This window comes from Methylobacterium sp. E-046 (assembly GCF_022829625.1).
GTDB lineage: Bacteria > Pseudomonadota > Alphaproteobacteria > Rhizobiales > Beijerinckiaceae > Methylobacterium > Methylobacterium longum.
This window is the reverse complement of sequence record NZ_JAKSYP010000161.1, coordinates 56535-114205: the sequence shown is the minus strand read 5'-3', so window position 1 is coordinate 114205 and position 57671 is coordinate 56535. Positions and strand designations below refer to the sequence as shown.

The following is a 57671-nucleotide window of genomic DNA, read 5'->3' as shown; positions in this document are numbered from 1 at the left end:
GAGCACGACGGTCCGCCCCCGCGCGGCGGGATTGCCGAAGCGATGGGGCCGGCGGCTGGCGAAGCGAAAGCTGTCACCCGCCTTGAGATCCAGCGTGCGCGTCTCGACCACCAGGGTCAGGCGCCCTTCGAGCACCAAGCCGGCCTCCTCGCCGTCGTGCGCGAACGGCTCCGCGCCGGTGCTCGCTCCCGGCTTGAGCACCATGTGGAACAGGCTGAGGCCCTGTGCCCCGCCCGGCGGCGTCAGCAACTGCTTGGTGATGCCGGCGCGCCAGAGCTGGAGTTCGGGCCGATCCTTCTCGAACACGACGATCGGGTCGGCGTCCGGCTGTGCGGCGGCAGGCTCGAATAGGCCGCCGATCCCGGTCTGGAGCGTGTCGGCCAGCAGCGCGAGGACCCGCAGCGACGGCGATGACAGGCCACGCTCGACCTGACTGATGAAACCGATCGAGAGCCCCGTGCTCGCCGCGACCGTCTCCAGGGACAGGCGGCGCTCCTGGCGCAGGGCGCGCAGACGCCGCCCCACCGCCCGGTCGACCGGATCGGCGGGCATCGTCGTTTCGACCTTCGGCGTGCTCACCGCGGCTTCATCCTGCTGGTTCGACACCGATTTCATGCACGTGAAAGGAGCTTGCGTCGAGACACCAAGCATGCGGTAATCTTCATCAGCATGAAAACAGGCCGGTGACCGAGCCGCCATGCCTGAGGAGCCGCGCGATGAGAAGCCTGTTTCCGAGCCTGTGCCTGGTGATGGCGCTGCTGGCCGGCGGACCGGCCCGGGCGGAGCCGACGCTCCGCGTCGGCGCCACGCCGACCGGCCTGCCCTTCACCTTCCTCGACACCAAGACCAACTCCATCCAGGGCGTGATGGTCGATCTCGTGAGTGCCGTGGGCAAGGAGGCGGGCTTCGCGGTGGCCGTCGAGCCCCTGCAATTCTCGACGCTGATCCCGGCGCTCACCGCCTCGAAGATCGACCTGATCTCGGCCGCGATGTTCATCACCCCCGCGCGCAAGGAGGTCGTGGCGTTCTCCGCGCCGGTCTACGCGTACGGCGAGGGCCTGATCGTCCCGAAGGCCGACACCAAGGACTACGCCGCCTTCGCGGACCTGAAGGGTGAGACCGTCGGCGCCCAGGTCGGCACCGCTTTCGTCGAGCCGCTGAAGAAGTCCGGCCTGTTCGCCGAGGTGAAGATCTACGACACGATCCCCGACATCATCCGCGATGTGAACTCCGGACGCCTGAAGGCAGGCTTCGCCGATGCGCCGATCCTCGCCTACTACGTCAAGCAAGGGCTATTCCCGGGGGTCCGCCTGGTCGACACCCTGAAGCCGAGCGTCGTCGCCTCCGTGGGCATCAGCGTGCGCAAAGGCGATACGGAGCTCTTGGCCAAGATCGATGCCGCACTCGCCAAGCTCAAGGCGGATGGGACCCTCCAGAGCATCCTGACCAAGTGGGGCCTACCGCCCTCGGCCGACCGGTCGTGAGCGGCGTGCGGGAGTTCCTCGCCGACGCGCAGGAATACCTGCCGATCCTGCTCCAGGGCGTCCAGCTCACGATCCTGATCACGCTGGCCTCCCTCGCCGTCTCGACCCTGCTCGGGCTGTTCTGGGCGGTGCTGCGGGTCTCCGGCATCGGCCTGCTCTCCGGCCTCAGCGCTGTGATGATCAACGTCCTGCGCGGCATCCCGATCATTGTGCAGCTGTTCTACATCTACTTCGTGCTGCCGGATTTCGGACTGTCGTTCACGGCCGTCCAGGCGGCGATCATCGGGCTCGGGATCGCCTATTCCGCCTACCAGGCCGAGAACTTCCGGGCCGGCATCGAGGCGGTGGATCGCGGACAGATCGAGGCGGCGCATTCCATCGGCATGGGCTGGTGGATGACCATGCGCCGCGTGATCCTGCCCCAGGCCGTGCGCATCGCCCTGCCGCCCTACGGCAACATCATGATCATGATGCTGAAGGATTCCTCGCAGGCCTCGACCATCACGGTCGCCGAGCTGGCGCTTCAGGGCAAGCTCATCGCCTCCTCGACCTTCAAGAACACCAGCGTCTACACGATGGTCGCGTTGATGTACCTCGCGCTCAGCCTGCCGCTGATCCTGCTGGTGCGGCATCTCGAGGGGAAGGCGCGCCAGCGATGATCGTGCTGACCGACGTGCGCAAGCATTACGGATCGCTGGAGGTGATCAAAGGCGTATCCGCCGAGGTGGCCAAGGGCGAGGTCGTCTGCATCATCGGACCCTCGGGATCCGGCAAGTCGACGCTGCTGCGCTGCATCAACGGGTTGGAGGCCTATGACGGCGGCGAGATCCGCGTCGGCGGCCAGCGCGTCGAGCGGGACAAGCGGAGCATCAAGGCGATCCGGACCCGGGTCTCGATGGTGTTCCAGCGCTTCAACCTGTTCGCCAACCGCACGGCGCTCGAAAACGTCGTCGAGGGGCCGATCCACGTGAAGGGCGAATCCCGCGCGCAGGCCGAAGAGCAGGCGCGCGCCCTGCTGGCGCGGGTGGGCCTGTCGGGCCGGGAACACGCTCGACCGGATCAGCTCTCCGGCGGCCAGCAGCAGCGCGTCGCCATCGCCCGGGCGCTCGCCATGCGGCCCGACGCGATCCTGTTCGACGAGCCGACCTCCGCGCTCGATCCCGAACTCGTCGGCGACGTGCTGCGGGTGATGCGCGGGCTGGCCGACGAGGGCATGACGATGATCGTGGTGACCCACGAGATCGGCTTCGCCCGCGAGGTCGCCGACCGGGTGCTGTTTCTCGACGGTGGCGTGCTCGTCGAACAGGGCCCGGCCACCGAGATCCTCAACCGTCCCCAGCACCCGCGGACCCAGGATTTCCTGCAGCGGGTGCTGCATCCGCTCTAGCGCCGCTCCCGATCGCGCCGCCGTCGGGAACGGCCCCACCCCCCTATCGTGACGCGCTCCCATCCGCGAAACCGGCCTCCGGTTCCGCGGACGCGCACCGGAGGAACCGCCTTGGCCGAACCGTTCCCCCTGGCACCGGCCCTCTGGGCCACGACCGCAGCGCCCGCGCCGGAAACGCCGCCCTTGACCGAATCGGGGCGGGCCGACGTTGTGATCGTCGGCGGCGGCTTCTGCGGGCTCTCGACCGCCCTACACTTGGCCGAGCGCGGGATCCGCCCGGTGGTGCTGGAGGCCCGGGACGTCGGTTTCGGGGGTTCGGGCCGCAACGGCGGGCAGGTCATCCCGGGCCTGAAATACGATCCCGCCGACCTCGTCGCCAAGCTCGGGAGCGAGCGTGGCGAACGTCTCGCGCGGTTCGCGGGCGGCACGGCCGACACGGTCTTCGACCTGATCGCCCGGCACGGGATGGACGTGCCGCACCGGCGCGCGGGCTGGATCCAGGGGGCGCACACCGAGGCCGGATTGGCGGAGGTCGCGCGCCGGACCGAACAATGGATCGCGCTCGGCGCGCCGGCCCAGGTCCTCGACAAGGCCGAGACCGACCGGCTGCTCGGGACCGAGCGGTACCTCGGCGGCTGGCTCGACCATCGCGGCGGCGCGATCCAGCCGCTGAGCTACGCCCGCGGCCTCGCCCGCGCGGCGCTGAAAGCCGGCGCCGCGATCCACGGGGGCAGCCCCGTCACCGGCCTCGCCCGGACGGGATCAGGCTGGACCGTCACGACGGCCCAGGGCGCGCGGCTCTCGACCGAGCGCGTCGTCCTGTGCACCAACGGCTATACCGGCGCCCTGTGGCCGGGCCTCGCCCAGACGGTGATCGCAGCGAACTCGTTCCAAATCGCCACGGCGCCGCTCTCCGACAACCTGCGCCGCTCGATCCTGCCGGAGGGACAGGTCAGCTCGGACACCCGCAAGCTGCTGCTGTACTTCCGCCTCGACCATACCGGGCGCCTCCTGATGGGCGGCCGGGGCCCGTTCCGGGAGCCCCGCGGACCCGCGGACTGGGCCCATCTCGAACGCATCGTCGGCAAGCTCTTCCCACAGCTCGACGGGACTGCGTTCGACCATCGCTGGTGTGGACGGGTCGCGATCACCCGGGACTTCCTCCCGCACCTCCACGAACCGGCCCCGGGGCTCCTGATCGATATCGGTTGCCAGGGGCGCGGCGTCGGACTCCAATCGTCGATGGGACGGGCGATCGCCGATTATCTCGCGACCGGCAACGCCGACGCCTTGCCGCTGCCGCTCACACCGGTTGCACCGCTGCCGATGCACGCGCTCCATCGCCTCTACGTCTCGGCGATCATCGCGTGGTACCGCCTCAGCGATGGCGGGATCCGATAGGCAGCCCGGATGAGCGAGCCCGGGCCGCCCCCGCCCAAGCGCACGGCCACGCGAGTGCCGGAGGCGGGCGCTCCGGTTCGACGGCTCCGCTCCGCAGGACGCGTGCGGCGGACCTCGCGCGTCACACCGGACCGGTGCGTCGATCAGGCTGTCCGAATCGCGAGGACCTTGTCGATCCGGCGTCCGTCCATGTCGACGACCTCGAAGTGCCACCCGCCGGCCTCGAAGGCGTCCCCCGCGGTCGGTATCCGTCCTAGCTGGAAGATCACGTAGCCGGCCAGCGTATTGAAGTCGTCCGAGGCCGAGTTCTCAGACAGGTCGAGTCGTTCGAAAGCCTCGCGGGCCGACATCATGCCGTCGATCAGCAATGAGCCGTCAGGGCGCTCGACCACGTCGGGCTCCTCTCCCACTTCCGGTATGTCGCCCGCGATGGCCTCCAGCAGGTCGGTCTGGGTGACGATGCCCTCCAGGCTGCCGTACTCGTCGACGACCACTGCCATCCGCATCGGCTGGCTCTGGAAGGTCTCCAGCACGGCCAGGATGGTCATGCTCTCGTGCACGACGATGGGCGGCTGGGTGGCGACGGCGATATCGATGTCCCTGCCGTCGAGCACTTGGTCGAGCAGATCCTGCTTGCGCACCACGCCGACCAGTTCGTCCACGTCGCCGCGGCTCACCACGACCTGGGCGTGATCACACGCGCGCACGGCCTTGAGTATCTCCTCACGCGGGTCGTCGGCGTCGACCCATTCGACTTCGTGGCGCGGGGTCATGATGTCTCGGACCTTGCGCTCGCCGATGGCGAAGATGCGCTCCACGGCTTCCTGCTGGACCTCACGGATCAGGCCCGCCTCCTGGCTCGCCTGGATGAGCAGGTTGAGTTCGGCCGTGGAGTGAAGCGAGCCCTCGCCGTGCCCGGCCTTCAGATCGAGCAGTCGCAGCACACCGTTGCCGAGCCCGTTCAGAACCAGGATCGCCGGCCGGAATACGAGCAGGAACAGGCTCAGCGGCCGGACCACCGCGAGGGCGGTCCGCTCGCTCCGCTGCAGGGCCAGGCTCTTCGGGGCGAGTTCGCCTAGCACGATGTGCAGGGACGTGATGATCGAGAAGGCGATCGCGACTGCGACCGTGTGGGACGCGACGGCCCCGAGGCCTAACGGCAGCCAGTCCAGGCCCGGTTCGATCAGGTGCGCGAGGGCCGGCTCGCCGATCCAGCCGAGTGCCAGGGAGGACAGGGTGATGCCGAACTGGGTCGCGGCGAGATAGGCGTCGAGCCGGTCCGTCGCCCGTTGGAGCGCCGTCGCGTTCGCCCGCTGCTCCGATACCAACTCGGCGACGCGGCTGCGACGCACCGAGACCAGGGCAAATTCCGCCGCCACGAAGAACCCATTGGCGAACACCAGGAGCAGAACCGCAAACAGTCCCAGCGCCGTCGACCACGCATCGTCGGAAATGGATATGCCCCCTCTCGAACAGACGATCCGGTCTATCAGCTAAGAGCGAGGGACAAAACCGTTTCGCCGGTCCGCGGCAGGGCGGACACGAGCGAGGGCGAAGGCACAGCTAAGAGGGTTCGGTGACGCGGTCCCCCGGGTGTCGCCGCCCGTCGCCGATCTGTCCGTCCTCGTTCTGGATCGGAAGCCTGCATCAGGGCGGACCGCTCCCGCGGGTCGGACGACCCCGTCGGTCGCACGATCTTAATCCCGCGTTCATCGCTGTTCGATTGGCTGCAATGACTATGAGACATCGGCGCCGCGGCGGCGGCACGGGCTCGCGATGATCGTCAGCAGAGAGGCTTCCACCGAGGCGACGGATCTGCGCGAAACTCATCCCGCCGAGCCGCCATCGGGAAGCTCAGGATCGTGTGCGAGGTAGTATGAAGCCCTGGCTCACCGTTGTCATACCGGTTCATGATGGCGAGCGCTGGCTTGGCGAGACCTTCGACTCACTCGTTGCCCAATCAAGCTCCGGCATCGAATACCTCGTTGTCGACAGCTCCCCGGGCGACGGCACGGCACGACTCAGTTCAAGCTATAGCGACCGTCTCGACCTCCATATCCTCCGCCGACCGGACCTGGGACATTGGCGCGCCAAGACGAACTTTGGCTTCGCGCAGGCGCGGGCCGAACATGTCGCAATGTTGCATCAGGACGATATCTGGCTTCCCGGCCGCGCCGCGCATCTGAAGGCATGGCTGGCCGACACCCCCCAAGCCGCGATGCACCTGCACCCGTCGCAAGTCATCGACGCGAGCGGACGCGCGATCGGAATCTGGCGTTCCCCCCTGCCGTCCGGCAACGCGCCGTTGGAACCCGGCCTGCTGCTGCGCAAACTCATGGTCCAGAACTTCATCGCGGTGCCGGCACCTGTGATCCGCCGCGATGCCTTCATGGCAGTCGGGGGCATCCGCGACGACCTCTGGTACACCGGAGACTGGGATCTCTACCTCAAGATCGCCCGGCACGGCGACACCGTCTACCATGCCGATGTCCTGACGGGATTTCGGGTCCATGGGCAATCCATGACGGTCAGCGGCAGCCGCGACGCCGCTGATTTCGAGGCGCAGATGCGCATCGTCCTGGCGGCTCACGCGGACTTTCTGCCGGCTGCGGCGCGCGCCGGCATTCTGCGCAAGGCCGAGGCCTCGATCCGGGTCAATACCGGCCTGGCTGCGGCAAGCCGAGGCAGTGCGAGTGCGCTACTGCGCACCTTTCTCGCCATCCTCTCGCTCGGCCCTCACCTGCCAAGCTTCCTGCACGACACGCGCCTCATCGACAGGGTGCTTCCGCGCTTGCGTGCCGGTCTGATCGGCTGAGGCGCGAGACGAAACGGACCTGCTTGCGCTATTTCAAATTCACAACGAGGCAGTAATTGGCCTTGTCGGGTTCCGAGTGAGAAATATCTACAGCATCTGTTTGAAATATATGCTTGATGTCGGCGATCATGTCATCCGGCCTTATCAGGGTGACGTGCCGGTCTCCGGTGATGTACCTGTCACACATCAGGCTGAGAAAGCCTCTGAGCGTGCCCGGGCAAACATCCTTTACGATGATCGTCCTGCAACCGGTATCTCGACAGATTTCCCGCAGATCCGACCAGAACATCGATCGCGCGTCGGCGGGCACATGATGGAGAACGTCCGCTATCGTGATGGCGTTGAATGACCGCCCAGTCCCGGCTACGCTTTTAGCTGTCGTCGCAGGATGGAGCATCACGCGATCCAGGAATTTCGGATCGATGAAACTACCGATGTTGGGCGCGATATCCGTCATCGTGACGTGAAGGTCTGGACGCTGCTCGAGCATCGCGCTCACGATCATCCCGTCCCCGCCGCCGATATCGAGGCATCGGCTCCCCGCCGGTATCTGATCCCCGATAAATGCTGCAATTTTGTGAATATCTACAAATATTGATCTATACAACTTCCCCACGGGCTGAAAGTTTTTTCCGAGTATTCGTCTCACGATCTGCCCTATCGTCACGATTTACTTCCTCAGCAGGATTAACTTGGAACTCACGGGCCGTCCGCGATGCGGTTATCGGTGTCCGGTGCCGGTGTGATTGAGAGTGGAGGCCACTCGCATGAGCCGAGACCATGGACCCAGTCCGATTAACGCGACGCCCTTCGGGCGCGTCAGCCTGCCAGAGGCGGCGAACCGGAATGTGGCGACGGGAAAACGCCCTCGTGGGAGCGCCGGGGCTGCATGTCCGCGCGTTCAGATCCGCAGACAGGGCACATGCCAGCGGCTCCCCTCCTCGGAAAGCCGCCCATTGAAGGGCATCCTCGTCCATGCCCGAACCCGACCGTTTCAAGCCGGTCCGTTCGCGCCCGGCCGGCGCGCCGACACGCCATCCGCACGCGCCCTTCCGAGAGCGGAATCCGGCCGGCGCAGATTCGAATGGGAACGGTCGGCGGCGGCGGGGGGTTCGAAGCTGTTGCTATATCACCAGCGAGGATCGTGAGAATGGACGTATGGCAACTCATCGAGCGCGACCACGAGAATATCGGGAGCCTGATCCGAGATATTCCCTATGCGCTGAATGCCCGCCGTTCGGTCGGCAGCCGCGAGCGGATGCTGGCCGATCTCATCGACGAGCTTGAGCTGCACGCGCGCGCCATCGAGGCGAGCCTGTACGGTCCCCTGAGCCGGGACAGCCAGACGCGCGCGCTGACCGAGGACCTCCGAAACGGCCACGCGGAGGTGACGCGGCAACTCCAACAGCTCGCCCGCTACCGGCGAAGAGATTCGGCCGGCTGGCTCAACACGTTCGAGGACGTCACCTTCCTCGTGGACCAGCATCTGCACCGCCATGTCCACGAGCTGATCCCGGCAGCCCGGAAGCTGCTCTCGGCCGAGGAGACCGGGGCCGCCACGCGGGCTTTCGTGCGCGCCAAGACGAGTGCTCTCCAGGCCCGGCGCCGGGGTGCCAGGGCCGGGGCCATGTCGAGCGAGGTCGCCATGATCGCCACGCTCGCCGGCGTGGCGGCCGGACTCGGCTACTTGGTGTGGAACAGGGGCGGCTTCGGTGGGTCGCGGTCGGGTCGAGCGGTCGACCACGGGGAGCGGGTGTCCCGGCAGGCAGTCCGCCCCATGCCGCGTTGATCGCGCCTGCATCGCGGTGACAGCGCGTAGCCCGGGCGCCGGTCCCGGCGCGCGGACTGGCCGGGCGGCCGCGGACGACCCGCCACACATTCCCGCAGGTCAGCGACCTGATGGTGACAGCAGATGGCGACCCGCGCCACGGGTCCGAGGTGATGCTGAACGGGCTCGAGGTGGCCACCGCCGTCACGGACCCGCTACGCCGCCGGCTCGCGGGCCGCCCACCTGTGCGGTCGCGGCCGGTACGGGGCCCGGCCGCGGCGACGTCATCGCGGTGGCTGGCGCGTCCCTCCTCGACCGCGTGCAGCGTTCCTGCTGCCGAGGTCCGCCGGTATCGGCCTCCCTGGCCGTAGCGGCGGTCAGCGTGCCTGCCGCCACTTCAGATAGGCTTGGTAGATTTCCTCCTTCCCAGCCGGCCGGCTGGACTGCGACTGGAAGAAGCGCTCGAGCTCCGTCCGGCCCGCAACCTCCTGTTCGCGATGATTATCGAGCCAGTCCTGGGCGGGCTGGAAGCGCGTCCAGCCGCTCACCGATGCCGCCAGATTGACCTCGCGCCACTTGGGATGCCGTTGTGGTGCCAGGAACCGGTCGAACTGCCCGAAGAACGCGTCGATGAAGCGGACGAGCTTGTCGTAGCGCGCGGAGCCCCTGGGGCTGTTGTAGACGCCGAGGATCGTGCCAACCGCGACGGTCTCCACCGCGTCCCCGGACACGAGCTTCGGATAATCGGCATGGCTGAGGCTGGCGGGAACGTAGGCCTCGTTGATCGTGTCCGGATAGGGCGTCTTCACGAGGTGAAAACGGTCTCCCGGGTCGAAGCCCGCGATGAAGGCCACCGGCTTGGCAGCCACCGAAACGACGGCCTCGATCTCCCCCTTGCGCAGCATCTCCAAGGCGGTGGGCTGGTCGACGTTGACCGCCTCCACGCTAACGCCGAGTTCGCGAAACATCGCGCGGCCGCTATAGTCGGTGCCGCTGCCCTTCACGTCGAAGCTGACCCGCTTGCCGGCGAGATCGGCGACCGTGGTGATCGCGTTCGGCGCGATGACGTGCAGCTCGTCGTCGAACAGCTTGGCGATGTACTGGATATGCCGGTCGACGTTCTTCAGGCGCTTGTCCTGGCGAAGCTGCTCCAGCGTGTCGGTGCGGACGAAGCCCAAGTCGACGCCCTTCAGGAAGCGGATGTCGTAGGCATTCTCGCCCGCGCCTTTGCCGAGGATCGGCAGGATCCGCAGCTTGTTGCCGTCATCCAGCACGAAGGCGAGATCGGCACCGACGCGGAAGTAGGTTCCTCCGGGCGTGCCCGTCACCACGGTGACGGTGTTGGCGTTCATCCGCTCGCCGAGTGCCGCCTCCGTCAGAGGCTCCCCCTCCGGCGCCGTCGCCTCCCGAGCCCTCGCGCCCGGGGACATCGCGAGGACGGCGAGGCCGAGAAAGACGGCGAACCCAGTGAGCCTCGGCATGTGCGCGTTCCTCAACGATCATCCAGCTGTCATCCGGGGGCGGTCTCAGCGGCTCGTGGCGGCGATCAGCCGTTCATCCGCCCGGTCCTGCCCGGCCGCCTTGGCGTAGAGATTCCTGGCGAGGTCCGGATCTGCTCGCAGGCCGCGCACGTTCCAGCTTTTCAGCATCGCCGGATCCCAGGTCTGCGCCAGAAGGAAGGTGGCGTTCGGGGCGTTGCGCGCCTGCGCGCGCTCCAGCAGGCGGCGGGCGCCGCTGATATCGCCGAGCCGGATCAGGCCCCGCGCGCGTTCGACGAGGGGATCGATCTGCGGCTTCGGCTGCGGAGACCCCGCGGGTCTTGGGAGGACAGCAGCCTGAGCCTTGGTCGCGAGCGTCTCATCCGCGACTGCCGAGACGGCACGAGAAGTGATCACTGCGGCGTTTCCGAGAGGTGCGACATTCACCTCCGGCACGATGACATCGGAGCTTGGGGCGTGCCGATCCGCGACGCTGAGGGCGGGTTGAATGGACGGGACTGCCTCGCGGGCCGGGACGGCAGACGGTTCGCGGCTGCCGGGTTCGCCACCGGAAGCCGCAGGATGGTCTGCAGGGCCTCGCATGAACCGGACGTTCAGGCGACGCGACGTGACCTCGTACCGGCCTCCGGTCTCCGGCATCCAGAACGCCGCGACCGCCAGCGGGAAGCTGCTGTTGCGCTCGTCACTCTGTGAAATCTCAAGCTTCGAGAGATCCCAGGTGCCGATGTCGACATCCGCGTTGTCGCTCGACGGCGAAAACGTGTGAGTCGCGTCGCTCACTGACGCGCCCGGAGGTAGACCAAGCAACGTAAGCGCTTCGATATCGACCTCTGGTGCGCGGACGAGCTTGATCTCCAGGGGGACGGCGGCACCCAGCCGTCCAACAACGTCGTGCGTGATGATCGACAGATCGGGCGCTTTGCGCGGCGCCGAATCCGAGTCCGGCCCGGTGTCGCGTGTGGCACGATCGGTGGGATGGCCATCGCCGAAGCGCTGCGCTGACGCCTGAAAGGGAACCGCAGACGTCAGCACCAGCGCGAGCGCGATCTGCGCGTATCGGGCCCTATTGCAGGAAGGCGTTGCCATCGGATGCACTCCGGGCCTGCGCTTATCAATAATATCTCTTGGGCAAATACAGTACTGGCCTACCAGCGTCAATTGATACGGATTAATATCGGACAGATCTGTGCGGAGGCAGGTGACGATATCGATCACATTGCAGGTGGCACTCTGCCGGATTTCAAGTTGCGGCTGGGGCGAGTTCGGCCGGTGCCAGGCCCGCGACGATGCGGTGTGCGCAGCCCACCACGCGCCTCATCGCCGAGGCGAGTGGGGGCGGCGATCGTGCGTCGGCAAGGCGTCACGGCCTCCGACGGCCCGTCGAGGGAAGCGTCCCCCTTCACGTCGACTCATCGTCCGAGACGGTGCCTCAGAACGGGCAAGGGCACGCCGTGCCGGGGGACCGGGAACCGGCGCGCCGGTCTCGGCGGCGCTTCGCGGAGTCCCGGAACGTCGGTGCCGTTACTCTTCGAGCGGGGCCGCAGGATCGTCCGGCTCCGGTTGGGCGTCATTCTTCGGCCGCTGCAGCACCTTCGCGGGCCGAGGCACGTGGGCCCGAACTTCCGTCTGGAAACTGGGCCGAGCCGGGGGCAGCGGCGGATTGGCGATCGGGTTGGTATTCTTCGGCTGCGCACGCGGGAGATGAGCCGTTCCGTTCACAGCGGACGTCGTGTCGGGGATCGGCGCGGCCGGCGTCGGGGCCGGGGATGCCGCCGGTCCCGCGGCTTCGGAGGTGGGGGCCGGATTTGGTGGCTCGACAGACGCGGTCGGGCTGGTTCGTCCTGAGGCGACGGGGGCTGCGGGCTTGGCACCCGGCGCCGGCACGGCCACCGCCTCCCCGGCGCCCCGCGATGGCCCAGGCGAGCCCTGCTGGCCGCAATTGCTGACGACGGCCTTGTAGGCTTTGCCCTCGATCGTCGCGGAGACGATGCAGGGCGCCGGATGGTAGATCAGCTCGTACTGGAAGCCTCCCCTCTCGTCGGATTCCGTGCGGAACTGACCGTCGAGGATCACGGGCGTGCGCGGCCGCTCGGTCGTCCCGAGGACGTAGAGCCGACCTGTTGCAATCGTTGCAATCGCGATGTCGGATCCCGCGGAAGCGGGCTCGCCGAGCATCAGCGCGGCTGCTCCTGCTGCCGAAAAGATCGAGATAATGCGGGGCAAATGAGCTGATCCTACCCGTCCGATTCAGTACGGTGATACAGACAAGCGAGGCTCGCCGACAGTTCCCTCCCCCGCCTGGCGGTTCTTCGCGCGACGATCCGGTACGCCCTGCTGCGCCCATGCGGGCCTCGGCTCGGTCCCAGAGGACCACGTCGGGCTCCCGGTCGCTCCGCGGTGGCTCACCAGTCATCTCGGCGAGCGGCGCCTCCCGCTCCCCGAGGGCGGGCGGGCTGATCGCCGTCGAGACGGCCGGGTACCTCCAACGATGGAGACCGGTTCGTAGCCCGGCTGCCATCCTGGATTTTGACATCGAACGGGACGCCGACCCGCTCTTGCGGGCGCATCTCGATGCGGTCGCCATATGGGATCGATGGGCGGGTCCGCTCGGCTGCAGCGCCCTATGCGGCCAGGTACACGCTCCCGTCGCAACGTCGGCCCTCCCAAGAGCCGGATTCAGCACGAATGGCCCGACGCACCTGACGACACGACGGGAAGTGCCATGCCTTACTCAACCTCATCATCGACGCGGGACAGGAATGAGGCCGGAATTTCTATCCCGAGTCGCTTCGCTTTCTGAAGATTCACCGACAAATAAAATCGCGTATTGAGCTGGACCGGAAGCTTGCCCACCTGCGCGCCGTCGATGATTTTCTTCACGTATCCGGCGGCTTTCCTATAGGCATCCACTTCCTCCGGGCCGTAAGCGATGAGCGCTTCGTTCAGCGCCGTAGCTTTGTTGTAGGCGACCACCGGCACACGGTATTGCTCCGACACCGTGCTGATGCGTTGGCGGTGCACGAAATTGAAACTGTCGTTCATCAACACCAAGCCGCATTTCCGGTCGGATAAATCACGGATCGTGCCTTCGATTTCCTGCTCGGTGGAAACATTCGACAAAATCGGCTCAATGCTCACTGACTTTGCAGCGTCCTCAAAGGGGCCCACGTAGTACTTGTAGTATGGCGCAGTCCGAGTGTTGTACATCATCGAAATGCACGGCAAGTCCGGCAAAAGTTCCTTGAGGTACTGAACCCATTTACCCGCGATGCTGCCCTCGGAATTTATGAATCCGGTCACGTTCTTCCCGGGAGCGGCCAAATTCTCCACGAAGCCGCTTCCAATCGGATCCGCGACAGTCGCGAACACGATCGGTATGGTCTTGGTTTCATTGAGCAGGGCGCTGACCACCGGTGTGGTGGCAGCAAAAATCGCGTCCGGACTGCTCGCGGCGACCTTTTTGGCATAGATCTTAGCGGTTTCAGTATTACCGCCGGACCAATAATACTCATACTTTATCGCCACATCGTTGCTTGCAGCTCGATCGAGAGCGTTCGCAAAACTCTTCACGAGATCCTGCGCTACCGCGTCATTCTCAGAGAAATTCGTAACGACCGCAACCTTCTTCTCTTTGTTGCGCGGCTCGGCGAGCGCTGGACCGCAACAGATCGTGATCGATAAGATCGGCATCGCGATTATCTTGATCATTGCTATGCGCGCTCGCTCGAGTCAGAATCCGTACGTGTGAATTGCGATGTCTCGTACTTAAGCTGACTACACTGATGCCCCGGAACTGCACATCGTTCCAAGCGAGAATCTGACAGGCCGCCTGCATCGCGCATATGGACTTCCGCGGCGTTCGACGGAGGAGCAGGATCGAATTCCCGGACTCGTCGGCATCCCTCCGTGATAGGCCTTGCGCGTCGATGTCGACAGGGCCGCGGGCGGGCTTCGACCAGCGCTGCTCGGTTCCACGTGTGAAGGATCCTGCGCCGACCGTCGCTGCGCCTCTGCAACACGTTCAGCCCATTTCCAGCGAGCTTCACCTTCGTGCCGCTCTCTAGGAAACCGGTCCCCGCCCAGCGCTGACACGCCGAGTAGACTGTCCTTCCCATCGCTTCATGATCCTCACAGCCCTGGACTTCAGACCTGAGGAGCACTCTTGGCTGCCGGCACCCGATCGAGGGACGCCTTTCGTGACTACGATCGCATCGGAGCTGTAGTATCTGCTGAAGACGCCCGCCGCGCCGGTGCGGTGAGCCTCAGCCCATTCGATCGCCGCGCCTTTGCAGGGGATTGCAGCGCATTGGACAAGACCGCACTTCAGGATGCCAGCATTCCGCTAGCAATCAATCGGGTAGCGAAATCACTGAGCGACGGACGCTCCATCCTATTGGATTATTTTAGGGCAAATACTGATGTTTCGGCAAGCACCATGATCGCTCCGCCTGTCGCGTTCTGCTCGGCATCGCCGAAATCGACATGGTTGCGGCCATCGGTCTGATGTCGCTGGCCATCGGTTCCGCGCGACAGCAGGTGAGGCAATTGGCGAACGAGGGATCATCGGCGATGTCAAAGACGTCTGCGGCCACGCTTGCCCTGTCGATGATGATCGCGGCCCCTGCGACCGCATGGAGCTTCGGCATCGCCGGGTGCCCCGATCTCCCCGCATACAATCGGGCATTGGGGACCCTCCAGGGGATCTCGACCTGTGGCATGTCCGTCGAGGAGGCCCGTCGCGTCATCGCGGATCATGACGGTCCTCCGGTAGCGGCACCGCCGGTCGCACCGGCGCCGGTGATCGCATCGAAGCCGCGAGCGGAGCACCGGCATCACCGGACGCGGACGCGGCACAGGGCGGCACACCGTCGGCGAGCCGTCACCGGCCAGGCGGATTGACCTGGATACCGATCCGCGGCGACGCGGCGCGCCCGGCATGTGTCATGGCAGCGCCGTCCAGCCCGCCAACGGGCAAAGCGTGCTACGAGGGCTGGTCAGTCGCATTCCTCGCTACCTGATCGGGAGATATCGATGCCGTCCCTCAGCTGGCTGATCTCCAAGACCATGCAGTTCTTTCTCGGCAGCGCGCAGGAGCGCCGAGCCGACGCTGCAGCCCGCGAAAAGGGAGCCGGGACATTCGACGACACGGCCAGGGCGCGTGGCCGGAACTTCGACGACGATTACAGAGCTGCGACGACGATGCTCAAGACGCGCGTCGATAGGGAGTTTCCCGACAGCTACTACGCAAGGCTGAGTTCCAAGAGTAACAGCTCGTACGATTATGGGCAGGATCGGGCCCTCGCCGTCGACACCATGTCGACCGCCATAGCGATGGCTCTGCGAGGGGGAGCGACCGTCCGACAGGCCGCCGATGCCGGTGCGGCGAGCGTCGGCATCTGAGCAGCGGCCGGCCGGCATTAAAGCTGCGTGGCCGACCGACAGCTTTGCCCGTCCCGCAGGTCTATCGGTGCGGGAGCCCGGCCGCAGCCCCGCGCCGCTGCTCCCGGATAAATCCCGATGGACGGCACGCGTTATGCGTCGGCGCGGATCAGGTCGGCCGCCTTCTCGGCGATCATGAACACCGCCGCCTGCGTGTTGCCGGAGACGATGCGCGGCATGATCGAGGCGTCCGCCACGCGCAGGCCCGTCACGCCGCGCACGCGCAGGTTCGGATCCGTGACCGACCCGGGATCGCCACCCATGCGGCAGGTTCCGCAGATATGATAGATCGTCTGGCCGTCGCGACGGGCGAAAGCGAGCCAGTCCGCGTCCGTCCGGCAATCCGGGCCGGGGTTGAGCTCGGGGCCGCGGAACCGGTCCATCGGCGCCTGGGCGACGATGGACCGGGCGATCTTCATCCCCTCGACCATCGCGCGGCGGTCCTCCTCGGTGGCGAGGAAGTTCGGTCGGATCGCCGGGGGCTTCAGCGGATCGGGCGAGGCGGCGTGGATCGTGCCGCGCGATTCCGGGCGCAGTTGCGTGACGCCGATCGTCATGCCGGGCAGGCGATCGAGCTTGCGCTCGGCCGCGTTGGCGTAGCTCGCATGCATGAAGAAGTACTGCACGTCGGGTCCATCGAGCCCCGGTCGCGTCCGCACGAAGCCGTGGGCGAGGCCGGTTCCGAGCGACAGGATCCCCTGCCGGGTGGCGAGGTAGCGCGCCGCCGCCAGACCGAGGCGGAGTCCGCGGGTCTGCTCGTTAAGCGTCACCGGCAGGCGCACGCGCCAGTTCATGCGCGTGCAGTAATGGTCCATGTAGTTGGCGCCGACCCCGGGGAGCGCGTGCTGCACCGGGACGCCGAGCCCGGCGAGGATCACCGGATCGCCGAGGCCGGACAATTCGAGGATCTGCGGGGTCTGGGCGGCGCCTGCGGCGAGGATCACCTCGCCGCGGCAGCGGAAAATCCGCTCGCGCCCGGCGACCAGCGCGGCGACGCCGTTCGCTCGGTCCTGATGGAAGGTCAGCCGCAGGACCTGCGCGTCCGTCACGACCGCGAGGTTCGCGCGCCCTAGCGCCGGCCTCAGGTAGGCGTCGGCAGCGCTGATCCGTCGACCGCCTCTCTGGTTGACCTGGTAATAGCCGAAGCCGTCCTGGCTCGCCGCGTTGTAGTCGGGATTGCGCGGATACCCTGCAGCCTGCGCGGAGGCGATGAAGGCCTCGGCGATGGCCGGACGCTCGGCCACCTCGGTGAGCGGCAGCGGTCCGCCGCGCGCCCGCAGCGGATCGGGGGCGCCATCGAAATCCTCCAGCTTGCAGAAGTAAGGCAGCACGTCCGCGGAGCCCCACCCGCGACACCCGGCCTGCGCCCAGGAATCGTAATCCTGCGGCTGGCCGCGCACGTAGATCATGCCGTTGATCAGCGTCGAGCCGCCGAGACCCCGGCCCCGTGGAACCGCGATCACCCGGCCGCCGGTCGCCTCCTCGGGTTCGGTCTGGAAGCGCCAGTTGTAGGCCGGGTGCTGGAGCAGGCGGCTGAACCCGGCCGGGATCGAGACCCAGGGACTGCGCGCGCGCCCCCCAGCCTCGAGGAGGAGCACCCGCTGCGTCCCGGTCTCGGTCAGCCGGTTGGCCAGGACGCAGCCCGCGGTGCCGCCGCCCACGATCACGTAGTCGAAGTCGCCCGCCTCGACGGCGTCGGTGTCGATCCGTTTCAAGATCCGGCCTCAGAGTGCGCCCATGTGACGGGCCATCAGGGCGATCTGCCGTTCCAGCATCGGCAGGCCCTTCTGGATGCGGCAGCCTGCGGCCAGCGCGGCGGCGAGCAGCGGCGTCATCTCCGGCTCCATGATCGCCTCGGCGACGAACTGTCCGTCGTGAAGGGCGGCGAGATCGAACGGGGCAGCGTCCTGCGGACGCATTCCGAGCGAGGTGCCGTTGACGAGAAGATCATGGTCCGGCTGAGCGCCTTCCGCCGCGACGACGAGTGTCGGGTAGGCCGCGCGCAGGCGGTCCACCAGCGCCTGCGCGCGGCCGGCGGTGCGGTTCAAGATCGTCAGGCGCGCGACGCCCGCCTCGGCCAGGGCGAAGGCGATGGCGCTCGCGGCGCCGCCCGCCCCCGCGAGCGCCGCATTACGGCCGCGGGGCTCCAGGCCTGAGGCGCGCAGGGCCTCGACGAAGCCGATTCCGTCCAGCATCGTGCCGATCATCCGGCCGTCCGCCTCGCGCCGGACGCAGTTCACGGCCCCGATCTGCTCGGCCTCGCGGGTGAGCGCATCGCACAGGCCGGTCATCGTCGTCTTGTGCGGGACCGTGGCGATGAAGCCGCCGAAATTGCGCAGGTGCCGCAGCCCGTCCATCACGGCGGCCAGCCCGTCCGCGGTCACGTGCAGCGGGACCAGCACGCCGTCCACCCCGTGGCGGGCGAAGAGCGCCCCCATCACCGCGGGCGCCTTCACGTGGTAGATCGGATCCGCCAGGATCCCGTAGACCCGGGTGCGCCCGGTGATCCCGGCGGCGCTGATCGTCCCGTCCATGGCCGTCCTCCCGTCCATCCGCCGTCCCGGCTCACGTCATGTACAGGCCGCCGGCCACGTCGACGGTCTGCCCGGTGACGAAGCTGGCCTCGGCGGAGGTCAGGTAGAGGGCGAGATCCGCGACTTCCTCGGGGGCGCCGAGGCGGCCCATCGGCGTCAGGCGGGCCTGTTCGTCGTTGACCGCGCGGCCCACTGCCCGGACCATCGGGGTCTCGATCCGGCCCGGCGCGATCGCGTTGACGCGGATGCCGAACGGGCCGAGCTCGGCCGCGAGGTGCTTGGTGAAGCCGATCAGCCCGGCCTTCGAGGCCGCGTAGTGGCAGGCGACGATCGGCGAGTAGGTCTTGCCCGCCACCGAGGACAGGTTGACGATCCAGCCGCGCCCGGCCGCGCGCATGGCCGGCGTCAGCGCCCGGACGGTGTTGAACGCCCCCGTCAGGTTGACCGCGACGACGCGGTTCCATTCCGCCGGATCCATCTCCCAGACGCGGTGGGCCGCGCCGTCGTGCTTGGGCGAGATGCCGGCATTGTTGACCACCGTGTCGAACGGGCCGTCGAGGGCGGCGGCGGCCGCCGACAGGGCCGCCGCGACGGCCGGATAATCGGCGACGTCGAGCTGCATCGCCAGGGCTCGTCCGCCGGCGGCCTCGATGGCCCCGACCGTCGCGGCCACGTCCTCCGGGTTCACGTCGGCGACGCCGACCAGGGCGCCGCGCGCGCCGAAGCCCTCCGCGATCGCCCGGCCGATCCCGCGCCCGGCGCCCGTGACGAGGACGCGGCGGCCGGCATGGCTCGGTCGGCGCGCGATCGGATCCGGATTCGTCTCCCGCTCGATCATCTCAGATCCCCAGATAGGCGCGACGGACATGGTCGTTGTCGAGCAGGGCCGCGGACGCGTCGGCCAGCACGACCTCACCGTTCTCCAACACGTAGCCCCGGTCGGCGACCTGGAGCGTGTGGAACACGTTCTGCTCGACGATCAGCACGGTGGCGCCGGTCTTCACGATCCGGTCGACGACCGCGAAGACCTGCGCCACCACGATCGGCGCGAGGCCGAGCGAGGGCTCGTCGAACATCAGGAGCTTGGGACGCGCCATCATCCCGCGGGCGATGGCCACCATCTGCTGCTCGCCCCCCGACAGGGACCCGGCATTCTGGTCGAGCCGCTCGCGCACCCGCGGGAACAGGTCGAGCACCTCCGCGAGCGTCTCCGCCTGGCGCCCCCGCGCCGCGCGGCGGTAGGCGCCCATCAGCAGGTTCTCCCGCACCGTCATCTCGGGGAAGAGCTGACGCCCCTCAGGGATCAGGGTGACGCCCCGCTCCACCATCTCGTGGCCCGAGAGACGGGTGACGTCCTCGTCCTCGAACAGGATCCGGCCGCGGGTCGGCTTCACCAGGCCGGCGATGGTCCGCAGCGTCGTCGTCTTGCCGGCGCCGTTGGCGCCGACGATGGTCACAACCTCGCCGGCGCGCACGTCCAGCGACACGGCGTGCAGGATGCTGGTCGCGCCGTAGCCGGCATCCACGCGCTCAAGCGTGAGCATGGACGAACTCCTTGCCGAGATACGCCTCGATCACGGCGGCATCGCGCACGACGTCCTGCGGGCTGCCCTGGGCGATGATCTGCCCGGAACTCAGGACGATCACCCGGTCGGAGAGCGCCATCACCGCCTGCATGACGTGCTCGATGGCGATGATGCTGACGCCGGTATCGCGGATCGACAGCATGAGGTCGATGGCGCGGCGCACGTCGGTCTGGTTGATGCCGGCCATCACCTCGTCGAGGAGCAGCACGCGCGGGCGCATGGCCATCACGCGGGCGACCTCGAGCCGCTTGAGGCCGCCGATCGTGAGGCCGCGGGCCTCGCTCCCGAGCCAGGGCGCGAGGCCCATCCGCTCGGCGGTCTCGCGGGCGACCTCTCGGGCCTCGCGCACGTCGCGGTGGCGGTAGAAGGCGCCGACCATGATGTTCTCCTCGACCGTCATGGCCGCGAAGGGCTGCACGATCTGGAAGGTCCGGCCGACGCCGAGCGCGGCGAAATCGGCCGGTCGGCCCGGGCTGTGCCACGTCCCGTCCGGCGCGCGGACGCTCACCGATCCGGCATCGGGCTTCAGGAAGCCGGAGATCATGTTGAAGACGGTGGTCTTGCCGGCCCCGTTCGGGCCGATCAGGCCGAGGATCTCGCCCTCGCGCAGCGTGAAGCCGACATCGTTGGTCACGTGCAGGCCGCCGAAGCGCTTCTGCAGGCCCTCGACCCGGATGACGGCCTCGCCGAGCGGCCGCCGCTCCGCCGCGCGCGGCGCTGCGGCGACCGTGCCGGCCTGCACCCCGCGGGTGCCGGCGCCGGCCCGCGTGAAGCGGGATACCAGGCCCATCAGGCCGTTGGGCAGGAACAGCACGACCAGCGCCAGCACGAGGCCGTAAACCAGCCCGTGGAGCCCGAGCGCCTTGGCACCCAGCCAGCCGCGGGCGAGCTCGGTGATCGGCACGAGGAGCACCGCGCCCAGCAGCGGTCCGAACACCGTGCCCAGGCCGCCGATCAGCGCGAACATCGCGATCTGGATCGACAGGGTCAGCGAGAACACCGCCGCCGGCTCGATGAAGGTCAGGTACATGGCGTGGAAGGTGCCGACCATGGCGGTCAGCGCCCCCGACACCGCCACAGCCACGAGCCGCGTGCCCACCGTCGGCACGCCCGCGGCGCGGGCGGCCGATTCCCGCTCGCGGGTCGCCACGAGGTAGAACCCGATCCGGTGGGTCCGCATCCACCACGCGACGGCCAGCGTCAGCAGCAGCAGCCCGAAGGCGATGGCCAGGGGCGGCCAGCGGTCCCGGAACACCATCCAGGCCCAGCCGAACTTCAGCGGGATCATCAGCCCGGTGGCGCCACCGGTCAGATCCCGGAAATGCAGCGCCAGCACGCGGAAGACTTCGAGGAAGGCGATGGTCGCCAGCGAGAAGAACGGCCCGTGCAGCCGGAAGCACGGATAGCTGATGGCGAGCGCCACCAGCATGGCGAGGGCGGCGCCCGCCACCATGCCGATCCACGGGCTGATCCCGGCACCGACGAGCAGCATCCCGCAATAGGCGCCGAGCCCGTAGAAGATGCCGTGGCCGAGGGAGAGCTGGCCGGCATAGCCGCCGACGATGTTCCAGGCGGTCGAGAGCGCCGCGAAGACGCAGATCGTGATGAAGACGTGGTAGATGAACGGGTTGCCGACCGCGACCGGCACGGCCACCAGGGCCGCGAGAACGAGGGCCAGCGCCGCCGCGCCCCGGCGGGGGAACGCGGACAGTCCGGCGGACGGGGCGGCGGTGAGCGGGATATCGGTCATCGCGGCCCCCTCACGGCGAGACGTGGGACAGCCGGAGCTGTCGTCCGAACAAGCCCGAGGGCTTCAGGATCAGGATCGCCAGGAACACGCCGAAGACCGCGACCTCGCGCATGTCGGCCCCGACGTAGAAGCCCGTGACGCTGTCGATCAGGCCGATCAGGATCGCTCCGACGAAGGCGCCGCGGATCGAGCCGAGGCCGCCGAGCACGACGACCACGAAGGCGATCAGCACGAAGTAGGTGCCGCTGTTGGGCGAGGTCGGGTAGAGCGGCGCGATCAGCACCGCCGCCACGCCCACGCAGGCCGCGCCGATGCCGAAGGTCAGGGCGTAGATCCGGTTCACGTCGATGCCCATCAGCTCCGCCGCGGCGCGGTTCTGGGCCACCGCCCGGATCGCCCGCCCCGTGCGCGTCCGGGCCAGGAACGTCTGCAGCCCCGCCACCAGCAGGATCGCCGTACCGAGGATCACCACCTGTCCGAGGAGCACCCGCACCGGACCGATCTGCAGCGGTTGGCGCAGGCCCGACGGCGGGGTGTTGGCGATGTCGGCCCCGAAGACGAGGAGGGCGAGGTTGATCAGCACCGTCGACAGGCCGACCGTGGCGAAGATCTGGATGTGGTGGTCGCCCGCGGCGAGCAGCGGCTGGATCAGGAACCGCTGGGTCAGGGCGCCCAGCAGGAACAGGACCGGGACGACGAGGATCACGGCGGCGAACGGGTGCAGGCCGAGTCCGCTCACGGCGAGGTAGGTCAGGTACATCCCGACCATCAGGAACTCGCCGTGGGCGAAGTTGACGACCTTCACGATGCCGAAGATCAGGGTCAGCCCGACGCTGACGATGGCGAACAGGCCGCCGAGCATCACTCCATTGGCGAGCACCTGGAGGAAGACGTCCATCCCCGATCTCCGTGGCGGCGGCGCGGCTACTGGCGCGTCTGCATCGGGGCGACGGCGGCGCTGTCGGGATAGACCGTGACGAGCTTGCCGCCTTGCCACTGCATACCCATCATCGCGGCGCGCTCGTTCTGGTTGTTCTTGCCGAACTTGAACCCGTAGCCGACCGCGGTGACGCCGTCCTTGACGTCAATCCCCTTGGCCGCCTTGACGATGGTGTCGGGCTCGAAGCCCTTCGCCTTGTCGATGGCCTGCAGGATGAGCTTGGCGCCGACGTAGTTGTTCAGCGAGTGCCCGGAGCGCGGCGCGCCACCGTATTTCTTCTGGTAGGCCGCCACGAAGCTTTCCAGGCCGGGCGTGTACTGCGTGTTGACGAGGTACTGGGTGAAGTCGGTGTCGAGGACGCCCTCGATGACCGTGTGACCGACCGCGTCGGCGGTGGGTTGCATTGAGTATCCGCCGCCGCCTCCGATGATGGCGCCTGGCTTGAAGCCCGCCTCGTTGGCCTGTTGGAGGAACAGGACGGAATCGTTCTGGTAGGAGGTCTGGAGCAGGACGTCGATGCCGCGTCCCTTCAGGTCGAGGACTAGGGACGACATGTCGACCGTCGCGGCCGGATAGCCCTGCGCGGTGACGACGTTCAGCTTGGCCTGGGCGGCGAATTTCTTCTGGAAGCCCGCCACCGAGGTGCCGTAGCTCGAATCCTCGTAGATGATGCCGATCTTCAGGTCCCCGGGCTTCTTGCCGAGCCCGGCCGCAACCTTGTTGACGATCATCTCGACCGCGAGCTTGGCCATGTCCTCGGCCGTCGGGTTGGTGCGGTAGAGATACTGCAGGCCGCGCCCGGTCACCTCCTCGGCCACCGCGCCGAGCTCGAAATACGGGAGGCCCGACAGCTCGGCCACCTGGCTCGCGGCGATCGAGCGGGCGGACGAATAGGACCCGAAGATCGCCACCACCCGCTCCAGGGAGATGAGGCGGCGCGCCTCGCCGATCGCCTGATTGTTGTCGACCGCGTCGCCTCGGGCGAGCACGACCTTCTGGCCCTGGACGCCGCCGGCGGCGTTGATCTCGTCGACGGCGATCTCGACGCCCCGGGCGCTCTCCTCGCCCAGGAGCGCAAGCTGCCCGCTGAACGGGAACAGCGCGCCGAACTTCACGTCGGCGGCCCGAGCCGTCGTCGGGGCTGCGGCGCCCAGCGCGAGGGCGGCGGCGAGTGCACGCGCCAGAACTCTCATCGTATCCTCCCGTGTTCGGTGTCGACCCGGCGCTTCGCGCGCCTTCTCGGTGGGCCGGTCGTCGGCGTCAGTAAGCGAGCGCGTCCTTGCCCTCGAAGCTGGTGATCGGCGGGTAGGCCCGCTGGTCGGTGATCACGTCGATCACCGTCACGGCGCCGCTCGCGAGGGCCTCGCGCAGCGCCGGCGCGAGATCCCCGGGGCGCTCGACGCGTGTTCCAGCGCAACCGCAGGCCCGCGCGATCGCGGCGTGGTCCACCGCCTCGAAATCGCAGACGTCGGTGAAGTCGCCGAACAGGCTCAGCTCCGCGTGCTTCTGGTAGCCGAGGATCTGGTTGTTCAGGACCACGACCACGACCGGAAGCCGCATGCGCCGCGCCGTCTCCAGTTCCGACCAGACGTGCCCGAAGCCGCCGTCGCCGGTCACGCAGATCACGGGCGCCTCCGGTCGCGCCGCCTTCGCGCCCAGGGCGAAGGGCAGGCCCCAGCCGAGGCCCGCGATGCCGCGTGGCGTGAGGAAGCGCTGGCCGGATTTGCGCGCCGTGAGGAAGTTGGCGATCCAGATCGACGCATAGCTCGCGTCGGCGACGACGACGGTCTCGGGGGTCGTCGCCGCGTCGATCTCGGCCATGATCCGCTCGGGCCGGATCGGCGCGGCCTCCATGTCGACGAGGCGCGCCATGTCGGCGACGTGGGCCTCGCGGGCGCGGCCGATGGTGTCGGCGAGCCCCGCGCGGCGGCCCTCCAGCCCGGACAGATCCCGCTGCCGCAAGGCCTCGACGAGGGCCGCCAGCGTCAGCTTGGCGTCGCCGACGAGGCGCAGGGCTTCGTAGTTGCGGCCGACCTCGCCCCCGTCCACGTCGAGATGGATGAACCGGGCGCCCGCCGGGTAGAGCGACCAGCTGTCGGTGCCGTTCTGGTTGGTGCGGTTTCCGACCAGGAGGACGACGTCGGCTTCCGTGACGAGGGCGCGCAGATGGGACGAACGCGCCCGGGGCGCCATGAAGTAGCCGGCGACGCCCACGGAGAGCGGGTCGGTCTCGGCGACGGCGCCCTTGCCCATGACCGTGGTGGCGACCGGAAGTCCGAGGGCCTGGAGGGCGGCGAGTTCCGGATAGGCGCCGGAGGAATGGACGCCGCCGCCCGCGATGACCAGCGGGCGCTCCGCCCCGGCGATCAGGTCGGCGGCCTGCGCGATCCGGGCCGGGTCGGCGACCGTGCGGTCGAGGGGGTAGGTGCCGAGGTTGGCCGCACGGGGCGGGGCGGCGGCCTCGAAATCGGGGCGTTCGTCGAGGAGGTCGAGGGGCACCAGCAGCACCGCCGGTCCGGGCCGCCCGGACGCCGCAGCCGCGAAGGCCATGTCGACGTAATCGTCGATGCGCTCGGCGACCGCGACCCGTCGGACCCACTTGGCGACGCCGGAGAACAGGGCGAGGTGGTCGAGTTCCTGGAAGGCGTTCCGATCCGTGAAGCTGCGGTGGACGTCCTGGACGATCGCCACGACCGGTATGGACGCCTTCAGGGCTTCCGCGAGCCCCGGCACCAGCAGGGTCGCGGCGGGACCGTTCTGGGCCGCGACCACGGCGACCCGGCCCGAGATCCGCGCGTACGCATCGGCCATCGCGGCGCCCGCGTTCTCGGTGCGGTAGCCGATCTGGCGGATGCCGTGATGCGGCGCGGCCAGGAACAGGGCCGAGGGGATGCTCTGGCCGAACACGTCGCGGACCCCGTGCCGGTGGAGTGCGGCGGCGAGGGCGTGGGCGCCGCTCATGTTGGCACGCTCGGACATCGCGGACATCAGCGGCTCCCCTGCGCGGCGTCGCCCATCGTCAGGACGATCTTCCCGATGTGCTGGCCCGCATCCATCCGGGCATGGGCCTCGGCGACCCGGTCGAACGGGAACACGGAGTCGATCGGCGGCCGCACCCGCCCCGCCGCAAGCAGCGGCAGGACGTGCTCGGCGAGGGCCTCGGCGAGGCGCGCCTTCAGGGCGACCGGCCGGGCCCGCAGCGTGGAGCCCGTGAGCGTCAGCCGCTTCATCAGGAGCAGCTGGAAGTCGATCTCGGTCACCCGCGAGCCCTGCTGGAAGGCGATCTGCGCGATGCGCCCGTCGACCGCCACGGCGTCGAGGTTGCGGGCGATGTACGGGCCGCCGACCATGTCGAGGATCACGTCGGGACCCTTTCCGTCGGTGGCGGCCTTCGCGGCGGCAACGAAGTCCTCCTGCCGATAGTCGATCGCCGCATCCGCACCGAGCCTCAGGCAGGCCGCGCACTTCTCCGGCGAGCCAGCGGTGACGAGGACTGTGGCGCCGCGGGCCTTCGCCAGCAGGATCGCGGTGGTGCCGATGCCCGAGGAGCCGCCGTGGATCAGCAAGCTCTCGCCGGCCTGCAGCCGGGCGCGCTCGAACACGTTGCTCCAGACGGTGAAGTAGGTCTCGGGGATCGCCCCGGCCTCGACCGCCGGGAGGCCGTCGGGCACGGGCAGCGCGACCGCCTCGTCGACGACGGCCCACTCGGCGTAGGCGCCGCTATGCACCAGCGCCATCACCCGATCGCCGGGCCGGAAGCGCCCGGCACCGGGCCCGCGCGCCTCGACGATGCCGGCGAGTTCGAGCCCGAGCACGTCGGAGGCGCCGGGTGGCGGAGGGTATCGGCCCTCGCGCTGCATCACGTCCGGGCGGTTGACGCCCGCGGCCTCGACGCGCACGAGCACCTGGCCCTGGCCCGGCTCCGGGCGGGGCCGCTCGACGATCCGGAGGACTTCGGGGCCGCCCTGCCCTGCGGCGATGACCGCTCGCATCCCGGTGCTCATCACCCCTCCCCCTGCGTTGCGACTGCTTCGGGAAGAAGCAGCACCTTCATGGCTTGCCGGCTGCGCGCCAGCTCGAACGCCGCCCCGGCTTCGGCGAGGGGGCGTCGATGCGTGATCAGCGCTTCGAGGGTCGCGGCATGGACTGCGAGAAGGCGGATCGCCTCGTCGAAGGCCCGCGACGTGGTATCGTGCGCCGCACGTAGCTGCTTCTTGCTGCGGACGAAGCCGGTCAAGTCGAGGTCGAGGGATCCGGAATGGATCCCGGCCACAACCAGCACGCCGCCCGAGCGCAGAGCGGCCAGCCCTTCGACCACCGACCGGGCTGATCCCGTCGCCTCGATCACCCGGTCGGCCTCCCCGCCGAAGGCGTGCCGGACGGCAGCCTCCAGGCTTCCACCGCAGAGATCGGCGGTCGCGCGGATGCCGATCCGGCGGGCGAGATCCAGGCGGGCGGCGTCGTCGAGACCGGCGAGCAGCACGGCCGCGCCCCGAAGCTGCGCGACGAAGGCGATGGAGATTCCGATCGGGCCCGGGCCGAGCACCACCACCCGGTCGCCGGGCCCCAGCTCGGCCACGTCGACGGCGTTGACCGCGACCGCCAGGGGCTCGGCGAGCGCCGCGACGGTCAGCGGCAGCCCGTCGGGCAGGCGGCGGCAATTGTCGGCCGGAACCACGACCTGTTCGGCGAAGGCCCCGTCGGCGTGCAGACCGACGATCCGCCGGCCCTGGCAATGCTGCGGCCGGGCGGCGGAACAGGCCGCGCAGTCACCGCACGGCACCGTCGGCCAGCAGGTGACCCGGTCTCCGGGAGCGAGCGCCGTCACGCCGTCTCCAACCACCTGGACCGTGCCGGAAAACTCGTGGCCGAGGGTGACCGGCATGAAGGCGGTCATGAAGCCGTAGCCCGGCGTCCACTCGAAGGCGTGGAGGTCGCTGCCGCAGATACCGGCCGCGGCAACCGCGATGGTCACGCGGCCCGCGCCGGGGCCGGGCGGTGCATCGACGTGCACGAGGTCTGCCCCGAAGGCAGCCGTCGACTTGCGCAACGCAAGCATTTCCGTCCCCTGTCCGCGGCGAACCTCTCGGGCCCGGCGCCTGCGTCGCAGCGCGAGCCGTCGACGCAGTTTGTAATTTGTTATAACAAATATCGGGCCGAGGGGAGGAATATGTCAAGCGCTTCGGCGTCCGAGCCGCAAACCGGCGAAATCATGCCGGACTGGGTCCGTCCGATCGTCAAGGAGAGCCTGAGCGAGCGCGCCTATCGCGAGTTGCGCGTGGCCCTGATGCGCGGCCAGCTGCGCCCGGACACGCGCCTGCGTCTGCGCCCGATGTCGGCCCGGTTCGGTATCAGCGCGACCCCCATGCGCGAGGCCCTGCTCAGATTGGTCTCCGAGAAGGCTTTGGCCCTCGACGCGCGCGGCAGCGTCGTCGTGCCCAGGCTCGCCCTGGATCAGTTGCTGGAGATCCGCGCTATCCGCACGGATCTCGAGGGACGGGCGGCGGCCGCCGCGATCGCTTCACCCGCAGGGGAGATCGATGCGCTCGAGGCGATCCACGTGCAGATCTCCCAGTGTCATGCGAGCCGCGACTTCGCGCAGGCGGTGAACCTCAACACCGAGTTCCACTTGTCTCTGTGCAGGCTCGGGCGGATGCCGATCCTGTACGAGATCGTCGAGCTGCTGTGGGTGCGCTGCGGCCCGATCCTCTCGCACCTCTACGACGACGGTGTCCCCGATTGGGAGCCGCACCCCCATCGGCGCATCATCGACGCCCTGCGGCGCGGCGACTCGGATACGGCGCGCGACGCCGTCCGAGAGGACATCGAGCGCGGCGGCAGCGGGTTGTTCGCCCATGTTCGCCCCTCCCCCGCCGGGTGACCGGCGGAACGGGCGGCGCTCCGCGTCGACGACGCCCCCGATAGCGCGCCGGGATCCTCCGGCTCGTCGGCCGGCGCTTCCGGCAATCCCGCTGCCGCGAACTGCGAGGCCGATGGATCAAATTCGGCCGAGGATCGTCTGTCTGGCGGACTCATCGCGGACGAGGGGAGACGTGTGAGCGTCGGATTGATCGCCCTGCTGGACGACGTCGCCTTCATGGTCAGGACGGCGGCAGCCTCCCTCGACGATGTCGCGGGACAAGCCGCCAAGGCTGGAACGAAGGCGGCCGGCGTCGTCATCGACGATGCGGCGGTCACACCCCGCTACGTCGTCGGTTTCGCGGCGGAGCGCGAACTGCCCATCGTCGGCCGGATCGCCCTGGGATCGCTCCGCAACAAGCTCCTGTTCCTGCTCCCGGGCGCCCTCGCCCTCAGCGCCTTCGCGCCCTGGGCGATAACGCCGCTGCTGATGCTGGGCGGCGCGTATCTCTGCTTCGAGGGCGCCGAGAAGGTCTACGAGGCCCTCGTCCCGCACGGCGCTCACGACGACGGGGCGGCTGGCCAGGACGGCGCCGGGAGCGATCAGGCTCGGGAGGACCGCCGGGTCGCCAGTGCCATCAAGACCGACTTCATCCTCTCCGCAGAGATCATGGCCATCACCCTCGCGGCGTTGCCGGAGGGCGATTTCTGGATGCGCGCGGCCGTGCTGGCGATCGTCGCCGTGGGCATCACCGCGGGCGTCTACGGCGTGGTCGCGCTGATCGTGAAGGCGGACGACGCGGGCTTGGCCCTGGCGCGCAGCACCGCGAAGCCGCCGTTCGGAAGCCTCGTCCGCGGCCTCGGACGCGGCGTTGTCAAAGGCATGCCGCTCCTGCTCACGCTCCTGGCCGTCATCGGTACGGCCGCGATGGTCTGGGTCGGCGGCGGCATCCTGATGCACGGCCTGGAAGCCTACGGCCTGTCGGCGCCGGCGCATGCCGCCCACGCGGCCGCGGTGGCTGCGGCGTCACGCCTGCCCTTCGCCGAGGGCTTGGTCACGTGGCTGGTCACGGCTTTGGCATCGGGGCTGATCGGGCTGGCGGTCGGCGGTCTGTTGATCCCGCTGACGCGCTTCGTCCTGGTACCGGCGTGGCACTTCCTGTCGGGCTCGTGGCGGCGCCGGCCCTGACGTCGACCGGCCGGCCGTCCCGCAGGCCGCGTCGCCCAGGCTTCATCGCTCAGGGCTCATCGCGCAGTTCGGCCGGCGGCCCGTCACCGAGCGCTGGCGCCTCAGCCCGGGCACGACCACCGCGCCGTCCGCTTCGGAGCCCGCGTCCGGCCGTTCGGGACGGCCGCGACGGACGTGCAGCACTCGCTCGGAGGATGCGCGTCGTTCCCGGGCAGAGCGTGACCTCAGGCGGGCGACCCCACGATCAGTCCCGTGAGCGTTCCGCAGAACGCTTCGGCGGCGGCAGGCAACGTCCGCCCCGCCTTCTTGATCAGGCAAACCGAACGCACGAACTGCGGATCGTCGATCAGGCGTGACCGAAGCTCGGGCTCAGCATGGATCTCGCGTGCCGAGCCCGGGAGGATCGTCAGGCCGAGGCCGGCCCGAACCATACCGACCGCCGTCATCATGTAGGTCGCCTCGCACGCGATCGTCGGCAGGCGCCCCGCGCCGACGAAGGCTAGGTCGACCACCGCCCGGACACTCGTGGCGGGGTCCATCAAGATGAGCGGGTATTCGGCGAGAACGTCGACCGTAACCTTCGGCAGCGCGCCGATCGGATGGCCGCGGGGATAGATCACGTGCAGGACATCGCTCGTCCGATACAGAACGCTGAGCTCCGGATCGCCAACGTCGCCGCCGACGATGCCCAGATCGACGTCCTCGTTTCGCACGAGGTCGAGCACCCGCTGCGCGATCGCGTCCTTGATGAGGAAGGTCACGCGCGGATGTTCGCTGCGGAACTGCGCGATCGCCTCGGCCAGCGCGCTCGCCGCGAAGGACGGCAGGGTGGCGACCCGGACGACGCCGTGGCGCCGGGCCGCGAGATCGCGGGTATCGATCACCACCGCGTCGAGGTCGCGCAGAACCCGCTGGAACACCGGCAGCAACTCGCGGCCCAGACGCGTCGGCGCGACGGTTCGGCTGGTACGGTCGAGGAGCCGGGCCGCGAGGGTCTCTTCCAGGCGCTGGATCTGTACCGTGAGCGCCGGCTGCGACAGGTTCAGCAGGGCGGCCGCGCGGGTGAAGCTGCCGGCCTGAACGACCGACACGAAGGCGCGTACGTGGCGGAGGTTCAGATCCATAACCTTTAACTATCGCTGCGATCCAACCTTTTCAATTGCGTAATGCAGTATCTTGCCGTTTCTTCCGGCGCAAAGGCGCTCGGCAAGAGCGCCGCATTCCACCGGGAGGATTGCATGCTGGCCCTGCTCGGCCTGTGCACGATCGTGCTGCTGCTCGCCGTCATCCTCACCAAGCGCATGTCCCCGCTCGTGGCGCTGATCGTCATCCCGGTCGCGGCCGCGCTGGTGGGCGGCTTCGGCCTCGACACCGGCAAGTTCGTCCTCACCGGACTGCAAAACCTCGCCGGTGTCGTCGGCATGTTCGTGTTCGCGATTTTGTTCTTCGGCATCGTCAGCGATGCCGGGATGCTCGATCCGATCATCGACCGCATCCTCGCGACGGTGGGCACGCGCCCAACCCGCATCGTGCCCGGCACCACCCTGCTGGCGCTTCTGATCCATCTCGACGGCTCGGGCGCCGTGACCTTCCTGATCACGATCCCCGCGATGCTGCCCCTCTACGATCGCGTCGGCATCGACCGGCGCATCCTGGCCTGCGCGGCCTCGATGGCGGCGGGCGTGAACTTCCTGCCCTGGACCGGGCCGATGATCCGCGCCTCCGCGGCTCTCAAGCTGCCGATCCCCGAGATCTTCTCGCCGCTGGTGCCGGTGCAGCTCGTCGGCCTCGCCTTCATCTTCGCGGTCTCCTACTGGCTGGGGCTTCGCGAGGAGCGCCGTCTCGCGCTCGCGCCGCGCCTCGCCGCCGCCGGGGCCGCCCCGGCGCCGGTTGCCGCCCGCACCTTGAGCGACGCGGAGCGGGCCCTGCGCCGGCCGCGCCGGTTCTGGATCAACATCGTCCTCACGGCCGCCGTCCTCGGAACGATGGTGTTCATGGCCGAGAAGGTGCCGCCGGCCCTGATGTTCATGCTCGGCACGGCACTGGCGCTGATCATCAACTACCCGCAGGTCGACGCCCAGAGGCAGCGCATCGACGCCCACGCCAAGGCCGCGATCCTGATGGCGTCGATCCTCCTGGCGGCCGGCGTGTTCACCGGGATCATGCAGGGCACCGGCATGCTCAAGGCGATGGCCCAGACCGCCGTGACCTTCGTGCCGCCGGAGATGGGGCGCCACATCCCCTTCGCGCTCGGCCTCGTATCCATGCCGCTGTCGATGCTGTTCGACCCGGATTCGTTCTATTTCGGCGTCCTGCCCGTGGTGTCCGAGGTCGCCCAGCAGCTCGGCGTGCCGCCCGTGCAGGTCGCCCAGGGAGCCCTGCTCGGCCAGATGACGACGGGATTTCCCGTCAGCCCGCTGACGCCGGCGACCTTCCTGGTTTGCGGCCTGACCGGGATCGACCTCGCGGACCACCAGAAGTTCACCTTCCCGTTCCTGCTCGCGGCCTCGGTGGTGATGACCCTCGCCTGCGTCGCCCTCGGCGTCTTTCCCCTCTGACCGCGGAGATCGATCCATGAGAACCGTCAGCCTGGGGGCCGGCGCGGGCTATGCCGGCGACCGTATCGAGCCCGCCATCGAACTCGCCGAGAGGGGTACGATCGACTACCTCGTCTTCGAGTGCCTCGCCGAGCGCACCATCGCCTTGGCGCAGCAGGCGAAGCTTCGGGATCCCGAGGGCGGCTACGACCCGCTTCTCGAGGCGCGCATGCGGGCGGTGCTCGCACCGTGCCGACGGCGCGGCATCCGCATCGTTACCAACATGGGCGCGGCCAACCCGGTCGCCGCAGCGCAGAGGACACGGGCGCTGGCGCGGGAGCTGGGTCTCACGGGGTTGCGGATCGCCGCGGTCACCGGCGACGACCTCCTCGACGCGGTTCGGGCCGGGGACTTCACGTTGGAGGAGAGCGGCGCGCCGGTGACCAGCCTCGGCAACCGCATCGTCTCAGCCAACGCCTATCTCGGCGCCGCTCCGATCGTCGCCGCGCTCGCGGAGGGGGCCGACGTCGTCATCACCGGCCGCGTCGGCGATCCGGCCCTGTTCCTCGCGCCCTTGATCCACGCGTTCGGCTGGCCGATGGACGATTGGGAGCGGCTCGGCCGCGGCACCCTCGCGGGCCACCTGCTCGAATGCGCCGGCCAGATCACCGGCGGCTATTTCGCCGATCCGGGCTGCAAGGACGTTCCGGGTCTCGCCCGCCTCGGCTTCCCGATCGGCATCGTGGCTGAGGACGGTACGGTCGAGATCACGAAGGTCGCGGGTTCGGGCGGCCACGTCAGCCTCGCCACCTGCAAGGAGCAGATGCTCTACGAGGTGCATGACCCGGCCCGCTATCTTCAGCCGGACGTCGTCGGCGACTTCTCCGAGGTCGAAATGGAGCAAGTCGGTCCGGATCGCGTGCGGGCGACCGGGGCGACGGGCTCGGCGGCGACCGGCCTCCTGAAGGTCTCGGTCGGGTACGTGGACTCCTACATCGGCGAGGGGCAGATCTCTTACGCCGGACCCGGCGCTCTCGCCCGCGGTCGCCTCGCCCTGGAGGTGGTGCGCGAGCGCCTGGCGCTCACCGCCGTGGCGACGAGCGAGTTGCGCTGCGACCTGATCGGCGTCGATGCGCTGCATGGGGAGGCGCTGTCGCGCGGGCCGGAACCCTACGAGGTCAGGCTCCGCGTGGCCGGTCGGACCGAGACCCTCGCCGAGGCGGTGCGGATCGGCAACGAGGTCGAGACGCTCTACACCAACGGGCCGGCCGGCGGCGGCGGCGCCTGGAAATCGGCCCGCGAGGTCGTGGCCGTGCAATCGGTCCTCGTTCCGGCCGCGCTCGCCCGGCCGCGTGTGCAGTTCGTCGAGGCCTGAGGGCCGGGGGATCCAAGGATGAAGCTGCGTGCGCTCGCCCATACCCGCACGGGGGACAAGGGCAACACATCGAACATCGCGCTGATCGCCTACGACCGCGCGGATTACGACCACCTCGCGGCGCATGTGACGCCCGAGCGGGTGAGGGAGCACTTCCGCGGGATCGTCACCGGCGAGGTCATCCGCTACGCGCTGCCCAAGATCGGGGCGCTGAACTTCGTGATGACGGGCGCCCTCGGCGGGGGCGTGACCCGCTCGCTGGCGCTCGACGCGCACGGCAAGGGGCTCGGCTCGGCCCTGCTCGACCTGGATGTTCCGGACCGGACCCCGTCGGACTTCGCGCAGACCGGCCATTCGTCGGCGTGAATCTCCCACCATCGTGGTCGCCGCTCCCTTAGAAGGCGGGGATCGATGTACCGATCACTGCCGGGGCCATCCAGCCGGACGCCGCGTCAGGCCGCTTCGCGGTTGAGCCGAACGACGAGCTGATCAGCAAATTTCGCCGCGGCGACGGAGAGTGATCGCCCGCGGAATTGCGCGAGAACCAGCGTCATCGGCGTCAGGTCGCGGATGTCGATCGGCCGGCTGTGCAGCCTCTGATCCTGGGGGATGCCACTCGGGATCTGGAGGCTGACAACATCCTCGCGCAGCGTGAGATTGCGCAGAAATTCGAGCGATCCCGACTCGACGGCCGGCCGAAGCTCGACGCCGCGACGGGCGAGCGCCTGCTCGATGTGATGGCGGATGGCCAGCGAGTGGTCGGGTAGTGCGAGGGCGTGGGCGAGGCATTCGCGCAGCCGTACCGGCCCCGTCTCTGACGCCAGCGCATGTCCCTTGCGCATCAGAGCGCAGAGGATCTGGTGTCCGGAAAAGAGCGGATGGAGTTCCGCCGAGGGCGGCGGCTGCAGGATCAGGGCGAGATCCGCCTCGAACGCCGCCAAGGCGGTCACAGCCTGCGCGTGGTCGCGGACCTGTACCGTGAAGCCGACCTGGGGAAAGCGGGCGCGGTAAGCCTCGACCTCCGCGGGCACCACCTGCGTGACGAAGGCTTGGCTGCAGGCGAGCGACACGTGACCCCGGCGCACGCCCGACAGGTCGGCGATCTGCGACCGGACCCGCTCGAGATCCGCCGCCTGGTCGCGGATGTGCCTGGCGAAGAGCTCGCCGGCTGCGTTGAGCCGCATCCCCTGGGGCAGGCGTTCGAAGATTGGCGTGCCGAGCTCGTATTCGAGGTCCTGGATCTGCCGCGTCAGAGCCGACGGGGTCAGGTTCAGCCGTTCCGCCGCCCGTCGGATCGAACCGGCCCGGGCGATCTCGGACACGTAGGTGACGGTGCGCAGGTGCTTCACACCGACATCCTGCCGTGCTGTTGCGCTGAAGGCAACGGAACGGTCAGGAAATAGCACTTCCTCGCAACAGCCCTCCCGCTTAGCGTCGCGGATATCGGGACTCTGCAGGAGCCGTTCGATGATCCGCCGCCGTACTCTTCTGGCCGGCCTGGGAGCCGGCCTCGCCCTCGGACCCTTGTCCCGCGCCCGCGCGCAGGGCACCCCCGTCACGATCCGGATGGGATCGCTCAAGCTGATCCACTCGATCGCGCCGAGCTTCTACGAGCGCTTCACCCCCGCGGGCGTGCGGGTCGAGGTCGTGCCCTTCGAGAGCCCGACCGAGTGCAAGAACGCCGTCGTCACCAAGTCGGTCGATTTCGGCACCTTCGGCATCGCCGCGGCGACGCTGGGCGCCGCCGCCGGGGAGCCGGTCGTGGTGATCGCCTCGACCTGCAACCGCGGCATGGCGGTGATCGCCAAGAAGGATTCCGAGATCCACGCCATCAAGGATCTGCGGGGCAAGCGGGTCGCGATCTGGCCCGGCAGCACGCAGGAGGTTTTCGTCCTGGAGCGCATGCGCATGGAGGGTCTCTCCGTGAAGGACATCACGCCCGTGCGGATCTCCTTCTCGGAGATGCACATCGCGCTGGCTCGCGGCGACGTCGACGCCTATGTCGGCGCCGAGCCCGGCCCGGGCGTGAGCCTCGCCTCCGGCATCGGCCAGCTCGTCGAGTACCCCTACGGCACCGAGATGGGCGCGCTGAACATGGTGTTCGGCGCCCATCGCGACACGCTGACCGAGCGGTCCGACCTCGTGCGGACCATGCTGGAGATCCACCGGAAGGCCACGGATTTCGCAGCCGGCGATCGCGACGCGGTGATCGCCATGGCGGTCGCCAAGCTCGGGCAGAAGCGCGAGGCGCTGGAACTCTCCGCCCCGAACGTCGAGCTGACCTGGCGGCTGGGACCCGACGAGGTCCGGCAGGCCGGCGCCTACGCCCAGCACATGCTCGCGCTGAAGCAGATCAAGCGCCTGCCGGAGCCCGGCTTCATCGACACCCGTTTCGTCGACGCGATGGGACGGGCGTGAGCACCGGGATCGAGGCCGGCGCCCTGCCGGTGACGGCGACGCCGGCCACCGGCTACCGGGCCGACCGGACCCGGCCCGGGCTCGCCCATCTGCGTCGGCTGGCTCTGGCCTGCGTCGTGCCGGCCGCGCTCGCCGCGGTCTGGCAGTTCACCACCGCGGGCCGGCCCTACAGCCTGATCCCGCCGCCCGCGGAGGTCTGGGCCGAACTGCAGGACCTCGCGGTCGGCGGCGTCAACGACGACGCGTTCAGCGGCACCCTGTGGACCCATCTCGCGGCCTCTCTCGGGCGCGTCTACGGCGGCTTCGCCCTGGCGGCCGCCGCCGCCCTGCCGCTCGGACTGCTGATCGGCCGCGTCCCGGTGATCCGCGCGCTCTTCGATCCCGTGCTGCAGGTCCTGCGACCTGTCCCGGTCACCGCGTGGCTGCCGCTGGCGATGATCCTGTTCGGCCTTGGGCCGCGCTCAGCCTTCTTCCTGGTGTTTCTCGGGGCGTTCTACCCGATCCTGGTCAACACCGTGTTCGGAGTCCGCTCGGTGGAGCCGCGCCTGTTCGAGGCGGCCGCGATGCTGGGCTGCACCGGCCCGGCGCAGTTCGTCCGCGTGGTGCTGCCGGCGGCCCTGCCGTCGATCTTCACCGGCCTGCGGCTGGGCCTGGGCTTCGCCTGGGTGGTGATCGTGGTCGGCGAGATGACCGGCGTCCAGACCGGCCTCGGCGCGATCATCATGGAAGCACGCCAGCTCTCGCGCACCGAGATCGTGATCTGCGGCATGGCGGTGATCGGGGTCGCGGGGTTCGTCTCGGACTGGCTGGTCATGCAGCTCGGCCGCCGCCTGCTCGCCTGGAGCCCCAACCATGGGTGAGACCGATGGCTGATCCCACGATCCCGATCCTCGACATGCGCGCGGTCTCGAAGACCTACGCGGCGGGCGGGCGCCGGACCGAGGCCCTGCGCGAGGCCGACCTCACGGTCTCCCGCGGCGAGTTCGTCTGCCTGCTCGGCGCTTCGGGCTGCGGGAAGTCGACGCTGCTGCGGGTCGCCGCCGGCTTCGAGGCGCCGAGTTCCGGCGAGGCCCTGATGTGGGGCAAGCCCATCGCCGGGCCGGGGCCGAGTCGCGGCATGGTCTTCCAAGATTACGGCCTGTTCCCGTGGCTGACCGTGCGCGACAACATCGGCTTCGGTCCGAAGGCGCGCGGGCGGCCCGCCGCCGAGGTGCGCGAGGTCGCCGAGCGCTACATCGCCCTGGTCGGTCTCCAGGCCTTCGCCGACGCCTACCCGCACCAGCTCTCTGGCGGGATGAAGCAGCGGGTCGCCATCGCCCGCGTGCTCGCCAACGAGGCCGAGGTGGTGCTGATGGACGAGCCCTTCGGGGCGCTCGACGCGATGACCCGCGAGCGCCTGCAGGACGAGCTGCTCGACCTCTGGTCGCGCACAAGCCTGACGATCCTGTTCGTCACCCACGCCATCGAGGAGGCGATCTTCTTGGCCGACCGCATCGTGATGATGTCGCCGGGGCCCGGGCGGATCGAGGCGGTGCACGACGTGGACCTGAAGCGGCGGCGCGACGTGTCGAGCCCGGCCTTCAACGACCTGCGCCGGATGCTGGCGGCCCAGCTCCACAGCCACCACGCCCCGCGGGCTGCCGCCTGATGGACAGCGCCTTCGACGATCCCCGCCGGCCCGAGAACCGCCTGGCCTACCACGCCGCCATCGACCGGCCGCGCCTGACCCTGCCCGGCGGCAAGCACGTCGCCGTCTGGCCCGTGGTCAATGTCGAGCACTGGCTGATCGACCACCCGATGCCCCGCCAGATCCTGGTGCCGCCGACCGCCGCGAGCCTGCTGCCGGACATCCCGAACTGGGCCTGGCACGAGTACGGCATGCGGGTCGGCTTCTGGCGGTTCCTCGAGGCGTTCACGAGCCGCGGCATCCGCCCGACCCTGTCGATCAACGGCTCGGTCTGCACGGCCTACCCCCGGATCGCCGAGGCCGCCCATGCGGCGGGCTGGGAGTTCATGGCCCACGGCTTCCACCAAGTCCCGACCCACCGGGTCACGGACCAGCCCGGGATGATCGCCCGCACGGTCGCGACGATCACCGAGGCCACGGGGCATCCGCCGCGCGGCTGGCTCGGTCCGGGCCTGACCGAGACCCTCGACACGCCTGATCACCTCCACGAGGCCGGCATCGAGTATGTCGGCGACTTCGTGGTCGACGACCGTCCCTGCCGGGTGGCGACGCGCACCGGGTCCCTCGTCGCGCTGCCTTACTCGGTCGAGCTGAACGACATCCCGCTCCTCGCCATCCAGCACCACAGGGCCGACGAGTTCGTGGACCGGGCGCTCGCCAACCTCGATCGCCTCGCCGCGGAGGCCGCGGGTTCCGGCCCCCTCGCCGGTGCCAAGGTGATGGGCTTCGCGATCCATCCGTACATCACCGGCGTCCCGCACCGGATCGGCCTGCTGGAGCGGCTGCTCGATGCCCTCCTGGGGCGTCGCGACGTGGCCTTCATGCAGGGGGCTGAGATCCTCGACTGGTATCGCGCCACCGGCGACCAGAGCTGACCTTCGAGCGGGCCTGAGACGAGGAGCTGCCGTGCCCCCCTTCCCGACGATACCGCTCCTGCACGCGGCCTACGCGGCGGGCCTCGACCCGCGCGCCGTCGTGGCCGAGGCCTACCGGCGGCTCGCCGCGGTGGACGATCCCGGCATCTTCCTCGCTCTCGTGCCGGAGGCCGAGGCCCAGGCGGACGCGGCCGCGCTGCCGCGCTTCGATCCCCAAGCCATGCCGCTCTGGGGCGTGCCCTTCGCGGTCAAGGACAACATCGACGTGGCCGGCCTGCCGACCACGGCCGCTTGCCCGGACTTCGCCTACACACCGGAAGAGACCGCGACCGCGGTGACGCGCCTGCGCGCGGCCGGGGCGATCCTGATCGGCAAGACCAACCTCGACCAGTTCGCCACCGGGCTCGTCGGCCTGCGCACGCCCTACCCGGCTCCGCGCAACGCCATCGATCCACGCTACGTGCCGGGAGGCTCCAGCAGCGGCTCGGCGGTCGCAGTCGCCCATGGGATCGTCGCCTTCGCCCTGGGGACCGACACGGCGGGTTCGGGGCGGGTACCGGCGGCGCTCAACAACGTCGTGGGTCTGAAGCCGTCGCTCGGATCGGTCTCCAGTCGCGGCATGCTGCCGGCCTGCCGCACCCTCGACACGCTCTCGGTCTTCGCCGGCACGGTCGCCGACGCCGACGCAGCCTTCCGCGTGATGCTCGGTCCGGACGGGGCCGATCCCTGGTCGCGGGGACTGCCCGTAGCCGCAACGCCCGCCGGTCTTCCCCCCGGCCTGCGATTGGGCGTGCCGGATGCCGCCGGTCTCCGGTTCGAAGGCGACGCGCTCTCGGAAGCGGCGTTCGCGGCGACCCGGGCCGATCTCGAAGTGCTGGCGGGCGCGGCGGCGGCGATCGATTTCGCGCCGATGTTCGCCGTCGCGGCGCTACTCTACGACGGGCCCTGGGTCGCCGAGCGCTACGCGGCGATCCGCCCGGTCTTGGAGACGCGCCCCGGGATCCTGCATCCGACCACGCGGGCGGTGATCGGAGCAGCCGATCGCTTCAGCGCCGCGGACGCCTTCGTGGGCCTCTACAGCTTGGCGGAGCTGCGGCGCTCCGCGGATGCGGTCTGGGACCGTGTCGACGTGCTCGCCGTGCCGACCTACCCGCGTCCGCAGACCCGCGCCGCGCTGGAGGCCGATCCCATCGGGCCGAACAGCGAGCTCGGCACCTACACCAACTTCGTCAACCTGCTCGACTGGTGCGCCCTCGCGGTCCCGGGGCGTCCCCGCACCGACGGCCTTCCCGCAGGAATCACCCTTCTCGCCCCCCGCGGGTCCGACGGGCTGCTGGCGGCGCTGGGGGCGCGGCTGCATGCTGCGGCCGGCGGCCGGATCGGCACCGGCACGATGCCCGTGCCGGGGGTCGAGCCCGGCCCGGCCCGGGCCCTGCCGGGGGAGATCGAGTTGGCGGTCGTCGGCGCGCATCTGTCGGGTCTGCCCCTGAACCGCGAACTGGCCGAGCGCGGCGCGCGGTACCTGCGGACGGTGACGACCCGGCCGGACTATCGCCTCTACGCGCTCCCGGGCGAGCCGCCCCAGCGCCCGGGGCTGCTCCGGGTCGCCAGCGGCGGCGGTGCCATCGAGACGGAGGTGTGGGCGCTGCCGCCCGCCGCCTTCGGCACCTTCGTGGCCGGCATCCCGGCACCGCTCGGCATCGGCACTCTGCGGCTCGCCGACGGGACAGCGCCGAAGGGCTTCCTGGTCGAGGCGGCCGGCGTCGCGGGCGCGGTCGACATCACGCAGTTCGGTGGCTGGCGCGGCTACATGGCCGGTCGTGCCGCGGCCTAGCGGGCCCGTCGCTCGCGAGGGCCTTCTGCACCTGAGGGACCGGCTACGCGGATCGCCTAGCCGGCCCCGAGATCCCGTCCGCCCGGCACACCGCGTCCTCGATGCGCTCGGCGACGTGCGGCCCCTCAGGCGCAAGCACGGACCGGCCGCTTCGCTCCGAGAGCGACACAGGCGCGCCTTGCCGTTCGTTGAGCTCGGCGCCGCGGTGGCCTATGCAGTGGCGCCATGGAACTCCAAGCTCCCGCCAAACACGTCTTGGCCGCCCTCGCCACCAAGGCGCTGCCCCCCGGAAAGGCGGCGCCGTTCCTGCCGATGAGCCGCGCCGAGATGGCGGCGCTCGGATGGGACGCCTGCGACATCGTGCTGGTGACGGGCGACGCCTACGTGGATCATCCCAGCTTCGGCATGGCCATCATCGGCCGGCTGCTCGAGGCCCAGGGGTTCCGGGTCGGCATCATCGCGCAGCCCGACTGGCAATCCGCGGAGCCGTTCAAGGCGTTGGGCAGGCCGACGCTGTTCTTCGGCGTCACCGGCGGCAATCTCGATTCGATGGTGAACCGCTACACGGCGGACCGTCGCCTCCGTCATGACGACGCCTACACGGCGGGCGGAGAAGGCGGCCGGCGCCCGGACCGCTCGACCATCGTCTACACGCAGCGCTGCCGCGAGGCCTACAAGGACGTGCCAATCATCCTGGGCGGCATCGAGGCCTCGCTCCGCCGCATCGCCCACTATGATTACTGGTCCGACAAGGTGCGCCGCTCAATCCTGGCGGACGCGAAGGCCGATCTGCTCATCTACGGCAATGCCGAGCGCGCCGTCGTCGAGGTGGCGAACCGTCTCGCGGCCGGCGAGGCGCCGCACGAACTCCACTCCGTCCGGGGCGTCGCCCTGTTCCGCCGCGTGCCCGAGCATTACACGGAGCTGCCCGCCGACGATCTCGATTCGACCGACGAGGCCGCCGCCCGTCGCCCCGGCGAGACCGTGATCCGGCTCCCCGCCTACGAGCAGGTCAAGGACGACAAGGAGGCCTATGCGCGCGCCTCGCGGGTGCTCCACCGGGAGGCCAACCCCGGCAACGCACGCCCCCTCGTCCAGCGCCACGGCGACCGCGACCTGTGGCTGAACCCGCCGCCAATCCCGCTCTCCAGCGAGGAGATGGATGCGGTCTACGATCTGCCCTACGCCCGCGCCCCCCATCCCTCCTACGGCGACGCGAAGATCCCCGCGTGGGACATGATCAAGTTCTCGGTGACCATCATGCGCGGCTGCTTCGGCGGCTGCACCTTCTGCTCCATCACCGAGCACGAGGGCCGCGTCATCCAGAACCGCTCGGAAGGCTCGATCCTGCGCGAGATCGAGAAGATCCGCGACAAGACGCCGGGCTTCACGGGCGTGATCTCGGATGTCGGCGGGCCGACGGCGAACATGTACCGGATGGCCTGCAAGGACCCGAAGATCGAGGCCGCGTGCCGGCTTCCGTCCTGCGTCTTCCCGGACATCTGCCCGAACCTGAACACCTCGCACGACGACCTGATCCGGCTCTATCGCAAGGTCCGGGAGGTGAAGGGCGTCAAGAAGGTGATGGTCGCCTCCGGCGTGCGCTACGACCTCGCGGTCCGGAGCCCCGAATACGTCAAGGAGCTCGTGACCCATCACGTCGGTGGCCGTCTCAAGATCGCGCCCGAGCACACCGAGCGCGGCCCCCTCGACCTGATGATGAAGCCGGGGATCGGCACGTACGACCGCTTCAAGGAGATGTTCGACGCCGCCGCCAAGCAGGCCGGCAAGAAGTACTACCTGATCCCGTATTTCATCGCGGCGCATCCGGGCACGAACGACGAGGACATGATGAACCTCGCGCTCTGGCTCAAGAAGAACGACTATCGCGCCGATCAGGTCCAGACGTTCCTGCCCTCGCCCATGGCGACCGCCACGACCATGTACCACACCGAGATCAATCCGTTGCAGGGCGTGCGGCGCGGCGGTAGCGAGCCGGTCGACGCCATCAAGGGGATGCGGCAGCGCCGGCTGCACAAGGCGTTCCTGCGCTACCACGATCCCGAGAACTGGCCCCTGTTGCGCGAAGCGCTGCGGGCGATGGGCCGCGCGGATCTCATCGGGCCGAGGCCGGACCAGCTCATCCCGCTCTCACAGCCGCCGGGCGTGGGCTCCGGCGCGGGCAAGGCGGGAGGCCAGCCGCGACCCATGCGCCATCCGGGCGCGCCGCGTTTCACCACGAAGGGCGTGCCCCTGCGGAAGTGACGGTCTCGCGCGCGAGCCGAACTTGCGTTCCGACGCGTTTCCCCGCGCGGTTCAGACGCGCGGCGGCTGGTCGTCGCCCGCAGGGTCTGGTCCAATTCGAAGACCGACGGACGCGCTCGGGCCGATCCACTCCGGCCATCGACGGCGCTCCTCCCCGCGACCGCACATCGCCCGAGGCTGAACCGTCAGGTCACCCTGGGTCGGATCCGACCGGGTCGTGCATCGACGACCTAACGGAGCGGTGTGGCCCGTCTCCAATGCCGGACGAATGCCGGATCGCCACTCTGGGCGGCTGAGGACCGTCTGGTGGAAGCGCAGGCGCGGCTACAGAAGCCCCATAGCCAGCTTCCGAAACCTGCCCCGGATTCCGACAAGCCTCGCATTGGCAGACGGTCCGCATGGTCATACAGTCATACACATGACCGGGACCGCCATGCCCAAGACAGACTCGCCCAAGACAGACTCGCCCCAGACCGCCCTGCCCCAGACCGACCTGCGCCTGCCGCTCTACCAGCGCCTCCGCGACGAGATCGCCTACAGAATCGCGCGCAACGTCTGGCGCTCCGGCGAGCCGATCCCGACCGAGGCCGAATTGGCGGCCTCGCACGGAGTCGCCATCGGCACGGTGCGGAAGGCGATCGATGCCCTCGTCGCGGATGGTCTGGTGGAACGACAGCAGGGTCGTGGCACCTTCGTCCGGCGTCCGCGCTTCGACCGGTCCCTGTTCCGCTTCTTCCGACATCTTGATGCAGAGGGTGCGCAAGCTGTCCCGGAGGGTCGTATCCGGGCTCGGAAAGCCTGTCGGGCGTCCGAGGCCGTCCGTACCGCGCTGGGTCTCGAGACCGGCGCCCAGGCGATCTGCCTGCTGCGGACCCGGCTCGTCGAGGGCCGCCCGATCCTGTCGGAAGAGATCTGGCTGCCGGCCCTGCGGTTCGCCCCCTTGCTGAATGCGCCGCTGCCGGAGATCGGCGACCTGCTCTACCCCGCCTACGAGCGCCTCTGCGGAGAGATCGTCGCCCGTGCGGAGGAAACCTTGACGGTGGGCTCCGCGAACGAGGCCGACGGCGAGAACCTCGGCCTCGCGCAGGGCGCCCCCGTGGTGCTCATCGAGCGCCTCGCCTTCGGCTTCGACAGCCGCCCGATCGAGTGGCGCCTGACCCGCGGCGCGGCCGCGGGCTTCCGATATCACGTCGACATCCGCTGACACCGGCAGGCCCCTTGACGGTCCACCGGTTCCAAGTTCATATATTCATATAAATGACTAGTCCTCTTAAGGGGACGGAGGAACGCCCGTGTTTGGCTGGTACCGTGAAATCGGTCCGGCGGAACGTCGCACCTTCTGGGCCTGTCTGGGCGGGTGGTCGCTCGACGCTTTCGACGTGCAGATGTTCGGCCTCGCGATCCCGGCCCTGATCGCGACCTTCGGGCTGAGCCGCTCGGATGCCGGATTGATCGGCGCCGTCACCCTGCTGGCGGCGGCGCTCGGCGGGTGGATCGGCGGCGCGCTGTCGGATCGGATCGGCCGTGTCCGCGCTCTAAAGATCACGGTGCTCTGGTTCGCCGTCTCGACCTTCCTGGCGGCCTTCGCACAGAGCTTCGCCCAGCTTCTGAGCCTGAAGCTGCTTCAGGGGCTCGGTTTCGGCGCCGAGTGGGCGGCCGGCGCCGTGCTGATGGCCGAGGCTATCCGGCCCCGGCATCGCGGCAAGGCTCTGGGTGCCGTCCAGGGTGGCTGGGCGATCGGCTGGGGCGCGGCCGTGCTTCTCTCGACCGCTGCGTTCTCGGCCTTCGAGCAGGGGACGGCTTGGCGCCTCCTGTTCGCGTGCGGTCTCGCGCCCGCGCTCCTCATCCTCTACGTCCGCCGCTCCGTTCCCGAACCCGCTCGTCGACACGCTGCAGCCGAGCCTCAGGCGCCGGCCACTCCGCTCGCGATCTTCGCGCCGGGCATGCGCCGGGTCACGATCATCGGGGCGCTGCTGGGTCTTGGCGCGCATGGCGGCTTCCACGCCCTGTTCACGTGGCTTCCCACCTACCTGAGCGCCGAGCGCGGCACCTCCGTGCTCGGCACCGGCCTCTATCTCGGGATCATCATCGCGGCGTTCGGTCTGGGCTGCCTCGTCGCCGGCAGCTTGGTCGACAGGCTCGGCCGACGGACGACCGTGGCGATGTTTGCCATCGGCTGCATGATCCTGGTGGCGCTCTACCTGCTAGTCCCCGTCGACGGCACCGTCCTGCTCCTGCTCGGTGCGCCCCTCGGCTTCTGTGCGGCCGGGATCCCGGCGAGCCTCGCGGCGCTGTTCAGCGAACTCTTCCCGGCCGGCCTGCGGGGGACGGGGATGGGCTTCTGCTACAATGCCGGACGCTTCGCCTCGGCGGTGCTTCCCCTCGGTGTCGGCCTGCTCAGCGAGATCCTCGGCCTCGGCCCGGCGATCGGCGTGTCCGCCCTGGCCGCCTACGGGCTCGTACTCCTTGCTGTCACCCTTCTGCCGGACGCGCGAGCCGACGATGCGCGCCCCGCACATCGTGAGTTGACCCGATGAATCGGCGCACCTTCTGCCGCGACATGCTCGCGGGCGGTCTCGCACTGACCCTGGCCCGGCCGAGCGGCGCGGCCTCTGGCACGTCGGGCACGCCGGGCGCGTCGGGCATTGTGGCGGTGGACACCCACGCCCACGTCTTCACCCGCTCCCTCGCCCTGGCGGGTGAGCGGCGCTACGCCCCCGAGTACGACGCCAGCATTGCCGACTACCTCGCGATGCTGGACCGCAACGGCCTGTCGAACGGCGTGCTGATCCAGCCGAGCTTCCTCGGCACCGACAACAGCTACATGGTCTCGGCCCTGCGCCAGGAGCCGAAGCGGCTGCGCGGCATCGCCGTCCTCGCGCCGGAGGCCGAGGCCGCGACCATGCGCGACTTGGCCGAGGCGGGGATCGTGGGTCTGCGCCTGAACCTGATCGGCCGGCCCGACCCCGCCTTCGGCACCCCGGCCTGGAAGACCCATCTGGCACGGGCGAAGGAACTCGGCTGGCAGATCGAAGTCCAGGCCGAGGCGCGGCGTCTCGGCGGCCTCCTGCCGCCGCTCGTCGAGGCGGGTGTGCCGGTGGTCGTGGATCATTTCGGCCGCATCGACTCCGCCCTCGGCGTCGCCGATCCCGGCTTCGGCCGACTGCTCGGCTTTGGGGCCGGCGGGGGCGTCTGGGTGAAGCTGTCCGGGGCGTATCGCAACGGCAGCGGCGAAGCGGGGCAGCAGACGGCTCGGGAGGCGGCCGCGCGCCTGCGCGAGGCCTTCGGTCCGCAGCGGCTTCTCTGGGGCAGCGACTGGCCCCACACGCAGTTCGAGACGAAGGCCAGCCCCGCTGAGGCGCGACGCGACCTCGATGCCTGGGTGCCGGATGCGGCCGATCGCCGGATCATCCTCGCCGACACGCCGACGCAACTCTTTCGCTTCGACCGGTAGGGCCGCCACGGGCTCAGACCATCCGTCATCAGAGGAGGGACACGACCATGGCAGAGACGACCACGCCGCTCGCGGCACCCGCGGACGCCTTCGAGGCCCGGACGATGCGCAAGGTGGGCCTGCGCCTGATCCCGTTCCTCGTGCTCTGCTATTTCATCGCTTACGTCGACCGGGTGAACGTCGGCTTCGCGGCGCTGACCATGAACCGCGATCTCGGCCTCTCCACCGCGGCCTTCGGCCTGGGCGGGGGCCTGTTCTTCGTCGCCTACGTGCTGTTCGAGGTACCGAGCAACCTAGCCATGGAACGCGTGGGCGCGCGGATCTGGATCGCCCGGATCATGATCACCTGGGGCCTCGTGGGGATCGGCTCGGCCTTCGTCACCGGGCCGGTGAGCTTCGCGGTCGCCCGCTTCCTGCTCGGTGCCGCCGAGGCCGGCTTCTTCCCCGGCGTCATCCTCTACCTGACCTACTGGTTCCCGAAGGCCTACCGGGCGCGCATCGTGGCGATGTTCATGGTGGCGATCCCGCTCTCCAGCTTCTTCGGCTCGCCGCTCTCGGCCGCCCTGCTTACCCTCGATGGCGCGGCGTCCCTGCGGGGCTGGCAGTGGCTTCTGATCTTGGAGGCCGTGCCGGCGATCCTCCTGGGCTTCGCGGCCCTCGCACTCCTGCCGAGCCGGCCCGCGGGGGCGACGTTCCTCAGCCAGGAGGAGCGGGCTTGGCTGACCAACCGGCTGGACGCCGAGCGCCGGTCGGCGGAGGCTGCGGCTCCTCACCACGCGCACGGCCTCGCGGCGGTCTGGGCCGTGCTCGCCAATCGGCAGGTCTGGCTGCTGGCCGTGATCTACGCGGGCAGTTCGGCGACCAGCAACACGCTGTCGCTGTGGATGCCGCAGATCCTCAAGGGGTTCGGGCTCAGCAACCTGGAGACCGGTTTGCTCAACATGATCCCGTTCGGCATCGCCTCGGCGTTCATGATCTTCTGGGGCCTGCGCGCCGACCGCAGCGGCGAGCGCATCTGGAGCACGGCCTTGCCGCTGGCCTTGACCTCGGTCAGCTTCGCCCTGACGCTCCTGACGGGGTCGCTCTGGGCCACGCTGGTGCTGCTGTCGCTGGTCCTGCTCGGCAATTACGCCATCAAGGGACCGTTCTTCGCCCTGGCCACCGAGACGCTGCCACCGGCTCAGACGGCGGCCGGCATCGCCGCCATCAACACGCTGGCGCATCTCGGGACCGGCGCGATCACCTCGCTGATCGGCCTGCTCCGGGAGCAGACCGGGAGCTTCCCCGTCGCCCTGCTTCCGTTGTGCGTCCTCACCGGCGTCGGATGCGCCCTGGTCTTCTGGATCGGTCGCAACCAGTTGCCGGAGCAGAAGGTTCACGCCGCCGCGCCGATCGCCCGGGCTTGAGCGGAAACCCCTCGTCCCATGCCGCGCCCGCGCTGCCATGGGACGTCCGCGGATCGCCGTTCTCCCAGATCCGGTGGGTGGCGATCTTCGATCCGTTCGCGTCGGCCGCTCGAGCCCGCCTCCCGGCTTCGGCTCGCCGCAAGTCCCGGTCGTTCGCGGCCTCCGTCGCCCGCCCCGCAAAGCGGATTTCGCGCAGGACACGCCGTGGCGCGGGCGGGCGTCTGCCCGCCGGCACACGTCGGCGGGCCATCGCCGCCAGCGGGACGCCCACCGGCGCGTATCCTCCACCCGAATCCGGACCAGCCCGACGTACAGCAGGCTCGTCTGTCGCCGCCCCGTGCTAGAGGAAGCGGACGGCGCGCTGGTCATCCAGCGTCGAACGTCCCCGAACGTTCCCCCATGGAGAAGCGCAGTGGCCCATCCGGACCTCGGCACGAAGCGGATCTGCCCGACGACGGGCAGGAAATTCTACGACCTCAACAAGTCCCCCGTGATCTCCCCCTATTCGGGCGAGATCGTCCCGATCTCCCCGTCGACGTCCTTCGCCAGGGCGGCGCCCCCCGTGGCGGCGCGCAAAACGGCCCCGACCGACGACGAAGAGGAGACGGACGGCCCGGAACTCGTTTCGCTGGATGAGGTCGAGGCCGAGGAAGCCGGTAAGGAGGCCGACGGCGAGGCCGAGGGCGATGATGCCTTGGAGATCGAGGACGAGGGCGACGGGGGCGAGGATGACACCCTCGTGGTCGACGAGGACGACGAGGACAGCACCGACCTGATCGAGGTCAACGACGACGATGACGACCAGTAGCCGCGCTCGAGCGTATCGCTCCAGCGGCCGGGCGCCGATCCGGCCGCGGTCTCGGCCGCTGTCCGATCGGCTCGCCCATGGGCAGGGCCCGATCGGATGATGCCGCGCGGCCGATTCCGTGAGGGCGACGTCGAAAATCGCACCGCCCCCGATCGGGACGCCCGTGCCGATGGCCGGATCCCCGCGCGCGGCGTCGTGCGACATCCGCGACATGCCAGATCCGGCTTCGGCGGCCGCACCACCCTGACAGCGCGGAGGGGCACATCATCGAAGCAACTCATGGGCAAGGCTCTCGCCGGGTGACACCCCCGCAGAACATCGCCGCACTCGCGCAAGGCCGGGCCTGCGGTTCCTGTACGATCTGTTGTCGGGTCTTGGAGATCGCGGTCCTCGACAAGCCCGCGGGGATCCTGTGCCGCCACAACACCGGCACGGCGTGCGGGATCTACCCGGAGCGTCCGGAGGCGTGCGCCCGGTGGCACTGCCTGTGGCGCAAGATCGGAGCCCTGCCGGATGAACTCAGGCCGGATCGATCGGGCGTGATGTTCTCGCTGGAGACCCGGTCACCGACCGCTGAGGCTCCCGACGAGGCCTGCATCGTCGGTCGCGCGGTGGAGGGCGCTCAGGCCTTCGACAGCTGGGAGGTGGAGGAGGCGTTCGCGATGTTCGCTCGCGAGGGGTCGCTGCCGGTTTGGAAGGTCTCCGGCCGAGACGTCATCCTGGTGAGCCGGGGCGGAGGGAACCCTGCGCGGTGACAGCGTCGATGGGCGATGCCGTACAGGTCTTCAGGTCCACCCGCGCGAGCCGATACTCGACTTGGCTCGCGGGGATGTCGGGACGGAGGGTCCGCTGACCCGGTCGGGACGACGCGCGTTGGCCGCCGTCCCGACCGAGGAAGGCTCAGGCGTTCGTCAGATTGGCGGCGCTTTCCTTGCCGCTGCGCCGGTCAGCCTCGACCTCGTAGGAGATCTTCTGTCCCTCGATGAGGTTGCGCATTCCAGCGCGCTCGACCGCCGAGATGTGCACGAACACGTCCTTGCCGCCGTCGTCGGGCTGGATGAATCCGTAGCCCTTCGTCTCGTTGAACCACTTCACAGTACCGGTAGCCATGGCGATAACCCTAATCGTCGGCTCGCCGAGGTGGCGTGCCGTGAGCGTCGAACCGGCCGTACTGGCCGACCGTTCCATGCTTAGCACGGTCTGGCGGGAACCGGGCGCGCTGTCGCACGAACCGTGACGGAAGTTTCCGGGTTCGCTGCGGCTGCCCCATGCGGCGGGCTATCTTTGCGGCTCACGGAGGCGCAGGATGTCGGTATCGGCGAGAAAGTGCCGCAAGCTTCGGGCTCGCGGTCTCGACTGTAGCGGACAGGCGCGCGAATGGCAGATGTCGTGAGCTTCCCGGCCGGCCGCCGCTCCTCCTGCGCGCTGACACCCTACCGGGCCTACCGGTTCGCGCCGGATGGCAGCGTCAGGTCGACCATCCCGATCGAGGCCGCCACCGATGCGGACGCGGCCGAGCGTGCTTTTCACCTGAGCGACGGGGACCGCGTCGAACTCTGGTCGCGCGCGCGCTTCGTAGCCCACGTGGGACCGCTGGACGGCCCCGTGGCGACCTCGATCGCCCTCCTTGAAGACGAGCCGACGCGCGATCCGTCAGCGTGAGTTCTCGCGGGGGATCGGCAGCAGGACGCCGGGACGAGCGGCCGCATCCTCGGCGTGTAGGCGAGGTTGGCGCGTGTTCCAGTCGAGGTGCAGGCGCGCTGGCCTCCTGCGGCATGACTTCTCCTCGGGACGCGACCGACTGCCGGACGTCGTTGCCGGGATGACCCGGCTGCGCCGTTCAACCCAAGCCGGCCCCTATCGCGGACGTGAGTGACGGGCGCCGCTCGCGAAGGGATGGATGCCGGTGCATGAAGCGATGCGCGGCAGCCGAGCCACCATGCCTGCGGCGCGGGTCATCGAAACAACGGCAGCTCGAATCCGAGCAGACCGAGGCCGCAAACGAGCATCCCGCCGCTGAGACCTTCGAGCCGAGCTTGGTAAGCCGGCCATGGTGACGCGGAAGCCGCGATTGCTGCGCCGAGGGCGAGGGCGCCGAGACTGAGGCCGAACATCGATGGAAACCTGCTCACCAGCCGGGGCAGCCAAGTCGGCTACAGCTGTGGGAAAATCGTTTCCAGCATTCAATTTTTTGCGTGACGCGCCATCTCCCATTTGGGGCATTCTATTAGCTGTTATTTACACCTTCCGCGCCAACGGAATGAGCATATGGCGATCTGAGTCCGCTTTCGATGCTGCAACTGAAAAACAAAGAAAACGGAATATCCAATCCGGGCGACAGGCTCCGGCTGCGAGCAACGCGATGAATATTCTCGCTTGGAACGAGGCTGTCGATGCCGTCTACAGGGCGGCGGCCGAGCCTCTTCGCTGGCCGGAAGCCTTGCATCAAGTGGCCATCTTATTCGATGCCATGGGCGCCACTCTGCTTCATCGGCATGACGACGGCCGCATCGGCGTGATCGTCTCGCCCACTCTGTCGGCGTTGAATGAGGAGTATGGTCGTCGCTGGCAGCACCTCGATGTGCGCGCCAAGCGGGTTCTGAGCGCAATCGCGAGCGGGCGGCGGGATGTTCAGGCCGATCACACCGTCTGCACCGCGACAGAGGTGGCGACCCTGCCGATCTACCAAGACTTCCTGATTCCGAACGGCATCGGCTGGAGCGTGGGCGTGTCCGTCTCGCCGACGCCTGAAATCGCGGTCGCCCTGTCGCTGCTCCGAAGCCTCGGCAAGCCCACCTTCTCCGATGCCGAGCAGGAGCATGTTCTGGCGTTCAGCCGCCACATCGAGCGTGCGCTCAGCCTCTCCATCCGGCTGATGGATGCAGAGGCAGAGAACCTCTCGCTGGCCGGCGCACTCGACCGCCTCGATTGCGGTGTCTTCATCCTCGATGCGGACCAGCGCATCCTGACATCCAATGCCAGGGCCGGCGCTCTGCTGGGACGCGGCTTGATGGCTTTGGACGGGCGCCTGACCGCGCGCAGCGCCCAGACGCGGCGGGCGCTTCAGGACCGGCTTGTCGCGCGTTTCACGGGTCAGGAGCAAGGTCGGGCGCTGCCCGGGACCCTCGTCTTGGAGAACGGCGAGCACAGCCTCCTGCTGCAGATCATGCCGCTGCCCGTCGTGCCCGGGCCTTCATCCCTTCAGACGGCGAGCACGATCGTCCTCGTCGTGGAGACGGGACACGGCCGGCCGTTCGACCCCGCGGTGGTCCGTGACGTGTTCCAGTTGACGTTGGGGGAAGCGCGGTTGGCGGCGCTGATCGGCGCCGGCGTGTCTCCCGGGAAGGCAGCAGAGACCCTGGGCATCTCGGAGAACACGGTCCGCACCGTCCTGAAACGGGTGTTCGAGAAGATGGGCGTCTCCCGCCAGAACGAATTGGCAGCGCTCTTGGGCAAGCTGTTCATGCTGCGCCAAGGGTGAGTGCCCGAGGAGGCGCAGCGCGGCGAACAGAACGCGATCGGGGCCGCCACCGGCCCGCTGGTTGCGACGACGAAGACCGCAAGCTCTATCGACTGCTTCGTGTCCATCGGAACCTCCCTCGGTTCGTCGGTTGGAGCAGTCTAGCACAGGCCATCCGCATCTCTGCCGGGGACACCCGACGACTCAGTTGATCGCCCAAACCAGCGGCAGCGCGCCGGCGAGGAACAATGCGGAGGAGAGGAGCACGGCGAAGCGCTCGCGATGGCGGCAGACGAACGCGCGACGGTTGGCGAACATGACGGGTCCAGATCGGAGGAAGCGTGTCACGCTCGCTCCTGAACCTTGACCGATCGGGGGCACTCGGCACTGTCCACAGGCGGTCGCCGACACATGTCACCGCCGAGCCACATGCGGGTGGGTGGCGCTGAGCGCATCGTGGGACGACCGCCGCGCAGGAAGAGCGCCCGTGCGGCGGCCGTCATGCCCGCCATTGGCCGTTCCAGAGGCGCGGGCCCCCGGGGTCGCTGCGCCGAGGTCGAGCGGAGCCGCTACGGCCGCTTGGCCCGGTCTGCTTCTTCGGCCGTGACCGCTTCCACCGCCGCGATGACGTTCTCCAACTCGGCCACCTGACGCAGGGTGCTCCCGGCCGGCAATCCATCCTGCTCGGCCATTGCCAGGATGAGCGTGCGCTGATGCGCCTTGAGGCGTTCGAGGAGGGCGTCGAGCTTATTGGACATAGGCGGGCTGTAACCGGGCGAACTGCATTCGACAATCTGCGATGCTCAACCTGCGCTGATTGCTCCGCTACGCCGCCGCCTGCACGGCGGTAGCGGCCAGACCCTGTTCAAAGCGCGCGTCCGTCCGGGTCTTCCCGCCGTCGTTCGAGACCGCCACGGACAGGGGCGCTCACGCGACCGGCGGGACAGGTCCCGGATTCGGATCTCACCTTGGGCGGCCGTGCGCCGCCCATCAAAGCGGCGGAGCCGATCCCCCGCCGCTCCCCCTCTCGTCAATCCCGGCGCCTGGGCCGCGTGTCGCCCGCTGTCCTTACAGGCCCATCAGAACGCCGGCCGAGCCGGCGATCGTCATCGCGAGGCCGCCCACGAAGGCGCCGATCATCGCGTAGGAGAAACCCTTCAGGACCATGTCGAACACTCCTTATGAAGCGGCGGGCCCTCCGAGCGGCCCGATGAATTCGCCTGCCATGAAGATGCCGGATCCGCCGATTGCGTGCAGTGCGATGAGTCACGCTGCAGCGCGGAACCAACCTGGGACGCGCGCCTCCAGCGCCGCGCTACCGTCAGCGGATCCTGCGTCCGACTGATCCGCGGCGATGGAAGGGGTCCGGCTTTTGGTCGGGCTTTTGAGCCTTGAGAACGGACAAGATGGCAGAGCACCCGACGCCCGAAGAATGTGATGCCCGGCTGCGGCGGGCGGATGCGTTGAGCGCACGAAGCCGGAGCGTACCCGATGCGATCCGCGCGACTGGCCTGCGAGGGCGTGCGCGGGTGGGGGCCTCGTCCTCGCCTCGCGTTCAGCCACGCGACGTAGCCCGCGACGCGACCGCGATTGAACCTTCCACGACGCTGACACGGCGCGGCGCGATGGATTAATCCGCACAATCTTTCGGATGGCTATTCATCTTTGCTCGGCTCACGAAGCGGTCGATATCGCCTGAGACTGTGGACCACACAGAGAAGGGAAAGAGTATCTTATCGACAATTTGACCATGGCCGAGGCCCGCATAGATATGCGTCTCGACCTCGTGCCCGAGTTTGCGGATCCGGTCGGACAATGCGGTCGTACTCACCGGCAGGACGATCGTATCGTCTGCGCCGGTGAGCAGCAGCAGGGCGGGCTGTCGAGGGGAGCAGCCGTGGATCGGTTCCATGTCAGGGCCGGCGCCCGAAAACACCTCGTGATCCGCCTGTTCGGTCATCGATGAGATGGCGTATGGTCCCGCAATACCGATGACACCGGCCAAAGCACCCGGTTCCGAGCCGGCCTGTGCGAGCCATTCCGGGTACAGAGCCAACATGGTCGCCGCCCAGGCCCCGGATGAATGCCCGGCTACGACGACGCGTCGAGCGTCGCCGCCGAACTCATGAGCGTGCCCGATCGTCCATGCCACCGCGGTGGCCGTGTCGGCGAGAATGTCCGGCAGCTTGGCTGTCGGGAAGTGGCGATACTCCGGCACGACGACGACGTAGCCTTTCCGGGCTAGAGCTGCGCCGACATAGGCAACGCCTTCCTTGGATCCGTTCCGCCAACCGCCGCCATAGAAGAAAACGACGACCGGGTGTTCGCCGCCCTCCTTGGGCCGGTAGATGTCGGCCAGATTGGATCTGCTCGGCCCATACGCGACGTTCCGCTGCACTTCGGAGGATAGCGATGGAAAAAGATTACAAACCGCAATTATCAGATGTGCGAATTTGGTCCCCAGATCCCAGATCATCGTTGTTCGCATCCAGATATTCATTGGGTGGCGGTGACCCGGCTGCACTCGATGCCGCCGGTGTCCCGGAGGACCGAGCGGCCGTCGGCCTTGCGGTAGTACCGGGCACCCTTGGCGGGACGCGGCATCGCTTCACCACCCGCTCGATAATCCCCAGCGTCGTGTGCAGGCGCCGGAATACCCCATGGGTCGTCAGCCGATCATGGCAGGTCTCGCGCCGCAAGGCCTTCCCGCACGCGCGGGCGACGGCTCTGCGGGACTGCAAGCGAAGCGGGAACCCGGACCCTCCGCGACACTGCCCCCCCGCCACCCGACTTCCGGTTTCGCGGCGATCCGGCGCCGGAGACGCATGGCCGATCCTGACGCGATGCTGCTGGTCGCCCCGGCAGCAGAGGCGTCGAGCATGTCACCACGGCAAGTCGCGACAGAACCTCCGGCAGCTCCTCCCAGGCGCGACGCGCGTCAACATGGCGAAGATTGTTCACGGCTGCTGCACGGTGCGCCCGCTCTTCGGCGATCGCGGCAGCAGGACCGCGATCCTGTGTTCGCCGAGGCTGATCAGAAATTACCCGGCGCGACTTGGCAGACGACGATACCGCGGGCCCGCCACATGGCGACGACGCTGGCGCGATCGTCGAAGATCAGGTCCGGCGTGCGCCCCTCGTCCAGCCATTCGGCCTTGAGCACGGTGTCCGGCCGGTGATCGCCCGCGGCGCGCGTTCGGATCGGGATGCCTCCGAGCCCGTACCGGGCCAGCCATCCGAGGGTCTTGCCCTCGACCTCGTCCGACCGGCCGGACCAAATCTCGACGCTGTGGCCAGCGGCATCTAGGGCGAGAAGCGTCTGGATGATCGGCTGGCAGGGCTGGTCCTGGTCGCAGGCCGCGTAGAACCCGCCCCAGTCCTTCCGACCGGGCCGGGCGAGGAAATGCGCGCGGTGCTCCGTCAGGGCGAGCGTGCCATCCAAGTCGAACACGACGAACATGCGTTTCCTCGTTCGCGGGTCGATGCGGTCGGTCAGGACCGGATCACCGTGCGTCACGCGACACCGGCGGCCTCGTTCTCGCGGCACCTGTCGATCAGGGCCAGGCGGCTCTCGCCCCGGCGCGCCTCCTGCGGATCACCGCTGGCGATCTGCAGTCGCGCGCAGTGCTCTAACGGCCCGTAGCGATCCGTCAGGATCGCGCCGGCTCCGATCGCGCGGGCTCTCTTGCCCTTCGGGATGTCGAAGTGGACCCAGCTCGCGGTCCGGTGCTTACCGAAGGAGAGCGTCGGGTGCCCCTGGATCCACTTGCGCTCGACGCCGATGCGGTCGACCATCTCCAGCAACTCGTCGAGGCTGTCAGCCCAGAGATGGCACATGAGCATCCCATGAAAGGGATGCTCGACGTCGTCCACGTAGCAGCTCATGCCCGCCCCACGATGGCGGGTTCCGGGACCGGGGCGATCGGCTGCCCGCATGGCTCGGGATGCTGGAGGCGGTCTCGCACGTCTATTCCTGGCGGCTTCGCGCCGGTCACAGCGACGTGGCGGTACGCGGGGCGGCCTGGACTCGGACGACGGTATTCCCGATGTCGCGCGACATGCTGGTTCCTCTGGTCCTCGCGGCCGTCTTCACGCTGGGGTGCGTCAGCATCCATGGTGCTCGCAAGTATCCAGACGCCATGACCCTGGCTTTGCTTCTGCTGCTCGGATTTCTGGCGACCGTGTACGTCGGCCAGCATGTGCAGCTGGATGCACGGCACCCGACTTGGCAGCACGAAGCCTCCGACCTCAAAATACCGCTGCCGGCTCATCCGGTGATGTGACGGGAGCCGCAGGGGGACGGGTGAATCCACTTCGGGGTGGAGGCGGTGGATCATGACTCGGCACCCCGATTGGCCGTCCCCGTCGAACGCAGTTCGCTCCCTGCGGTCTTCGGCTGGATCGCGCTCTCCGCGAGCCCCCATCCCATGTTGCTCGCACCCGCCCTTGACGAGGATCACGGCGGCGAAGAGGCCGGGCGCGGAAGACGGGGTTCGCCTCGTGGTCGCGCGGGCCCGCGGCAGCGACTGATCCGACAGAGCCTCCGCTCGAACATCCACCAACGCCGCGGAACGGCAGGCACGCGCGGGCAAGCTCGGCGTCGGCCACGGACCGGCCGATGGGCCGATCGCAGATGCCCCCATCGGAATGTCCGGGCAAGCGTCGACCGTGCGTCCAGAATCCGCGATACCCGCCGCTCGTACCAAAGCCAGGCTGTTCAACCCGCCATGACATGACGTCTCACAGCAGGATGATATTGCGGGCTCTCCCGCCGATCGAACATTCCGTAATCGCGGATGATCCGCACGGCTCGGATGCGCATGCCCGCCGTCCCGGTCGAGGGTTCGGGAACCGCGTTGGCATCCACCCAGGATAGCAGTACCAGCATCTTCCCCGGCGTGGTGAGGGAATTGAACGCCGCCCACGCCACCAGTCCGTCGGCCCGGGGGACGAAGCCCAGCGCGAGCAACAGGTCGTCGTCGCCGGCGGCGAGCGCGCTTCGCGCCGGCATTACCTCCACGAGGGTGCAGACCTTGGCCTCGCCGATCTCGGTCGCGTCGAAACGCTGCTCCGAGATCGCGTGGCCGACGGGCGGATGGCTGTCCGCCGTCACCTCTCCGACGCGGAGATGGTAGTCGGTGAACACCTCGGATCGACCCCTCCCCTGGATCAGGTGATGGCCGGCATGGGTGCGCCAGCGGATCACGGACTTCTCGTCCCGCCACGTCGAGTGCGAGAGCACCCAGCCCGGTCGCGTCCGGCTCGAGAAGCGTTCGTTGTCGATGAAGCCGTCGATGCCCTCAAGCTCAGGCTTCAGCACGGCCGCGTGCGCCAAGTAGGTATCCTGAGCGCCGTCGCCGGGACGGACCTCGAAGATGACCGAGAACATGGATCCCTCCCCTGGCTCCGGTCTGGATCGACCCGGGACCGGCTGAACCGGACACGCGATTGAGGCTCGGCGGAGCGCCCGATATCCGCGCATCACTCGTACAGGTCGAAGCTCGCAGATTCGATCCGTCCGCAGGCGGCCTTCGTCGGCCCTTTGCAGTCGGTCGCCGTCCATGAGGCGACGATGCGGCCGCGGCAGCCTCGAATGACCGGCGTTCCAGCCTCGCGCCACGTCCGCCGATCTGTCCGGCCCCGGGGCCGCACGCTCCGCGGCCCGGCCGCGTTCGCACGACGCCGGTAGCGCGGACAGGCCGCGGCAGGTCGCAGCCTACCCGCCTTGGCGGCGGCGCGCCCGGCGTCGAGAGGGCGTCCACGACCCGGTGCCCCGGGTTCGCTCCCGAGCGGAAGCGATGAGACTCGAGGCGGCGGATCCGGTGACCGGCCCTGCCAGTCACAGGGCGGCGAGCAAATCAGACCCGGTCGCGCGGCCGGCCAGCGCAGCCTCGACAGCGG

At 69.0% G+C, this 57671-nt stretch carries 55 protein-coding genes (2 of these 55 cut by a window edge); 28 read left to right on the top strand and 27 right to left on the bottom strand.

Annotation, left to right across the window (positions count from 1 at the left end):
• A protein-coding gene (locus MKK82_RS15150; RefSeq protein WP_238291518.1) for a cupin domain-containing protein crosses the window boundary here: on the bottom strand, positions 1–552 show its 5' portion. Its footprint begins 36 nt before the window's first position; only the first 552 of its 588 coding nucleotides appear in the window; its start codon is at positions 550–552; its stop codon lies off the left edge, out of view.
• Positions 553–716: 164 nt separating this feature from the next.
• Here MKK82_RS15150 and MKK82_RS15145 point away from each other — a divergent pair, with 164 nt between their 5' ends.
• From MKK82_RS15145 to MKK82_RS15130, 4 genes are all read left to right on the top strand, one after another.
• A complete protein-coding gene (locus tag MKK82_RS15145) occupies positions 717–1484 on the top strand; it encodes an ABC transporter substrate-binding protein (protein ID WP_238291485.1) in 768 nt (255 codons plus the stop codon).
• A 5-nt stretch (positions 1485–1489) separates the two neighbouring features.
• On the top strand, positions 1490–2143 hold the full coding sequence (locus MKK82_RS15140) for an amino acid ABC transporter permease (protein WP_238291517.1): 654 nt from the start codon (positions 1490–1492) through the stop codon (positions 2141–2143).
• A complete protein-coding gene (locus MKK82_RS15135; RefSeq protein WP_238291483.1) occupies positions 2140–2871 on the top strand; it encodes an amino acid ABC transporter ATP-binding protein in 732 nt (243 codons plus the stop codon). Before MKK82_RS15140 ends, MKK82_RS15135 begins: the two co-directional genes overlap by 4 nt.
• 111 nt (positions 2872–2982) lie before the next feature.
• On the top strand, positions 2983–4272 hold the full coding sequence (locus MKK82_RS15130; protein WP_243986183.1) for an NAD(P)/FAD-dependent oxidoreductase: 1290 nt from the start codon (positions 2983–2985) through the stop codon (positions 4270–4272).
• Positions 4273–4415: 143 nt separating this feature from the next.
• On the opposite strand, the gene MKK82_RS15125 is transcribed toward MKK82_RS15130, so the two are convergent.
• Positions 4416–5732 carry a hemolysin family protein gene (locus MKK82_RS15125; protein ID WP_373323381.1) on the bottom strand — a complete coding sequence of 439 codons (1317 nt, stop codon included), beginning with the start codon at positions 5730–5732 and terminating at the stop codon, positions 4416–4418.
• Positions 5733–6148: 416 nt separating this feature from the next.
• Here MKK82_RS15125 and MKK82_RS15120 point away from each other — a divergent pair, with 416 nt between their 5' ends.
• Positions 6149–7087 (top strand): glycosyltransferase, encoded by a 939-nt coding sequence (locus MKK82_RS15120; RefSeq protein WP_238291478.1) that lies wholly within the window; start codon positions 6149–6151, stop codon positions 7085–7087.
• 28 nt (positions 7088–7115) lie between these two features.
• On the opposite strand, the gene MKK82_RS15115 is transcribed toward MKK82_RS15120, so the two are convergent.
• Complete coding sequence (locus MKK82_RS15115) at positions 7116–7703, bottom strand: class I SAM-dependent methyltransferase (RefSeq protein WP_313902099.1); 588 nt, start codon at positions 7701–7703, stop codon at positions 7116–7118.
• Between the two features lie 534 nt (positions 7704–8237).
• On the opposite strand from MKK82_RS15115, the gene MKK82_RS15110 reads away from it, so the two are divergent.
• A complete protein-coding gene (locus MKK82_RS15110) occupies positions 8238–8876 on the top strand; it encodes a hemerythrin domain-containing protein (protein WP_243986181.1) in 639 nt (212 codons plus the stop codon).
• Positions 8877–9232: 356 nt separating this feature from the next.
• On the opposite strand, the gene MKK82_RS15105 is transcribed toward MKK82_RS15110, so the two are convergent.
• The 4 genes from MKK82_RS15105 to MKK82_RS15090 all read right to left on the bottom strand — a co-directional run bounded on the left by MKK82_RS15105 (position 9233) and on the right by MKK82_RS15090 (position 14062).
• Positions 9233–10336, bottom strand: a complete 1104-nt coding sequence (locus MKK82_RS15105) for a TAXI family TRAP transporter solute-binding subunit (protein WP_238294303.1) — start codon at positions 10334–10336, stop codon at positions 9233–9235.
• 45 nt (positions 10337–10381) lie between these two features.
• Positions 10382–11569: a hypothetical protein gene (locus MKK82_RS15100; RefSeq protein WP_238289936.1), complete on the bottom strand. Its 1188-nt coding sequence runs from the start codon at positions 11567–11569 to the stop codon at positions 10382–10384.
• A 306-nt stretch (positions 11570–11875) separates the two neighbouring features.
• Positions 11876–12529 (bottom strand): hypothetical protein, encoded by a 654-nt coding sequence (locus MKK82_RS15095; protein ID WP_238289935.1) that lies wholly within the window; start codon positions 12527–12529, stop codon positions 11876–11878.
• 552 nt (positions 12530–13081) lie between these two features.
• Complete coding sequence (locus MKK82_RS15090) at positions 13082–14062, bottom strand: ABC transporter substrate-binding protein (protein WP_238289934.1); 981 nt, start codon at positions 14060–14062, stop codon at positions 13082–13084.
• A 454-nt stretch (positions 14063–14516) separates the two neighbouring features.
• Here MKK82_RS15090 and MKK82_RS15085 point away from each other — a divergent pair, with 454 nt between their 5' ends.
• Positions 14517–14858: a hypothetical protein gene (locus tag MKK82_RS15085; RefSeq protein WP_238289933.1), complete on the top strand. Its 342-nt coding sequence runs from the start codon at positions 14517–14519 to the stop codon at positions 14856–14858.
• A 527-nt stretch (positions 14859–15385) separates the two neighbouring features.
• Positions 15386–15754 (top strand): hypothetical protein, encoded by a 369-nt coding sequence (locus MKK82_RS15080; protein WP_238289931.1) that lies wholly within the window; start codon positions 15386–15388, stop codon positions 15752–15754.
• A 131-nt stretch (positions 15755–15885) separates the two neighbouring features.
• Here MKK82_RS15080 and MKK82_RS15075 read toward each other — a convergent pair whose 3' ends face one another.
• The 10 genes from MKK82_RS15075 to MKK82_RS15030 form a co-directional block, all read right to left on the bottom strand.
• A complete protein-coding gene (locus tag MKK82_RS15075) occupies positions 15886–17508 on the bottom strand; it encodes a GMC family oxidoreductase (RefSeq protein ID WP_238289929.1) in 1623 nt (540 codons plus the stop codon).
• Between the two features lie 9 nt (positions 17509–17517).
• Positions 17518–18327 (bottom strand): shikimate dehydrogenase family protein, encoded by an 810-nt coding sequence (locus MKK82_RS15070; protein WP_238289928.1) that lies wholly within the window; start codon positions 18325–18327, stop codon positions 17518–17520.
• 31 nt (positions 18328–18358) lie between these two features.
• The gene (gene fabG / locus MKK82_RS15065) at positions 18359–19165 is read right to left on the bottom strand and encodes a 3-oxoacyl-ACP reductase FabG (RefSeq protein WP_238289926.1); all 807 of its coding nucleotides are present in this window, start codon (positions 19163–19165) and stop codon (positions 18359–18361) included.
• Position 19166: 1 nt separating this feature from the next.
• Positions 19167–19871: an ABC transporter ATP-binding protein gene (locus tag MKK82_RS15060; protein WP_238289925.1), complete on the bottom strand. Its 705-nt coding sequence runs from the start codon at positions 19869–19871 to the stop codon at positions 19167–19169.
• Complete coding sequence (locus tag MKK82_RS15055) at positions 19858–21663, bottom strand: ABC transporter permease subunit (RefSeq protein ID WP_243986179.1); 1806 nt, start codon at positions 21661–21663, stop codon at positions 19858–19860. The genes MKK82_RS15060 and MKK82_RS15055 overlap by 14 nt, the downstream gene beginning before the upstream one ends.
• Before the next feature lie 10 nt (positions 21664–21673).
• Positions 21674–22561 (bottom strand): branched-chain amino acid ABC transporter permease, encoded by an 888-nt coding sequence (locus MKK82_RS15050; RefSeq protein ID WP_238289922.1) that lies wholly within the window; start codon positions 22559–22561, stop codon positions 21674–21676.
• 26 nt (positions 22562–22587) lie between these two features.
• On the bottom strand, positions 22588–23796 hold the full coding sequence (locus MKK82_RS15045) for an ABC transporter substrate-binding protein (RefSeq protein WP_238289921.1): 1209 nt from the start codon (positions 23794–23796) through the stop codon (positions 22588–22590).
• 67 nt (positions 23797–23863) lie between these two features.
• A complete protein-coding gene (locus MKK82_RS15040) occupies positions 23864–25591 on the bottom strand; it encodes an acetolactate synthase catalytic subunit (protein WP_243986177.1) in 1728 nt (575 codons plus the stop codon).
• Positions 25591–26607: an NAD(P)H-quinone oxidoreductase gene (locus MKK82_RS15035; RefSeq protein ID WP_243986176.1), complete on the bottom strand. Its 1017-nt coding sequence runs from the start codon at positions 26605–26607 to the stop codon at positions 25591–25593. Before MKK82_RS15035 ends, MKK82_RS15040 begins: the two co-directional genes overlap by 1 nt.
• On the bottom strand, positions 26607–27662 hold the full coding sequence (locus tag MKK82_RS15030; RefSeq protein ID WP_238289918.1) for a zinc-dependent alcohol dehydrogenase: 1056 nt from the start codon (positions 27660–27662) through the stop codon (positions 26607–26609). The genes MKK82_RS15035 and MKK82_RS15030 overlap by 1 nt, the downstream gene beginning before the upstream one ends.
• Before the next feature lie 111 nt (positions 27663–27773).
• On the opposite strand from MKK82_RS15030, the gene MKK82_RS15025 reads away from it, so the two are divergent.
• Positions 27774–28484, top strand: a complete 711-nt coding sequence (locus MKK82_RS15025) for a GntR family transcriptional regulator (RefSeq protein ID WP_373323350.1) — start codon at positions 27774–27776, stop codon at positions 28482–28484.
• A gap of 174 nt (positions 28485–28658) precedes the next feature.
• Complete coding sequence (locus MKK82_RS15020; protein ID WP_238289917.1) at positions 28659–29651, top strand: DUF808 domain-containing protein; 993 nt, start codon at positions 28659–28661, stop codon at positions 29649–29651.
• A 224-nt stretch (positions 29652–29875) separates the two neighbouring features.
• Here the strand turns inward: MKK82_RS15020 and MKK82_RS15015 are convergent, their stop codons facing one another.
• Positions 29876–30775, bottom strand: a complete 900-nt coding sequence (locus MKK82_RS15015) for a LysR family transcriptional regulator (RefSeq protein ID WP_238289915.1) — start codon at positions 30773–30775, stop codon at positions 29876–29878.
• A gap of 114 nt (positions 30776–30889) precedes the next feature.
• On the opposite strand from MKK82_RS15015, the gene MKK82_RS15010 reads away from it, so the two are divergent.
• From MKK82_RS15010 to MKK82_RS15000, 3 genes are read left to right on the top strand one after another with little or no spacing between them, the layout of a single operon-like run.
• The gene (locus MKK82_RS15010) at positions 30890–32209 is read left to right on the top strand and encodes a CitMHS family transporter (protein ID WP_238289913.1); all 1320 of its coding nucleotides are present in this window, start codon (positions 30890–30892) and stop codon (positions 32207–32209) included.
• Between the two features lie 16 nt (positions 32210–32225).
• On the top strand, positions 32226–33563 hold the full coding sequence (locus tag MKK82_RS15005) for an acyclic terpene utilization AtuA family protein (protein ID WP_238289912.1): 1338 nt from the start codon (positions 32226–32228) through the stop codon (positions 33561–33563).
• 18 nt (positions 33564–33581) lie between these two features.
• On the top strand, positions 33582–33929 hold the full coding sequence (locus MKK82_RS15000; protein WP_238289911.1) for a hypothetical protein: 348 nt from the start codon (positions 33582–33584) through the stop codon (positions 33927–33929).
• A gap of 86 nt (positions 33930–34015) precedes the next feature.
• Here the strand turns inward: MKK82_RS15000 and MKK82_RS14995 are convergent, their stop codons facing one another.
• The gene (locus MKK82_RS14995) at positions 34016–34912 is read right to left on the bottom strand and encodes a LysR family transcriptional regulator (protein WP_243986174.1); all 897 of its coding nucleotides are present in this window, start codon (positions 34910–34912) and stop codon (positions 34016–34018) included.
• 118 nt (positions 34913–35030) lie between these two features.
• On the opposite strand from MKK82_RS14995, the gene MKK82_RS14990 reads away from it, so the two are divergent.
• The 12 genes from MKK82_RS14990 (at position 35031) to MKK82_RS14935 (ending at position 49065) form a co-directional block, all read left to right on the top strand.
• Positions 35031–35981 (top strand): ABC transporter substrate-binding protein, encoded by a 951-nt coding sequence (locus MKK82_RS14990; protein ID WP_238289909.1) that lies wholly within the window; start codon positions 35031–35033, stop codon positions 35979–35981.
• Entirely contained in the window at positions 35978–36841 is an 864-nt protein-coding gene (locus MKK82_RS14985) for an ABC transporter permease (RefSeq protein WP_238289908.1), read from the top strand. The genes MKK82_RS14990 and MKK82_RS14985 overlap by 4 nt, the downstream gene beginning before the upstream one ends.
• Positions 36842–36846: 5 nt before the next feature.
• Entirely contained in the window at positions 36847–37629 is a 783-nt protein-coding gene (locus MKK82_RS14980) for an ABC transporter ATP-binding protein (RefSeq protein WP_238289907.1), read from the top strand.
• Positions 37629–38543: a polysaccharide deacetylase family protein gene (locus MKK82_RS14975; RefSeq protein ID WP_238289906.1), complete on the top strand. Its 915-nt coding sequence runs from the start codon at positions 37629–37631 to the stop codon at positions 38541–38543. The genes MKK82_RS14980 and MKK82_RS14975 overlap by 1 nt, the downstream gene beginning before the upstream one ends.
• A gap of 31 nt (positions 38544–38574) precedes the next feature.
• Entirely contained in the window at positions 38575–40377 is a 1803-nt protein-coding gene (gene atzF, locus MKK82_RS14970; protein WP_238289904.1) for an allophanate hydrolase, read from the top strand.
• Between the two features lie 312 nt (positions 40378–40689).
• Entirely contained in the window at positions 40690–42642 is a 1953-nt protein-coding gene (locus MKK82_RS14965; protein WP_373323349.1) for a YgiQ family radical SAM protein, read from the top strand.
• A 433-nt stretch (positions 42643–43075) separates the two neighbouring features.
• Positions 43076–43846, top strand: a complete 771-nt coding sequence (locus tag MKK82_RS14960; protein ID WP_238289902.1) for a GntR family transcriptional regulator — start codon at positions 43076–43078, stop codon at positions 43844–43846.
• A gap of 88 nt (positions 43847–43934) precedes the next feature.
• A complete protein-coding gene (locus MKK82_RS14955; RefSeq protein WP_238289901.1) occupies positions 43935–45179 on the top strand; it encodes an MFS transporter in 1245 nt (414 codons plus the stop codon).
• Complete coding sequence (locus MKK82_RS14950) at positions 45176–46096, top strand: amidohydrolase family protein (RefSeq protein ID WP_238289900.1); 921 nt, start codon at positions 45176–45178, stop codon at positions 46094–46096. Before MKK82_RS14955 ends, MKK82_RS14950 begins: the two co-directional genes overlap by 4 nt.
• 47 nt (positions 46097–46143) lie before the next feature.
• Complete coding sequence (locus MKK82_RS14945; protein ID WP_238289899.1) at positions 46144–47502, top strand: MFS transporter; 1359 nt, start codon at positions 46144–46146, stop codon at positions 47500–47502.
• Positions 47503–47914: 412 nt separating this feature from the next.
• Positions 47915–48310, top strand: coding sequence for a TIGR02300 family protein (locus tag MKK82_RS14940; RefSeq protein WP_243986172.1), 396 nt, complete (start codon positions 47915–47917; stop codon positions 48308–48310).
• 374 nt (positions 48311–48684) lie between these two features.
• Complete coding sequence (locus MKK82_RS14935; RefSeq protein WP_238289897.1) at positions 48685–49065, top strand: hypothetical protein; 381 nt, start codon at positions 48685–48687, stop codon at positions 49063–49065.
• A gap of 145 nt (positions 49066–49210) precedes the next feature.
• On the opposite strand, the gene MKK82_RS14930 is transcribed toward MKK82_RS14935, so the two are convergent.
• Positions 49211–49420 carry a cold-shock protein gene (locus MKK82_RS14930; RefSeq protein WP_238289896.1) on the bottom strand — a complete coding sequence of 70 codons (210 nt, stop codon included), beginning with the start codon at positions 49418–49420 and terminating at the stop codon, positions 49211–49213.
• 267 nt (positions 49421–49687) lie between these two features.
• Between MKK82_RS14930 and MKK82_RS14925 the strand changes: the two genes are divergently transcribed.
• Complete coding sequence (locus MKK82_RS14925) at positions 49688–49972, top strand: hypothetical protein (RefSeq protein ID WP_238289894.1); 285 nt, start codon at positions 49688–49690, stop codon at positions 49970–49972.
• Positions 49973–50426: 454 nt separating this feature from the next.
• Positions 50427–51791 carry a helix-turn-helix transcriptional regulator gene (locus MKK82_RS14920; protein WP_243986170.1) on the top strand — a complete coding sequence of 455 codons (1365 nt, stop codon included), beginning with the start codon at positions 50427–50429 and terminating at the stop codon, positions 51789–51791.
• A gap of 183 nt (positions 51792–51974) precedes the next feature.
• Here MKK82_RS14920 and MKK82_RS14915 read toward each other — a convergent pair whose 3' ends face one another.
• The 5 genes from MKK82_RS14915 to MKK82_RS14895 form a co-directional block, all read right to left on the bottom strand.
• The gene (locus MKK82_RS14915) at positions 51975–52118 is read right to left on the bottom strand and encodes a hypothetical protein (protein ID WP_238289892.1); all 144 of its coding nucleotides are present in this window, start codon (positions 52116–52118) and stop codon (positions 51975–51977) included.
• A gap of 221 nt (positions 52119–52339) precedes the next feature.
• On the bottom strand, positions 52340–52528 hold the full coding sequence (locus MKK82_RS14910) for a hypothetical protein (protein ID WP_238289891.1): 189 nt from the start codon (positions 52526–52528) through the stop codon (positions 52340–52342).
• 872 nt (positions 52529–53400) lie between these two features.
• Positions 53401–54246 carry an alpha/beta hydrolase gene (locus tag MKK82_RS14905; protein WP_238289890.1) on the bottom strand — a complete coding sequence of 282 codons (846 nt, stop codon included), beginning with the start codon at positions 54244–54246 and terminating at the stop codon, positions 53401–53403.
• 558 nt (positions 54247–54804) lie between these two features.
• Positions 54805–55230 (bottom strand): hypothetical protein, encoded by a 426-nt coding sequence (locus MKK82_RS14900; RefSeq protein WP_238289889.1) that lies wholly within the window; start codon positions 55228–55230, stop codon positions 54805–54807.
• Between the two features lie 53 nt (positions 55231–55283).
• A complete protein-coding gene (locus MKK82_RS14895) occupies positions 55284–55643 on the bottom strand; it encodes a DUF4031 domain-containing protein (protein WP_238289888.1) in 360 nt (119 codons plus the stop codon).
• A 71-nt stretch (positions 55644–55714) separates the two neighbouring features.
• Here MKK82_RS14895 and MKK82_RS14890 point away from each other — a divergent pair, with 71 nt between their 5' ends.
• Positions 55715–56053, top strand: coding sequence for a hypothetical protein (locus MKK82_RS14890; protein ID WP_238289887.1), 339 nt, complete (start codon positions 55715–55717; stop codon positions 56051–56053).
• Positions 56054–56487: 434 nt separating this feature from the next.
• On the opposite strand, the gene MKK82_RS14885 is transcribed toward MKK82_RS14890, so the two are convergent.
• Positions 56488–57159: an antibiotic biosynthesis monooxygenase family protein gene (locus tag MKK82_RS14885; RefSeq protein WP_238289886.1), complete on the bottom strand. Its 672-nt coding sequence runs from the start codon at positions 57157–57159 to the stop codon at positions 56488–56490.
• 450 nt (positions 57160–57609) lie between these two features.
• Positions 57610–57671, bottom strand: partial view of a hypothetical protein gene (locus MKK82_RS14880; RefSeq protein ID WP_238289884.1) — the final stretch only. Its footprint extends 85 nt past the window's final position; 62 of the gene's 147 nt are visible here — the last part of the coding sequence; its start codon lies off the right edge, out of view — the gene reads right to left on this strand; it ends in the stop codon at positions 57610–57612.

Coding starts and splice junctions, on each gene's coding strand:
- MKK82_RS15035 (WP_243986176.1), bottom strand. CDS start 26,607: ATGAGCACCGGGATGCGAGCGGTCATCGCCGCAGGGCAGGGCGGCCCC.
- MKK82_RS15135 (WP_238291483.1), top strand. CDS start 2,140: ATGATCGTGCTGACCGACGTGCGCAAGCATTACGGATCGCTGGAGGTG.
- MKK82_RS14910 (WP_238289891.1), bottom strand. CDS start 52,528: ATGTCCAATAAGCTCGACGCCCTCCTCGAACGCCTCAAGGCGCATCAG.
- MKK82_RS15015 (WP_238289915.1), bottom strand. CDS start 30,775: ATGGATCTGAACCTCCGCCACGTACGCGCCTTCGTGTCGGTCGTTCAG.
- MKK82_RS14905 (WP_238289890.1), bottom strand. CDS start 54,246: ATGATCTGGGATCTGGGGACCAAATTCGCACATCTGATAATTGCGGTT.
- MKK82_RS15090 (WP_238289934.1), bottom strand. CDS start 14,062: ATGATCAAGATAATCGCGATGCCGATCTTATCGATCACGATCTGTTGC.
- MKK82_RS15055 (WP_243986179.1), bottom strand. CDS start 21,663: ATGACCGATATCCCGCTCACCGCCGCCCCGTCCGCCGGACTGTCCGCG.
- MKK82_RS15110 (WP_243986181.1), top strand. CDS start 8,238: ATGGACGTATGGCAACTCATCGAGCGCGACCACGAGAATATCGGGAGC.
- MKK82_RS15010 (WP_238289913.1), top strand. CDS start 30,890: ATGCTGGCCCTGCTCGGCCTGTGCACGATCGTGCTGCTGCTCGCCGTC.
- MKK82_RS14965 (WP_373323349.1), top strand. CDS start 40,690: ATGAGCCGCGCCGAGATGGCGGCGCTCGGATGGGACGCCTGCGACATC.
- MKK82_RS14920 (WP_243986170.1), top strand. CDS start 50,427: ATGGAAACCTGCTCACCAGCCGGGGCAGCCAAGTCGGCTACAGCTGTG.
- MKK82_RS15060 (WP_238289925.1), bottom strand. CDS start 19,871: ATGCTCACGCTTGAGCGCGTGGATGCCGGCTACGGCGCGACCAGCATC.
- MKK82_RS14990 (WP_238289909.1), top strand. CDS start 35,031: ATGATCCGCCGCCGTACTCTTCTGGCCGGCCTGGGAGCCGGCCTCGCC.
- MKK82_RS14925 (WP_238289894.1), top strand. CDS start 49,688: ATGGCAGATGTCGTGAGCTTCCCGGCCGGCCGCCGCTCCTCCTGCGCG.
- MKK82_RS14960 (WP_238289902.1), top strand. CDS start 43,076: ATGCCCAAGACAGACTCGCCCAAGACAGACTCGCCCCAGACCGCCCTG.
- MKK82_RS15050 (WP_238289922.1), bottom strand. CDS start 22,561: ATGGACGTCTTCCTCCAGGTGCTCGCCAATGGAGTGATGCTCGGCGGC.
- MKK82_RS15070 (WP_238289928.1), bottom strand. CDS start 18,327: ATGGACGGGACGATCAGCGCCGCCGGGATCACCGGGCGCACCCGGGTC.
- MKK82_RS15045 (WP_238289921.1), bottom strand. CDS start 23,796: ATGAGAGTTCTGGCGCGTGCACTCGCCGCCGCCCTCGCGCTGGGCGCC.
- MKK82_RS15105 (WP_238294303.1), bottom strand. CDS start 10,336: ATGCCGAGGCTCACTGGGTTCGCCGTCTTTCTCGGCCTCGCCGTCCTC.
- MKK82_RS15005 (WP_238289912.1), top strand. CDS start 32,226: ATGAGAACCGTCAGCCTGGGGGCCGGCGCGGGCTATGCCGGCGACCGT.
- MKK82_RS14900 (WP_238289889.1), bottom strand. CDS start 55,230: ATGTTCGTCGTGTTCGACTTGGATGGCACGCTCGCCCTGACGGAGCAC.
- MKK82_RS14885 (WP_238289886.1), bottom strand. CDS start 57,159: ATGTTCTCGGTCATCTTCGAGGTCCGTCCCGGCGACGGCGCTCAGGAT.
- MKK82_RS15030 (WP_238289918.1), bottom strand. CDS start 27,662: ATGCTTGCGTTGCGCAAGTCGACGGCTGCCTTCGGGGCAGACCTCGTG.
- MKK82_RS15040 (WP_243986177.1), bottom strand. CDS start 25,591: ATGTCCGCGATGTCCGAGCGTGCCAACATGAGCGGCGCCCACGCCCTC.
- MKK82_RS14890 (WP_238289887.1), top strand. CDS start 55,715: ATGCTGGAGGCGGTCTCGCACGTCTATTCCTGGCGGCTTCGCGCCGGT.
- MKK82_RS14950 (WP_238289900.1), top strand. CDS start 45,176: ATGAATCGGCGCACCTTCTGCCGCGACATGCTCGCGGGCGGTCTCGCA.
- MKK82_RS15095 (WP_238289935.1), bottom strand. CDS start 12,529: ATGCTCGGCGAGCCCGCTTCCGCGGGATCCGACATCGCGATTGCAACG.
- MKK82_RS15000 (WP_238289911.1), top strand. CDS start 33,582: ATGAAGCTGCGTGCGCTCGCCCATACCCGCACGGGGGACAAGGGCAAC.
- MKK82_RS14980 (WP_238289907.1), top strand. CDS start 36,847: ATGGCTGATCCCACGATCCCGATCCTCGACATGCGCGCGGTCTCGAAG.
- MKK82_RS15025 (WP_373323350.1), top strand. CDS start 27,774: ATGTCAAGCGCTTCGGCGTCCGAGCCGCAAACCGGCGAAATCATGCCG.
- MKK82_RS14975 (WP_238289906.1), top strand. CDS start 37,629: ATGGACAGCGCCTTCGACGATCCCCGCCGGCCCGAGAACCGCCTGGCC.
- fabG (WP_238289926.1), bottom strand. CDS start 19,165: ATGATCGAGCGGGAGACGAATCCGGATCCGATCGCGCGCCGACCGAGC.
- MKK82_RS14930 (WP_238289896.1), bottom strand. CDS start 49,420: ATGGCTACCGGTACTGTGAAGTGGTTCAACGAGACGAAGGGCTACGGA.
- MKK82_RS14945 (WP_238289899.1), top strand. CDS start 46,144: ATGGCAGAGACGACCACGCCGCTCGCGGCACCCGCGGACGCCTTCGAG.
- MKK82_RS15080 (WP_238289931.1), top strand. CDS start 15,386: ATGCCGTCCCTCAGCTGGCTGATCTCCAAGACCATGCAGTTCTTTCTC.
- MKK82_RS15120 (WP_238291478.1), top strand. CDS start 6,149: ATGAAGCCCTGGCTCACCGTTGTCATACCGGTTCATGATGGCGAGCGC.
- MKK82_RS15145 (WP_238291485.1), top strand. CDS start 717: ATGAGAAGCCTGTTTCCGAGCCTGTGCCTGGTGATGGCGCTGCTGGCC.